The organism is Ancylobacter crimeensis (assembly GCF_023016805.1).
GTDB classification, from domain to species: domain Bacteria; phylum Pseudomonadota; class Alphaproteobacteria; order Rhizobiales; family Xanthobacteraceae; genus Ancylobacter; species Ancylobacter crimeensis.
The window spans coordinates 171465-213712 of the sequence record NZ_JALKCH010000009.1 but is presented as its reverse complement, the minus strand read 5'-3'; the positions used below and the strand labels follow the sequence as shown (position 1 = coordinate 213712).

Annotated in this window: 33 protein-coding genes (1 of these 33 only partly in view); 8 read left to right on the top strand and 25 right to left on the bottom strand. The window is 67.5% G+C overall.

Annotated features, from left to right (window positions below; genetic code table 11):
• Nucleotides 1–69 precede the first annotated feature (69 nt).
• Entirely contained in the window at nt 70–717 is a 648-nt protein-coding gene (locus MWN34_RS14930) for a nucleoside/nucleotide kinase family protein (RefSeq protein ID WP_247030104.1), read from the bottom strand.
• Nucleotides 714–1610 carry a sugar phosphate isomerase/epimerase family protein gene (locus MWN34_RS14925; RefSeq protein WP_247030103.1) on the bottom strand — a complete coding sequence of 299 codons (897 nt, stop codon included), beginning with the start codon at nt 1608–1610 and terminating at the stop codon, nt 714–716. The genes MWN34_RS14930 and MWN34_RS14925 overlap by 4 nt, the downstream gene beginning before the upstream one ends.
• A 126-nt stretch (nt 1611–1736) precedes the next feature.
• Here MWN34_RS14925 and MWN34_RS14920 point away from each other — a divergent pair, with 126 nt between their 5' ends.
• The gene (locus MWN34_RS14920; protein WP_247030102.1) at nt 1737–2780 is read left to right on the top strand and encodes a LacI family DNA-binding transcriptional regulator; all 1044 of its coding nucleotides are present in this window, start codon (nt 1737–1739) and stop codon (nt 2778–2780) included.
• Here MWN34_RS14920 and MWN34_RS14915 read toward each other — a convergent pair.
• Complete coding sequence (locus tag MWN34_RS14915) at nt 2746–3450, bottom strand: SDR family oxidoreductase (RefSeq protein WP_247030101.1); 705 nt, start codon at nt 3448–3450, stop codon at nt 2746–2748. The genes MWN34_RS14920 and MWN34_RS14915 overlap by 35 nt on opposite strands.
• 262 nt (nt 3451–3712) lie before the next feature.
• On the opposite strand from MWN34_RS14915, the gene MWN34_RS14910 reads away from it, so the two are divergent.
• Complete coding sequence (locus MWN34_RS14910) at nt 3713–5926, top strand: DEAD/DEAH box helicase (protein ID WP_247030100.1); 2214 nt, start codon at nt 3713–3715, stop codon at nt 5924–5926.
• A gap of 77 nt (nt 5927–6003) precedes the next feature.
• Here the strand turns inward: MWN34_RS14910 and MWN34_RS14905 are convergent, their stop codons facing one another.
• From MWN34_RS14905 to MWN34_RS14850, 12 genes are all read right to left on the bottom strand, one after another.
• Nucleotides 6004–7203: a low temperature requirement protein A gene (locus tag MWN34_RS14905; protein WP_247030099.1), complete on the bottom strand. Its 1200-nt coding sequence runs from the start codon at nt 7201–7203 to the stop codon at nt 6004–6006.
• 159 nt (nt 7204–7362) lie between these two features.
• Nucleotides 7363–8337 carry an aldo/keto reductase gene (locus MWN34_RS14900; protein ID WP_247030098.1) on the bottom strand — a complete coding sequence of 325 codons (975 nt, stop codon included), beginning with the start codon at nt 8335–8337 and terminating at the stop codon, nt 7363–7365.
• Nucleotides 8338–8506: 169 nt separating this feature from the next.
• Nucleotides 8507–9964: a GntP family permease gene (locus MWN34_RS14895; protein ID WP_247030097.1), complete on the bottom strand. Its 1458-nt coding sequence runs from the start codon at nt 9962–9964 to the stop codon at nt 8507–8509.
• A gap of 15 nt (nt 9965–9979) precedes the next feature.
• A complete protein-coding gene (locus MWN34_RS14890) occupies nt 9980–11047 on the bottom strand; it encodes a patatin-like phospholipase family protein (protein ID WP_247030096.1) in 1068 nt (355 codons plus the stop codon).
• A 148-nt stretch (nt 11048–11195) separates the two neighbouring features.
• Nucleotides 11196–11960: an ABC transporter permease gene (locus MWN34_RS14885; RefSeq protein ID WP_247030095.1), complete on the bottom strand. Its 765-nt coding sequence runs from the start codon at nt 11958–11960 to the stop codon at nt 11196–11198.
• 10 nt (nt 11961–11970) lie between these two features.
• On the bottom strand, nt 11971–12678 hold the full coding sequence (locus MWN34_RS14880) for an ABC transporter permease (protein WP_247030094.1): 708 nt from the start codon (nt 12676–12678) through the stop codon (nt 11971–11973).
• A 94-nt stretch (nt 12679–12772) separates the two neighbouring features.
• Nucleotides 12773–13588: a transporter substrate-binding domain-containing protein gene (locus MWN34_RS14875; RefSeq protein ID WP_247030093.1), complete on the bottom strand. Its 816-nt coding sequence runs from the start codon at nt 13586–13588 to the stop codon at nt 12773–12775.
• 72 nt (nt 13589–13660) lie between these two features.
• Nucleotides 13661–14437: a maleate cis-trans isomerase family protein gene (locus MWN34_RS14870; protein ID WP_247030092.1), complete on the bottom strand. Its 777-nt coding sequence runs from the start codon at nt 14435–14437 to the stop codon at nt 13661–13663.
• A gap of 220 nt (nt 14438–14657) precedes the next feature.
• Entirely contained in the window at nt 14658–15845 is a 1188-nt protein-coding gene (gene rhmD, locus MWN34_RS14865) for an L-rhamnonate dehydratase (protein ID WP_247030091.1), read from the bottom strand.
• Nucleotides 15846–15907: 62 nt separating this feature from the next.
• Nucleotides 15908–17221: an MFS transporter gene (locus tag MWN34_RS14860; protein WP_247030090.1), complete on the bottom strand. Its 1314-nt coding sequence runs from the start codon at nt 17219–17221 to the stop codon at nt 15908–15910.
• A gap of 115 nt (nt 17222–17336) precedes the next feature.
• Entirely contained in the window at nt 17337–18089 is a 753-nt protein-coding gene (locus tag MWN34_RS14855; RefSeq protein ID WP_247030089.1) for an SDR family NAD(P)-dependent oxidoreductase, read from the bottom strand.
• Nucleotides 18090–18100: 11 nt separating this feature from the next.
• The gene (locus MWN34_RS14850; RefSeq protein WP_247030088.1) at nt 18101–18946 is read right to left on the bottom strand and encodes a fumarylacetoacetate hydrolase family protein; all 846 of its coding nucleotides are present in this window, start codon (nt 18944–18946) and stop codon (nt 18101–18103) included.
• 197 nt (nt 18947–19143) lie between these two features.
• On the opposite strand from MWN34_RS14850, the gene MWN34_RS14845 reads away from it, so the two are divergent.
• From MWN34_RS14845 to MWN34_RS14835, 3 genes are all read left to right on the top strand, one after another.
• Entirely contained in the window at nt 19144–20088 is a 945-nt protein-coding gene (locus tag MWN34_RS14845; protein WP_247030087.1) for a LysR family transcriptional regulator, read from the top strand.
• A gap of 350 nt (nt 20089–20438) precedes the next feature.
• A complete protein-coding gene (locus tag MWN34_RS14840; protein ID WP_247030086.1) occupies nt 20439–22607 on the top strand; it encodes an EAL domain-containing response regulator in 2169 nt (722 codons plus the stop codon).
• 76 nt (nt 22608–22683) lie between these two features.
• The gene (locus MWN34_RS14835; protein ID WP_247030085.1) at nt 22684–25119 is read left to right on the top strand and encodes a hybrid sensor histidine kinase/response regulator; all 2436 of its coding nucleotides are present in this window, start codon (nt 22684–22686) and stop codon (nt 25117–25119) included.
• A gap of 50 nt (nt 25120–25169) precedes the next feature.
• Here the strand turns inward: MWN34_RS14835 and MWN34_RS14830 are convergent, their stop codons facing one another.
• Nucleotides 25170–26135 (bottom strand): crotonase/enoyl-CoA hydratase family protein, encoded by a 966-nt coding sequence (locus MWN34_RS14830; protein ID WP_247030084.1) that lies wholly within the window; start codon nt 26133–26135, stop codon nt 25170–25172.
• 544 nt (nt 26136–26679) lie between these two features.
• Here MWN34_RS14830 and bhcB point away from each other — a divergent pair.
• From bhcB to bhcD, 3 genes are read left to right on the top strand one after another with little or no spacing between them, the layout of a single operon-like run.
• Entirely contained in the window at nt 26680–27627 is a 948-nt protein-coding gene (gene bhcB / locus MWN34_RS14825) for a beta-hydroxyaspartate dehydratase BhcB (protein ID WP_247030111.1), read from the top strand.
• 10 nt (nt 27628–27637) lie between these two features.
• The gene (gene bhcC, locus MWN34_RS14820; RefSeq protein ID WP_247030083.1) at nt 27638–28813 is read left to right on the top strand and encodes a 3-hydroxy-D-aspartate aldolase BhcC; all 1176 of its coding nucleotides are present in this window, start codon (nt 27638–27640) and stop codon (nt 28811–28813) included.
• Nucleotides 28813–29775 carry an iminosuccinate reductase BhcD gene (gene bhcD / locus MWN34_RS14815; protein WP_247030082.1) on the top strand — a complete coding sequence of 321 codons (963 nt, stop codon included), beginning with the start codon at nt 28813–28815 and terminating at the stop codon, nt 29773–29775. Before bhcC ends, bhcD begins: the two co-directional genes overlap by 1 nt.
• 56 nt (nt 29776–29831) lie before the next feature.
• Here the strand turns inward: bhcD and MWN34_RS14810 are convergent, their stop codons facing one another.
• The 9 genes from MWN34_RS14810 to MWN34_RS14770 all read right to left on the bottom strand — a co-directional run.
• Entirely contained in the window at nt 29832–32201 is a 2370-nt protein-coding gene (locus tag MWN34_RS14810; RefSeq protein WP_247030081.1) for a xanthine dehydrogenase family protein molybdopterin-binding subunit, read from the bottom strand.
• Entirely contained in the window at nt 32198–32671 is a 474-nt protein-coding gene (locus MWN34_RS14805; RefSeq protein ID WP_247030080.1) for a (2Fe-2S)-binding protein, read from the bottom strand. Before MWN34_RS14805 ends, MWN34_RS14810 begins: the two co-directional genes overlap by 4 nt.
• 44 nt (nt 32672–32715) lie before the next feature.
• Entirely contained in the window at nt 32716–33564 is an 849-nt protein-coding gene (locus MWN34_RS14800; RefSeq protein WP_247030079.1) for an FAD binding domain-containing protein, read from the bottom strand.
• Between the two features lie 76 nt (nt 33565–33640).
• Entirely contained in the window at nt 33641–34642 is a 1002-nt protein-coding gene (locus tag MWN34_RS14795; protein ID WP_247030078.1) for an ABC transporter permease, read from the bottom strand.
• A complete protein-coding gene (locus MWN34_RS14790; RefSeq protein ID WP_247030077.1) occupies nt 34635–35687 on the bottom strand; it encodes an ABC transporter permease in 1053 nt (350 codons plus the stop codon). The genes MWN34_RS14795 and MWN34_RS14790 overlap by 8 nt, the downstream gene beginning before the upstream one ends.
• Nucleotides 35684–37225 (bottom strand): sugar ABC transporter ATP-binding protein, encoded by a 1542-nt coding sequence (locus MWN34_RS14785; RefSeq protein WP_247030076.1) that lies wholly within the window; start codon nt 37223–37225, stop codon nt 35684–35686. The genes MWN34_RS14790 and MWN34_RS14785 overlap by 4 nt, the downstream gene beginning before the upstream one ends.
• A gap of 306 nt (nt 37226–37531) precedes the next feature.
• Entirely contained in the window at nt 37532–38671 is a 1140-nt protein-coding gene (torT, locus tag MWN34_RS14780) for a TMAO reductase system periplasmic protein TorT (RefSeq protein WP_247030075.1), read from the bottom strand.
• A gap of 139 nt (nt 38672–38810) precedes the next feature.
• Nucleotides 38811–40766: a hydantoinase B/oxoprolinase family protein gene (locus tag MWN34_RS14775; protein ID WP_247030074.1), complete on the bottom strand. Its 1956-nt coding sequence runs from the start codon at nt 40764–40766 to the stop codon at nt 38811–38813.
• A 5-nt stretch (nt 40767–40771) separates the two neighbouring features.
• Nucleotides 40772–42248: the 3' portion of a hydantoinase/oxoprolinase family protein gene (locus MWN34_RS14770; RefSeq protein WP_247030073.1), read on the bottom strand. It continues 548 nt past the right edge of the window; the window shows 1477 of its 2025 coding nt (coding positions 549–2025); its start codon lies off the right edge, out of view — the gene reads right to left on this strand; the stop codon is at nt 40772–40774.

The window sequence follows — 42248 nt, the reverse complement described above, 5'->3', positions numbered from 1 at the left end:
CGAGATCGCACCCCAGCTCACCGACGAAATCCGGAAGGCCAAGGGCTGAGGCGTTCCGGCTGGGGCGGATCAGGTCCGCGGCACGGCGTTCGGCACGACGAGATCGGCCGCAACGCTGTGCTCCCGTACCAGCCAGACGTTGGGCAGGTCGTTGCCTTCCATTTTCGCCCGGAGCGCCTGCGCGTCATAGTTGAAGCCCTGCCAGCGGGCGACGAGCCGCTGCTCGATGATGTCCCACGGCACGTCGAGCATGACGGTGAGGTCGAAGCAGGTGCGCAGCGGTGCCCAATCGGGATCGTCGAGCAGCAGGTAATTGCCCTCGACGATCACTCGCCGCACCGTGCCGGGAATGACCCGCGCTCCGGCGCGGGCGATCTCCAGCGCGCGGTCGAACACCGGCACCACGACGTCGCGCCCGTCATCCAGCCTCAGCCGGTCCAGCATCGCCTTGAGGCCATCGACGTCGAAGGTGTGCGGGGCGCCTTTCCGGGCCCGATGGCCGCGCGCCTCCAGCAGCATGTCGTCGAAATGATAGCCGTCCATCGGCAGGACGGCGGTGCTGCCGCCCTCCTCTCTGTTGAGCCGGCTTTCCAGTTCGTCCGCGAAGCTGCTCTTGCCGGCCCCCGGGGGGCCGGCGATGGCGATGAGGCTGCGGCGCTCGCGCGGCAGGCCGGCGATCCGGTCCAGCAATTCCATAAAGCTTGCCGCCCCGCTCACGGGAGGCGGCTCCGTTCGCGGGCCTGCCGCTCGGCCTCCTGCGCGGCCTTGAGCTGCACCTTCGTGTAGGCGAGCGCATGGCTGGCAAGGTCGAAACTGTCGTCCCACAGATTGCGCCAGATGCCGAGAATGCCTTCCAGCGGCTGGCCGACGACGCGCGAGGAGAAGCTCTCGAAGGTGATCGGGCCCTGATAGTTCGCCTTCACCAGCGCACGGAACACGCCGGCGAGGTCGATGGATCCCGAGCCCATATAGCCGCGATGGGAATCGCCGGTGTGGAAATAGCCGATCCAGTCGCCGGTCTCGATGATGGCGGCCGGAATGTCCGATTCCTCGATGTTCATGTGATAGACGTCGAGATGTACCTTCACATTCGGTGCGCCGACGCGCTTCGCCATCTCCACGCCCTGTGCGGCGGTGTTGCAGATATTGGTCTCGTAGCGGTTCACCACCTCCAGCACGAGGGTGATGTCGCTCTGCGCCGCCACCTCGGCGACTTCGGCCAGCGTCTGCGCGGATTGGCGTACGCCTTCCGCGGTCGGCCCGGTGGCGTATTTGCCGAAGCCCGAATAGAGAATGCCGCCGATGATGGAGCCGCCGCAGTCGCGGCACACCCGCACGGCGTCGAGCAGCTTCGCCTTGCCGCGGGCCCGCTTCTCCGGGTCGCACGAGGAGATGTCGCTGTCGAAATCGAGGCCGAGCGAGAAGTTGATGCCGATGCCGGCGGCGTCGAGCTGGCGGCGGGTGAAGACGGGGTCGATCAGGCTGGGGTCGAGCGCCGGTGCTTCGATAAAGTCGAAGCCGACTTCCGCGGTGCGGGCGATGGCGCGCGCGCACTCCTCGTGGCTCCAGCCGGCTTCCCACACCAGCGCATGCACGCCGAGCTTGTTCATGTCGTTTCCTCCTCACCCAACAGGTCCGTGCGAATGCTGCGCCAGACCATTGCGCACCATGTTTGACACAGAAGAAGGCGGTGTCTAGCCTGAAATGAAACGTTTTACGACATGGAGACGCGCGCCGTGACGCCCCGAAGCCCGACCATCCGCATGGTTGCCGAAAGGGCTGGCGTGTCGCTGGCGACGGTTTCCAATGTGCTCAACGGCAAGCCTTCCGTCTCGCCCGATTATGCCGCGCGGGTCATGGAGGCGGTCGAGGCGCTCGGCTATGTGCCGGATCTTGCGGCCTCCCGGCTGCGCTCCGGCAAGGCGGCGCTCGCCGGGGTCGTGGTACCCGATCTCGGCAACCCGATGTTCGCGCGCTTCGTCTCGGTGCTGGAGCATGTTGCCCGGGAGGACGGTTTCGATCTGGTCGTCGTGTCCTCGCGCAACGATCCGGCCGAGGAGGCGGACCGCCTTGCCAATATCCGTGCGTGGCGGCCCTCGGGCGTCATCGTGCTGCCCTGTGACGGTGCGCTCGCCGCTCGCCTGCCCGCGGGCTGGACGGCGCCGATTGTGGTGGCGGACCGGATTCCGGATGACGGGCGCTTCGACCTCGTTGCGGTCGACAACGGGCCGGCGGCGGCACAGGTGACCCGTCATCTTGCCGGGGCCGGCTGCCGGACATGCCTCGTTGTTGCCACCAGCCTCGCGATCAGCAACATGCGCGAACGGTGGGAGGGCGCGCAGGTAGGGGCGGGGGCGATGGAACTCGCACTCGCCGAGGTGGGCGACGATCCGGCCTCCGGTGTCGCGAGGCTATCCGGTCGTCTGTCTGGCACCGGACGACCCGATGCGCTGTTCGCGCTGGAGCAGATGACCTCTCTGGCGCTCTACCCCCTTCTCGGCAGCCTCGGCCTCGTCGTGCCGGCCGACATCGCCTATGCAAGCTTCGACGAGATGGAATGGATGCGGCTGGTGACCCCGCCGCTCACCGCCGCCCGCCAGCCGGTCGAGGCGATGGCGCAGGCCGCATGGACCCGCCTGCGCGCCAGAATGGCGGGCGATGCCGGGCCGCCAGCGACGATCCGGCTCGCCTGCACGGTGACGCTGCGCGGCTCGACGCCGCCGGCTGCCTCGCCCGGGCCCGCGCTCACACCGAGCGGGTCAGGCCGCCATCGACCCTGATGTTCTGGCCGGTGATGTAGCCGGCCCCTTCCGAGAGCAGGAAAGCGACGGTGGCGGCGATCTCCTCCGAGGTGCCATAGCGCTGCATCGGCACCGAGGCGCGGCGTTCCTCGACCTTGGGCAGGCTGTCGATCCACCCGGGCAGCACGTTGTTCATGCGCACATTGTCGGGCGCATAGGTGTCGGTGAATATCTTGGTGTAGGCGGCAAGGCCGGCGCGGAACACGGCGGAGGTCGGGAACATTGCCGCCGGCTCGAAGGCCCAGGCGGTCGAGATGTTGACGATCGCCCCGCTCTTCTGCGCCTGCATGACCGGCGCGACGAGGCGCACCGGGCGGATGACGTTCATCAGATAGGTGTCGAGACCCTTGTGCCAGTCCTCGTCGGTGATGGCGATGATCTGTGCACGGGGGCCGTGGCCGGCGCTGTTCACCAGCGCGTCGATCCGGCCCCAGCGTTCCATCACCGTGTCGACCAGGCGCTTCAGGTCGTCGTTGGACTGGTTGGAGCCGGTCACACCGATGCCGCCGAGCTCGGCTGCCAGCGCCTCGCCCTTGCCGGAGCTCGACAGGATGGCGATCGTGTAGCCGTCCGCGGCCAGTCTTCGGGCGCAGGCCGCGCCCATGCCGCTGCCGCCTGCTGTCACGATCGCAACCTTGTTCTCATTCATGGCCGGCGTCTTCCCGTTGCTCGCGCGCCCCAGCGGCGCGTAGGGCAGGTGTAGCGCCGAACTTTGACGCCGCGAAGCGGGGTCTTCGCCTGGAACGGTGCAGATCATTGGCCTATCGGCGCGCTTGCGTGGTATGAGGTGCGCGGCGCGCATGCCCACCTTGCCGGCGAGAGGTCAATCCGTCCGATGGTTGCGTTCGACGCCGCATCCATGTTCCCGGACCCGTCCACTCCGACCCACGTTCCACAGAGGCTGAACCCGCTTGGCTTTCCTGACCACCAACCCGGCGCTTGCCCGTGCTCTCGCCGCGCGCGACTACACCGATCCCACCCGCGTGCAGAGCGCCGTGCTCGCCCCGGAGACGAAGGACCGCGACCTGCTGGTCTCGGCCCAGACCGGTTCCGGCAAGACGGTGGCCTATGGCCTCGCCATGGCGGAGACGCTGCTCGGCATCGAGGAGCGCTTCGGCCCGGCGGGTGCGCCGCTCGCGCTGGTCATCGCGCCGACGCGCGAGCTTGCGCTGCAGGTCCAGCGGGAATTCGTGTGGCTCTTTGCCGAGACCGGCGCGCGTATTGTCTCCTGCGTCGGCGGCATGGATCCACGGCAGGAGCAGCGCCGCCTCGCGGAGGGCGCCCATATCGTGGTCGGCACGCCGGGCCGGCTGCGCGACCATATGGAGCGCGGACGGCTCGACATGTCCGCGATCCGGGTCGTGGTGCTGGACGAGGCCGACGAGATGCTCGACCTCGGCTTCCGCGAGGACCTAGAGGTGCTTCTTGAAGCCACTCCGAGCGAACGTCGCAGCCTGCTGTTCTCCGCCACCCTGCCGCGCGGCATCGCCACGCTGGCCGAGCGCTACCAGCGCGGTGCGCTGCGCATCGAGGTGGCGAGCGCCGAGGGCGGCCACGCCGATATCGCCTATCGCGCCATCCGCACCGCGCCGAAAGAGGTGGAGCACGTGGTGGTGAACGTGCTGCGCGAGCACGATGCGCCCTCGGCCATCGTGTTCTGCAACACCCGCGAGGCCGTGCGCCATCTGACGGCGACATTGCAGGAGCGGCAGTTCTCCGCTGTTGCGCTTTCGGGCGAACTCAGCCAGAACGAGCGCAACCATGCTTTGCAGGCGCTGCGCGACGGCCGGGCCCGGGTCTGCGTTGCGACGGATGTGGCCGCGCGCGGCATCGACCTGCCGAATCTCAGCCTCGTGATCCACGCCGAGCTGCCGAAGGATGCCGAGACGCTGCAGCACCGCAGCGGCCGGACCGGACGCGCCGGGCGCAAGGGCGTGAGCGTGCTTCTGGTGCCGCCCTTCCGCCGTCGCCGCGCACAGGATCTGCTCGCCGTGGCCGGCGTCGAGACGCAGTGGTCCGCCCCGCCGACCGCGGAGGAGATTCGCGCGCTGGACCAGGAACGGATGCTGCGCGACCCGCTTCTGGCCGATGCGCCGGGGGAAGACGACCTCGCCGCCGGGCAGCTCCTGCTGTCCGCCTACACCGCCGAGCATCTGGCGGCGGCGCTGGCCCAGCTCTATCGCTCTGGTCTTCCTGTCCCGGAGGAGGTGGTCGATCCGGGCGAAACGCGGGTGAAGAACGAGCGTGTGCGGCGCCCCGTCGAGGGCACGCCGATGCAGTGGTTCCGGCTCAATATCGGCCGTCGTAACAACGCCGACCCGAAATGGCTGTTGCCCCTGATCTGCCGGCGCGGAAACGTGACCCGGGCCGATATCGGGGTCATCCGCATCTTCGACAACGAGACCGCCTTTGAGATTGGCGCTGATGCAACGGAGCGCTTTCTCGCCGGGCTGCGCAAGCCGGGCGGCGAGGATGTCGTCATCGAGCCGCTGGCCGAGGCCCCGAGCGGCCGCCCGACGGCACGTCCGGCGCCGCGCACCGGCATGAAGCCGCGCGGCCCGCGTCGTGACGAGGCGGGCTCGGGCACGTGGGACCCCCAGGCCGAGCGCCCCCACAGGGCGCCGCGCCGCGAGGCACCGCACCGCGCGCAGGAGACGGGCGAGGATTCCCGTCGTCAGGTCGCGGCCGATACTGCGGCACCGGTCCGGGAGCGGAGCCGCGAAGCCCGTCACGAGATGCCGCGGCAGGCGCCGGACGAGGCGCGCTTCGCGGACAAGCCGCCGCGCGGCAAGCCTTACCGGGATAGCAAGGGTAAATCCGATCGTTCTGCGGCTCCGGCAGGCGAATGGCGCGGGAAGTCGTCGCATCGCGGCGATGAACCGCGCGGCGAGGCAAAGCCGTTCCGCAAGCGCGAGGAGCAAGGCGCCGCCAAGCCGTTCCGCTCCGGTCCGCGCGAGGAGGGCGGCACCTCGGCCTATCGCAAGGCGCGTCCGGCGGGAGACGCTCCTGCGCGTCCGGCAGCCAAGCCGGCTGGGAAGGGGCCGGGCAAGGCGTTCGGCAAGCCGGGCGGGAAGGGGTCGGGCAAGCCGGCCGGCAAGCCCGGCAAGAAGCCTCCAAGGTCCTGATATCCCCCGCTTCGCGGCCCTGATATCCCTCGTCGGCCTTCACGCCGTCGGACGACCTGCGAAGGCGGCTTCGATCCTCAATGGACGGTGGCCGCCGTCAGATGCTGCCGTCGCTTGCGCACCAGCCGGCTTTCCCAGAAGCCGGCCAGCAGCATCACCAGAGTGGTGAGCCAGCCCATCGCCAGAAGGTCCACCGTGAAGGCCAGCGGCAGCAGCGCGACGAGCGCGATGACGGCGGCGATGTGCGAGATCGGCACCACGCCGTAGACCACTTTCTTGTAGGCCGCGCTGCCCAGCAGATAGAGCGCCGGACCCCCGCAGAGAGCCAGAGCCGAGCCCAGGGTGAGGTGCTCGTGGGGATGGGCGAGAACGAGGTCGTTGCCGACCGCGGTCGCCACGATTCCGGCGACCAGTATGGCGTGGACATAGTGGAACGCGGCGCCGATGCGGCCCGGATCGTGCGAATGGGTGATGAACTCGGTGGCGTCTTTGCTCGACGTGCCGAAATAGAGCCACCACATAGCGAGCGTGCCGAAAAAGGTGGCGAGCATCGCCGAGAGGATGGCCGGCTGCCACACATCGGCATCGGCCAGCGTCGCGCCTGTCGCCAAAAGAGTTTCGCCCAGCGCGACGATGACGAAGAGCTGGCAGCGTTCCGCCAGATGCCCGCCCTCGATGGTCCATTCGCTCGTGCGGGAGCGCCCGAGGCCGGGCAGTGCGAAGCCGAACATCGGCGAGACATATTCGCAGGCCACCGCGATGGCCCACAGGCCGGCGCGCCACCAGTGCTCGGCGAAGGCCCCGCCGATCCAGAACACGGCGGCAATAGAGAGCCAGCCCAGCATGCGGCGATGATTGGCGGCCAGCGGATGGTCGGGCCCGAGCCGCCAGACGATGTAGGCGGTGCGACCGACCTGGATCGCGACATAGGCCGCCGCGAAGACGAGGCCGCGTTCCTCGAAGGCGCCGCTGATGGAGGACGCCATGATCAGCGCGGCGAGCATCGTCATGAACAGCAGTCCGCGGATCTGCGGCGTCTCCGGATCGAACCAGTTCGTCAGCCAGCAGGTATATTGCCAGCCGAGCCACACGGCGAACCAGAGGATCAGCGTCTGGATCAACCCGGTGAAGCTCAGATGATGCAGAAGTTCGTGGCTGAGCTGGGTGATCGCGAAGACATAGACGAGGTCGAAGAACAGCTCTTCATAGGTCACCCGCGCGTGGTGGCCGTCGCGGCGGCGCAGCAGCGGATGAGAAGGTGCGGGCCGGTCGTTCATGGCGCCTCGCCGTGCTGATCAGGATGGAAGATGTCCGGCCGACGTTTCGTCGGCCGGAACCTCTCGCCTCTTTCTCGCACAGCGAGCCCGTGCCCATAAAGCGCCTCATGGCCGACGACGGTGCGTCAGCTTCGCCCCGGCAGCCGGATCGCGTCGCAGCTAGGCCGCGGCCGTTTCGCTCTCCGCCGATGCCGCATCGAGTTGCGCAATGGCCTCCCCATCCAGCCTTAGGCGGCACGCTGCGGGAAGGTCAGCGAGCTGGGTAAGACTGGTGGCGCTGGCGATGGGGGCGGTGATGCTGGGGCGCGCGATCAGCCAGGCCAGCGCGACCTGCGTCGGATTCGATCCGGTTTCCTCCGCCACGCGGTCGAGGGCACCGAGGATCCGGAAACCGCGCGGCGTGAGATAGGATTCGATCGCGCCCCCGCGCGCTGCGCTCTTGCCGAGATCGGCGCCTGACCGGTACTTGCCGGTGAGGAAGCCCTTGGCGAGCCCGTAATAGCTCATGACTCCCAGCCCGCGGTCGGCGCAGAGCGGTTCCAGCTCGGCCTCATAGCCGGCGCGGTCATAGAGATTGTAGCCCGTCTGCAGGCAAGCGAAGCGCGGCAGACGGTTGGCATCCGATGCGTCGAGGCTGGCGGCGAGCCGGTCCGGCGCATAGTTCGAGGCGCCGATCGCGCGGATCTTACCGGCCCGGATCAGCGTGTCGAACACGGCGAGGGTTTCTTCCGGCGGGGTGACCTTGTCGTCGTAATGGACGTAATAGAGGTCGATGGTCTCGATCCCCAGTCGCCGCAAAGACGCATCGACCGCCTTCGGCAGATAGCTTGCATCCGCCTTTGCATCGGCGAAAGCATCGGGGGCGCCCGGAGCGCCTCCCTTGGTGTGGATGATAACGTCGTCGCGGCGGCCGCGGCGTTTCAGCCAGCGTCCGATGATCGTCTCCGACTCGCCGCCGTGATTACCCGGCGCCCAGTAGGAATAGATGTCGGCGGTGTCGATCGCGTTCAGGCCCTGCTCCACCGCTGCATCGAGCAGGGCGAAGGAGGTCGCCTCGTCCGCTCCCCAACCGAACACGTTGGCACCGAGGATGAGCGGCGGCAGGCCGGGAAAGGCGGCGGGGTTCGCGGTCATGGGCGGATCCTTGCTGGGCTGGCCGGCATCGCCCCCATGGAGCGCCGGTCCGGATGAATCGGCCGGCATTGTTCCACGATCCCGATCGAGGCGGGAACCCGCGGGCGTGCATGGCCGCTCCGCCGGAGCGGGATCTCACCGGCATGTGAGGGAGCGGTCCGGCATTCGCTCAGAACGAGCCCACCAGGGAGCCCAGCGCGATCACGACCACGAGCCCGATCAACGCGCCGACGATGCCCACCATCACGATGTCCTTGTAGCTCTCGCGATGGGTGGTGCCGCACACCGCCAGCAAGGTGACGACGGCGCCGTTGTGGGGAAGGCTGTCGAGCGTGCCCGAGCCGATCACCGCCACGCGGTGCATCAGTGCAGGGTCGAGCCCGGTTGCTGCGGCTATCTGCATATAGGTAGGGCCGAGCGCGTCGAGCGCGATGGTGAGGCCGCCCGATGCCGAGCCGGTGAGGGCGGCAAGGATGTTGGTGGCCACGGCGAGCGAAACCAGCGGGCCGCCGTCGATGCCGAGCACCCAGTCGCGCACCGCCTCGAAGGCCGGCAGCGCCGCGACCACGGCGCCGAAGCCGACCAGACTGGCGACGCTGAACACGGGTAGGACGGAGGCGTTTGCACCGGCGTCCAGCGTGGTGCGCAGGCTCGGCAGCCGGCGGGCATTGACGGCGAGCGCCGTGAGGATCGCGGCGCAGAGCGCCACCACCACCGACCACACCCCGCCGACGGCGGAAAGGGAGGTTCCGCCCCAGCGCGGCTCGGCGAGGTAGGACACGTCCATGCGCGGCAGGATGACGAGCGACATCAGCAGGTTGACCGCCACTACCACGATGAGTGGCAGGGCGGCGAGCCCGATGGAGGGCTCGCTCGGAGCATGAGCGCCGCGCTTGATCTCGGCCGGGTCGAACTCCCGCGCGGTGCTCGCGCGCTCGCGCACGATCGGGTCGTCGGCGGCGGCTTCCGCCGGCGCCGCTACCTCGCCCGGCCCGAAACCCTCCCCGGCGGCGCGCGCCTTCTTCTCCATCAGATTCAGCCACCACAGGCCGAACCCCAGCATGATGGCGGAGGCGAGGATTCCGAGGCCCGGAGCGGCGAAGGGCGTCGTGCCGAAGAACGGCATCGGGATCGCGTTCTGGATCGACGGCGTGCCCGGCAGGGCCGACATGGTGAAGGTGGAGGTGCCGAGCGCGATGGCGGCGGGCATCAGCCGGCGCGGCACGCCTGCGGCGCGGAATAAAGCGAGGCCCATCGGCGCAAGTACGAAGAAAGCGACGAACAGGCTTACGCCGCCATAGGTGACGAAAGCGCCGGCGAGCACGACGGCGAGCACCGCGCGCCCGGCTCCGAGCTTCTGCGTCATGTAGTCGGCGATCCGGGTGACCGAGCCGGTATCGTCCATCACCTTGCCGAACACGGCGCCGAGCAGGAACAGCGGGAAGAATTGCGCCACGAAACGCGCCGCGCTGCCCATGAAGGTCTGGGTCCAGTGCGCGAGCAGCGGCTCGCCGGAAAAGGCGGCGGCGACCAGAGCCGCAAGCGGAGCGAGCAGCAATACGCTCCAGCCCCGGAACGCGAGCGCGACGAGCAGGCCGAGGCCTGCGAGAATACCGATGAAACCCATCGCCAGCGGTCCTTCTCACACGCCTTCGAGCAGGCGGTCGATGTCGAGGGTCGAACGGCGGCCGATATCGGCTCCGTTCTCAGCGAGGAAGCTGTCGGCGGCTGCACGCCCGTCGGCGTGCAGCTTGGTCAGGAAGCTCCATTCGGCATTGAGCTTGGAGGAGTAGCCGAGGTCGGCCATCACCGTGTTGCGTACCATATGGATGCGCATCTTCGCCCATTGCGCTCCTTCGCTGTTGCCGGGGTCGGCGACCTTGCGCATCAGCGCCATCATCCGCAGCTCCTTGAGCAGCACCGCGTTGAAGGACACTTCGTTGAGCCGGTTCAGGATGTCGCGCGCATTGTCCGGCGTGCCCGGCCGCTCGACCGGGTTGATCGGCACCAGGATGGTGTCGTCCGACTCGAGTTCGCGCACCAGAGGGGTCATGGTCGGGTTGCCGGCATAGCCGCCGTCCCAATAGGGTTCGCCGTCGATTTCGATCGCCTGGAACAGCGTCGGCAGGCAGGCGGAAGCGAGCAGGACCTCCGGCGTGATCTCGTCATTGCGAAACACCCGGCCGCGTCCGGTGCGCACATTGGTTGCGGTGATGAAGAGCTTGATCGGAGCGGTCTTCAGCCGCTCGAAATCGATGACTTCAGCGAGAATCTCACGCAGCGGGTTGCGGCCGCCGGGATTGAGGTCATAGGGCGAATAAAGGCGCGACATCAGGTCCATGGCGATGAACATGGGCGAGTTGTCGAGCGTCCAGCGCCCGAGCAGCCGGTCGAGCGGGGCGCGCTGGAACGGCGAGAAGCGGGCCGATTCCGAAACCATGGTCCAGAACCGGGTGAGGGCCGCCCGCGCGCCTTCCGGTCCGCCGGCCGCGTGGCCGTCCGCCAGCACGGCGGCGTTCATGGCCCCCGCGGAGGTGCCGGAAATGCCCTCCACCTCGAGCCAATCCTCTTCCAGCAGCCTGTCGAGCACACCCCAGGTGAAGGCGCCGTGTGAGCCGCCGCCCTGAAGGGCAAGGTCGACCTTCAGCGGTTGGCGTGGCAATCCATCCGAAGCATCCTCGTCCTGGCGAGGCTTGGTGGCGTCGGGCATGGCTTCCCCCCGGAAATGGTGCCGGATTGCCGTGGCTGGCCCGGCTTATGGAACCGGCGCATGCCTCATTCTCGCTGCGATGCAACATAATCCTGCATTGCAGCATTCCACGAAGTCTGAGGACACCACACCGGCGTCGGGTCACGAGCTAAGCCGTTTTCGGACGGCGCAGCCTCAGGCGGAGGGCCCGCATGCGTGTGCGCAGCGGACGGTCCGGTAGCCGGATCGCGAGATGGGCGTTCAGGCGCCGGTCGGCCGCCCCGAAGCCGCCGCGCACGAGATTGATCATCACCCAGTAGATCCCCGCCGCGCACAGCAGAGGCGTGAAGGGATCGTAGGTTATGTAGAACACCTCGTTCGCGGCCGCCATCAGGTCGGTGACGGTGATGGCGCTGACCGCCGCCGTGCTCTTTATGATGATGACGACCTCGTTCTGATATGATTTGAGGGCCAGACGACCGGCCATGGGCAGCCGCACCGCGAAGAACAGGCGCGCCGGCGAGAAGCCCAGCGCTCGCCCGGCCTCCACCACACCCGTCGGCACCGCGGCGAGGCCGCCGCGCAGGATCTCCGCCACATAGGCCGAGTGCACCAGCGCGAATCCGATGACGGCACAGGGATAGGCGTGGGAAAGGACCGGCCACAGGAAGCTCGCGCGCACCGCGGCAATGACCCCGAGCCCGCTATACACAAGATAAAGCAGGATCAGGCTGGGCGTGCCTCGAAAGAAGGCGACATAGGCAAAGGCCGCCGCGGCGGTGAGGCGATGCTCCGACAGGCGGCCAAGGGCGACCGGGATGGCGATGACCATACCGAGCATGAGGATCGGCACGGTGAGGCCGATCGTCATGGCTGCGCCGCGCAGGAGGGCGGGGAGGCTTTCCGCGGCGAGCGAGGGGTCGAACCAGGACATGCGCGTGCTCTCAGCTCCGGGCCGCCTGCATGCCGCGGGCGACATGCCGATCGAGCCAACCGGACACATGCAGCGTGAGACCGTTCATGAAGACGAAGAACAGCGCCGCCGCGATATAGAAGAGGAACGGCTCCTTGGTGACGCCGGCCGCCATCTTCGCCTGGGCGATGATGTCCTTGAGACCGACCAGCGAGATAAGGGCGGTGTCTTTCAGAACGACGATCCAGAGATTGACGAGCCCCGGCAAGGCAAGGCGAGTCGCCTGCGGAGCGATGACGAGGCTCCACATCTGAAGACGCGAAAGCTGCAGCGCCTGTGCCGCTTCGAACTGGCCGCGCGGCACATTGAGGATCGCCGCGCGCACACCTTCGGCGAGATAGGCGCTATAGACGACCCCAAGTCCGACGGCGCCGGCGGCGAAGGGGGTCACCTGCACCCGGACCGATACGCCCATCAGCCGCAAAGCGGCGCTCACCATCTCGGCCCCGCCGAAATAAATGAGAAAGATCACAAGAAGCGCTGGCACGCTCATGAAGCAGGAGGCGTAGAGGCGCCACAGCGTCCAGCGCACGCCGAAAGGCCGGAGCGTCGCCACCGCGATCAGGACGCCGCAGATCAGGCTGGTAAGATAGCCGACCACCGCCAGCGACATGGTGAGCAGTGCGCCGTAGAAGAGCTCGTCGCCATAGCCCTGGTCCCCGAAGCTCAGCAGATGCATCGACCCATTCTCCGATCCCGGATGGCGGGGAAGGGGCGCGCACCTGTGACGGCGCGCGCCCTATCGTCACGAAGCTGCCGTCACGAAGCGACCGTCACGACTTGCGGTCGGCGCAGGCCTGCTCGGCCGGCACGATCGCGACCGGTACGAACTGGGCGCGGATCCTGGTGAACGTGCAGTCCTCGATCATGCTCTTGAGCGCGGCATTCATGCGGTCGAGCAGTGGCTGGCTGTCCTTGCGCACGATCCAGCTCGAACCCCGCAACGCCACCGGAATGCTCTGGTCGCCGGTCCATATTTCGCCGCCGGCGAATTTGAAGTCCTTGCCCTCCGGCTTTGAGAGGAGCTCGATCGACCAGTTGATCCGCGGGCCGAGTGTCGCGTCGATGCGGCCCGCCAGCAGGTCGAGGCGGATCTGGTCGGGATTGTCGTAGGGCGTGATCTCGATGGCGTCGCCGAAGGTTTCGGTCAGATACTTGACCTGCACGGTCCCGCGCATCTGGCCGAACTTCATGCCCTTGGCGTTCTCTTTCGTCAGTTCGTCGGGTGCGCCGGCCTTCACCACGAAACCGTCCGGATTGTAGACGATCGGAATGGAGAACAGCGCACGTTCCTTTCGCTCCGCATTGGGCTTGATCTGCGTGGCGATGGCATCGAGCTTGTTCTGCAGCATGGCCGGGATCAGCGCCTTGAAGTCCATGGCGACGATCTCGCAGTCGGCATTCATGCGCTTGCACATTTCCCGCGCGAGTTCGGGTTCGACGCCGGTCAGCTTTCCGGCAGCGTCGGTAATGCTGAAGGGCGGATAGGAGCCTTCATTGCCGAGCACGAGCTTGTCGGCGAAAGCGGTGGTTGGCAGGAAGGCGGCGCAAAGAAGCGCCGCGCCGGCCAGGCGGCTCTTGGTGGTCATGGCTCAAGCCTCTGGGACAGGGGTTTCAGGGGCGGTCTTTGCCGCCTTGTCGAAGGCACGGAAGGAGCGGCCTCAGGCGTTGCCCACGTTTGCGAGCGACGCACCGACGAGTTCGACCGGCTTGTGGCTGAAGAGCGAGCCAAAACCGGTGACCGGCGCGCCCACTCCGGCAAGTCCGAGCGCATGCCAGAAGGAAGACTGGATCGCGCTCACCACCGGCACGCCGAGATCCTGCTCCAGCGCCTCGATGGCGCCGACCGTCGTGATGTTGGTGCAGCTGATGAACACGGCATCCGACGCCGGGTCGAACCGCTCGCGCGCGAAGCGGTAGATGCGATCCAGCGGGATCAGGCCGAGCTCGATGTCGTCCGTCACGCCGAGACCGTGTGCGCCCAGCACCGAGATGCCGTTGGCCTCGAAGAAGGCCCTGCCACGGGCGGTTACCTCGTCGATATAGGGACCGATGAAGGTCATGCGGCGTACGCCAAGCGTATGCAGGGCGGTGAGCGCGGCGGTCGAGGCGGTGGTGACCGGGATGTCGCCCATCACCGAGCGCATGCGCTGGGCAACGATGTCGTTGAAGCCGCGGCCTTCGAGAAAGCTCGCGCTGGTGCCGCCGAAGACACACGCATCGAGCGGCGCGGTCGCAAGAAGTTCGGCAGCGTCCTCAAGCGGGCCGCGGGCCATCATGTTGCGGATGCCGTCGGGCGAGGCCTTCTGGAACGGGATCCGCGTGGTGTGGATGGAGACGCCTTCAGGAGCCATGGCGTAGAACTCCGGCTCCATCACCGTGCTCGAGGCCATATAGATGAGGCCGATCCTGGCGCGCCAGCCCGTAAAGTCACGCATCCTGTTCTCCCGCCGTGGCCGACGCCTCCGCCCCCAGGGAAGAAGATCGTCAGCCTCCAATTTGATCGTGATCAATGTTGGGGCAGGAGTTGACGAAGGGAAAATATAGTCTGCCGCTTATAAAGATAGGCAGGGCTGATGCACGCTCGGCAGAAGCAGCAAGCAGGAAGCTGCCGTCGGCGGGCTCCCGGAACCGGGTGTCGGGAGCCCGCTCGAAGGTTCAGCCGACCGGATAAGGCCGATGCAGGGTGACCTCGGGGTTGAGGCGCACGCCGAAGCCCGGCGTGTCGAGCGCGCTCGCCTTCATCCGCCCGTTCACCGGTACAGGCTCGTCGAGGAGCAGCGGCGTGAACATGGGCACCACCTGGTCCGGCACGGGGTGCATCATCAGGAACTCGGCGAAGGGCGAGTTCTGCCGGGTGATGACGAAGTGGTAGCTGTAGACGGAGGAGCCATGCGGCACCACCAGCTTGGAATGGGCGTCGGCGAGTGCCGAGATCTTGATGAGCTCGGTGACCCCGCCGCACCAGCCGACATCCGGCTGGATGATGTCGCAGCACTCCATCTCCAGCAGCAGGCGGAAGCCCCAGCGGGTAGCCTCATGCTCGCCGGTGGTGACCAGCATGCCCTTCGGGACGTTCCTGCGTAGCTCGGCATAGCCCCAGTAATCGTCCGGGGAGAGGCATTCCTCGATCCACTTCAGCCCATATTCCTGCGCCTTCCAGGCGAGCTTGGTGGCATAGTTCACGTCGAGGCTCATCCAGCAGTCATACATGAGCCAGAAGTCGTCGCCGCACCGCTCGCGCATGGTGGCGAGCAGCTCGATGTTCTTCTTCAGCCCTTCCTCGCCTTCGGCGGGGACATGATGGAGCGGCAGCTTGCCGCCGATGAAGCCCATCTGCTTGGCGAGGTCCGGTCGGGCGCCGGTCGCGTAGAACTGCAGCTCGTCGCGCACCGGGCCGCCGAGCAGGGCGTGGACCGGCTCCTTGCGAACCTTGGCGAGCAGGTCCCACAAGGCGAGATCGACGCCGGAAATGGTGTTCAACACCACGCCCTTGCGGCCGTAATACTGGGTGGAGAAATACATCTGGTCCCAGATCTTCTCGATCTCGGTGACCTTGCGCCCGATGAGGAAGCGGGAGAGATGCTTCTCCACGATGAAGGCGCCGATCTCGCCGGCGGTGGTCACTGCGAAGCCGACGGTGCCGTCATCGGCCTCGATTTCGACCACCAGCGTGCCGAGCACGTTGATGCCGAAGCTCTGACGGCTCTGCCGGTACTCGGGATACTTGCCCATCGGCGTGCCGATGTGGTCGTCGATCCAGTGGCCGGCACCCTGGTCGTGATAATCGGCGCCGCCGCCACGCACGGTGAAGGCACGCACGGCTTTGATGGTCGGCATGGTCATGGTCGTCGAAGCTCCCGGAAAGGCGGAGGTCCCGGCAAGGCGTCGTCGCCCGCCGGGATGGATCAGCGGTTCGTGACAGGCGCGCGCGCCTCGCGCCCGATGCCGGCCGCGGCCAGTGCGAAGACGAGGACCGCCCCGATCAGGGTCGTTCCGGCCAGCAGATAGAGGCCCGCCGAGGTCGAGGCGAAGGTTGTCTCGGCCCAGGTCTTCACATTCGGCGCGACGAAGCCGCCGAGCGAGCCGAGCGAGTTGATGAGCGCAATACCGCCCGCTGCCGCGATGCCGCCCAGATAGCCGGTCGGCAGGGTCCAGAAGATCGGCTGCACCGAGATGAAGCCGGCGGCGGCGAAGCAGAGCGCGAGCAAAGAGAGGACCGGCGAGTTGGTGGCGACGGAGGCGGCGATGCCGGCGGCGCAGACCACGAGGATGCCTCCCGCGAACAGCCGCCGCTCGCCCGTCCGATCCGACCAGCGCGGCAGGAAGTAGGTGGCGAGCATCGCGCAGAGCCACGGGATCGCGGTGACGAGCCCCACGGTGAAGCCGACCTTGGTGCCGAGCAGGCTGGCCACCTGGGTGGGCAGGTAGAAGACAACGCCATACACGCTCATCTGGATGATGAAGTAGATCAGCGCGAAATAGAGCACCCGGCCGTTCTTGAGTGCCGCCAGCGTGCCGCGCGGGCCATGGGCCTGCTTCACGTTCTCCTCGGCGGAGAGGGCGGCGTCCAGCGTCGCCTTCTCGGCACTGGTCAGCCACTTCGCCTCGTTCGGCCGGTTGTCGAGATAGAAATAGGCCCAGACGCCGACCAGCGTGGCGAGAAGCCCTTCCACCAGGAACATCCACTGCCAGCCATGCAGGCCCGAGAATCCGTCGAACTCCAGCAGCAGGCCGGATAGCGGCGAACCGAAGATGAAGGCCAGCGGCGCGCCGAAATAGAACAGGCCCATCGCCCGACCGCGGGCCATGGAGGGGAACCAGTAGGTGAGGTAGAGGATCACGCCGGGGAAGAAGCCGGCTTCGGCGATGCCGAGCAGCACGCGCAGGACATAGAAGACCGTCTCGGTATGGGCGAACATCATCGCCGCCGAGATCAGGCCCCAGGTCACCATGATGCGGGCCATCCAGATCCGGGCGCCGACGCGGTGCATGATGAGGTTCGACGGGACCTCGAACAGAGCGTAGCCGAGGAAGAAGATGCTCGCGCCGAATGCGAAGGCCGCATCCGAGATGCCGGTATCGGCCTGGAACGCTTTCTTCGCGAAACCGACATTGGCCCGGTCGAGAAAGGCCAGCACATACATGAGCAGCAGGAACGGCAGCAGCCGTTTCGTGACCTTGTCGATGGTCGCGCCGAGAGGCGCAGGCGTGGCGTTCATGGGATGCTTCCTCCCGGAAAAATGACGAGCGACCCCCTTGCGCGCCCAGCCCGTGCCGGGCGCGATGCGGTCTTGTTCAGGACGGATTGGGAGCGCCGGCGTGCGGCGCTCCGGATCAGTAGACGGCGCGGCCGCCCGAGATGTCGAAGACCGCTCCGGTCGAGAACGCGCAGTCCTCGGACGACAGCCACGCGATCAGCGCCGCGGCTTCCTCCACCTGCAGGAAGCGGTTCATCGGAATGCGCGAGAGCATGAAATCGATGTGCTCCTGCTTCATCTGGCTGAAGATCTCCGTCTTCGCCGCCGCGGGAGTAATGGCGTTGACGAGGATGTTGCTGGTCGCCAGCTCCTTGCCGAGCGACTTGGTGAGACCGATCAGGCCGGCCTTCGAAGCCGAGTAGTGCGAGGCGTTGGGGTTGCCTTCCTTGCCGGCGATCGAGGCGACGTTGACGATGCGGCCCCAGCCGTTCTTCAGCAGTTCGGGAACCACCGCCTTGCAGGTGAGGAAGGGTCCGACAAGATTCACGTCGACCACCCGGCGCCAGGTCTGCGTATCGAGCTCCCAGAGCTTGCCGTTGCCGCCGGTGATGCCGGCATTGTTGACGAGAATGTCGATCTTGCCGTGGGCGGCGACGACGGCGGCGGTCGCCGCCGTCACCGAGGCTTCGTCGGTCAACTCGACCACATGGGTCGAGACGGTGCCAAAGGCACCGAGTTCGCCGGCCGCCTGCTTCAGGCGCTCGGCGTCGATGTCCCACAGCGCCACCGCGGCGCCGGAATTGAGCATGCGCTCGGCGGTGGCGTAGCCGATGCCGCGGGCGCCGCCGGTGATGATGGCGACGCGGCACTTGAGGTCGAGAGCGTTCATGGCAGGCTCCTTCAGGCCGCGGCGACGGTGGTCTGCTGCTGCTCGCCGAGGCCGGCGATGGACAGGCGCATGGTCTGGCCGGCGGTGAGATAGACCGGCGGCTTCTGGCCGAGGCCGACGCCCGGAGGCGTGCCGGTGGAGATGATGTCGCCCGGCTGCAAGCTCATGAACTTGCTGATGTAGGACACGATGAACGGCACGTTGAAGATCATCGTACGGGTCGAGCCGTTCTGGTAGCGCTTGCCGTCGACCTCCAGCCACATGTCGAGCACGTGCGGGTCGGTGATCTCGTCGGTCGTCACCAGCCAGGGGCCGATCGGGCCGAAGGTGTCGCAACCCTTACCCTTGTCCCACTGCCCGCCGCGCTCGAGCTGGAAATGCCGCTCGGACACGTCGTTGATCACGCAATAGCCGGCTACGTGGTCATAGGCATTCTCGACCGAGACGTATTTCGCAGTCTTGCCGATGACGATGCCGAGCTCGACCTCCCAGTCGGTCTTCTGAGAACCGCGGGGAATCTCGACATTGTCATAGGGGCCGACGATGCAGTTCGGCGGCTTCATGAACAGCACCGGCTCGTCCGGGATCGCCATGCCGGATTCCGCGGCGTGGTCGGAGTAATTGAGGCCGACGCAGATGAACTTGCCGACGCCGCCGATGCAGGCGCCGATGCGGGGAGAGCCTTCCACCTTGGGCAGGCTCGCTGGATCCGCGGCGCGGATGGCGGCGAGGCCTTCCGGCAGCAGCGCCGCGCCGGCGATGTCCGGCACGATCCCTGAGAGATCGCGGAGCACGCCTGCGGCGTCGAGAAGGGCGGGACGTTCGCGGCCCGGTTCGCCATAGCGGACGAGCTTCATGATCGACTTCTCCTGCACACCCGCATCGTGCTTCCGGAGTCCGGGCGGCGGCTGTGGTCTGACGAGTTATGGAGTGGCGTTGGCCTTTGGCCGCGGTCGGGCCGGCTCTTGCTCTTGTTCGACCGAAACGACTAGCGACCCCGTCGATAACGCGATAATGAAAAGTTCGACTTGATCAATTCCATCTCGTTATCGGCATGGCGTCGCCGCAGCTTTCGCTTCTTCTGGGCCGTCTTCGTCTCAAGCATCTCCGGGTGCTGGACGCGCTTGCGGGCGCCGGAAACCTCCATCAGGTTGCCGCCGCCCTGAACATGACTCAGCCTGCGGCCACCAAGATCCTCCAGGACGCGGAGGCCATCGTCGGTGCCCGGCTGTTCGAACGCCGTCCGCGCGGCATGGTGCTGACGGATCTGGGAGGTTTCGTCGCCGATTATGCCCGGCGGATGCTGCGCGAGACCGAGACCTTCTCCGAGGGGCTGGACAATCTCAAGGCCGGCGGCTTCGGTGCCCTGTCGATCGGCGCGATCATGGCGACCACGCCGGGCCTGCTTCCGCGCGCCATTGCCGAACTGAAGCGGCGACGGCCGCTGATGACGATCCGCCTGTTGGCGGCGACCAGCGACATTCTGCTGCGGGCCCTTGAGCGCAACGAGATTTCGCTGGCTCTCGGCCGCTTCATCGACCCGAGAAATGCCCTCGCCTTCGATATCGAGCCGCTGGCGTCGGAGGAATTGTGGGTGTTCGTCGCGCCGGATCACCCCCTTGCGACGCGCGCCGCGATCTCGCTGGGTGAAATGGCAACGCTGCCGTGGGTCCTGCAGCCGGCGACGAGCCCGATGCGCGGGCTGATCGACAGCACCTTCGCCTCGGCCGGCATCGGCGTATTGAACAATGTGGTGGAGACCACCTCCATCTTCGCCACGCTGCACCTGGTGCGCGAGGCCGGAATGGTCGCCTGCCTGCCGAAGTCGATCCTGGTGGAAGGTGTGGCGGCCGGCACGTTCCGCCGGCTGCCGGTGCACCTGCCGAACCAGCTAGGCCCGCTCGGCATCATCACCCGCCGCGGCGAAGCGCTCGCGGTGACGGCGGTCGATTTCATCAGCGTTCTGCACAGCGTCGCCGCCGAAGCCACCGGTCTGTGAATGGCACGCCCGGCTCGGGACGGATATGACGGCCGCTGGCAGGAGCCCGGTTTCCGGTCGGCAAAGACGTGTTCTTTTAGGCGGTGGATCTCGCGGCGCTTTCGCGCAACGGCCGGAAACATGATATGTGTAAAGATCGGCAGTGACGTACGGCCAACGTTCATGCAGTCCGAGCGGATAGAAGAAGAATCATACTGCGGCTTTGATCCTTTTGCATGATGTGGCTGCGTTGAGGTGCATGGTGACGAGTGGCATCATTCGTGTAGATCCATTCAGTAATTCTGTTTCCTGAGTGGATTTTCACACGGCATATTCAGAATGTAGCTTCGCATTCCAGGTCGTTGGACGTGATGCCCAAAATACTTATAATCGACGACAGTTCGACGAATCGGCGGATCTACTCGGAACTGTCGCGGCAGCTGCAGACAGAAGTGCGTGTCCGGACTTTCGAAAACGGTCGGAAGGCGCTGGACTGGCTGGCGGAGAACACCGCCGACCTCGTTATCACCGATTACAAGATGCCGCACATGACGGGCGCGTCGCTGATCAGCGCCGTCCGCGCGCTCCCCCAGCATCGCGACCTGCCGATCATCGTCGTTACGGCCTATGACGACCGCAGTTTCCGTGTCTCGTCGCTCGAGGCCGGCGCCACCGACTTCCTGCTGAGCCCGGTGGACCATGTGGAATTCCTGGCCCGGGCGCGCAACCTGCTGAAGCTGCGCGCCCAGCACCTGCTCATCACCCAGCGTGCGAACGAACTCGAACTCAACCTGAACGCGACCGACCTGTTGCTCCGGGAGAGCCGGGACGCGCTGGCGCAGGTGATCGACACGGTTCCCGCGCTCATCAGCGCCGTTGATCTCGATGGCCGCTGCGTCTTCGTCAACGCCCATCATGCGGCGTTCGTCGGCAAGGTGCCCGCGGAACTGGTGGGGCATTCCGTGGAAACGCTGCTTGGAGACGAGCGGGGCCATATCAGCCGCAGGCTCGACCAGCTCGTGCTGCGGAACGGGGCTCCGCTGCTCCCGCGCGAAGAAGAGGTGGTGACCCTCTCCGGGGAGCATCGCGTCTACCTGACCACCAAGGCGCCGCTCCACGACAGCATGGGGCGCGTCACCGGCATACTGAACACGTCGATCGATATCACCGAACGCCGCCAGGCCGAGAAGCGGCTCGAATATCTCGCCAACCACGATTCGCTGACCGGCCTGCCGAACCGGCTGATGCTGCGCGACCATCTGCGTCGCGAACTCGCACGGGGCCGTCGCGGGGACCAGAATTTCGCGTTGCATTTCATCGATCTCGACCGCTTCAAGGCGGTGAACGACGCCGATGGCCACCAGCGTGGCGATCGTTTGCTGCAAAGTGTCGCCGAGCGTCTGACGCGCCTCGTGCGTCCCACCTATACGGTGGCGCGGCTGGGCGGCGACGAATTCGCCGTTCTCCAGCCGGATATCGATGGGCCCGAGGATGCGGGTCGGTTCGCCCAGGAGATCCTGGACATGCTCACCGCGGAGGACGACGAGCTGGACGCGGTGAAGATCGGCGCAAGCATCGGCGTCACCATCGCTCCGTCGGACGGGACGGATCCGGACGAGCTGCTGCGCAATTCGGACCAGGCGATGTACCTGGCGAAATCGCTCGGGGGAGGGACCTGGCGGTTTTTCTCGGCCGACATGGCCTCGCATGCGAGCAAGGCTGCGCAGCTCGAGAGCGAACTGCGCAGCGCGGTCAAGCGGCATGAGTTCGAGCTGCACTATCAGCCCTTTGTCGACCTGCGCACCAACAGGGTGGTCGGCGCGGAAGCCCTGCTGCGCTGGCACCATCCCGACCGCGGCCTGTTGCGGCCGGACGCCTTCCTCGGCCTCGCCGAGGAGAGCGGCCTCATCATGGCGATCAACGAATGGGTGCTGCGGGAGGCGTGTCGCCAGGGCGCGGCATGGCAGCGGGCGGGGCTCGGCGCGTTGCGCGTCGCCGTCAATCTCTCGCCCATCCAGTTCCAGCGGCAGAAGGTTGGCGAACTCGTGCGCGACGTGCTCTTGGAGAGCGGGCTGCAGCCGGACCTGCTGGAGCTGGAACTGACCGAGGGCATTCTCATCAGCCATGACGAACAGGTCATCACGGAGATGGAATCCCTGCGCTCGCTTGGCGTCAGCCTCTCGGTTGATGACTTCGGCACCGGCTATTCGTCACTCAACTATATCCGCAACTTTCCGCTGCACCGGCTGAAGATCGACAGTTCCTTCGTGAGGGATCTGGCGCATGGTCCGCGTGCGCTCGCCATCGTGCGGACCATCATCGACCTCGGCCATATCCTGAACCTGCAGGTGCTGGCCGAAGGCGTGGAGGAGGAAGCACAGCTCGCGGTTCTGCAGGCCGAGGGGTGCGACGAGGTGCAGGGCTATTATTTCAGCCGGCCGATCCCGCCCGACGCCTTCGTCGAGTGGCTTCTGGCGCGCGAGGCCGAAGCCGTGGGCACGCGACCCGGCACGGGACGGACGCATGCCGGCCGGCACTAGCGCCGTGTGGACGGCGGTCGCGCCAGTGCGATGGATGGCCGCCCGTCTGCACGATCGTCCCGACAGTGAACATGAGATGAGCTACAACCGGCTCGTCTTCTCCGTCATCATCGTCATCGTGCTCCTGCTGAACCGCAAGACAAGTGATGTCGGCGATGCGTTGCGGGTCATGGCGCTCTACATACCGCTCGCCGTCGGCGTGCTCGGGCACATCATCCTTTTCCCGGGAGTCTCGCGCGGGCGCCGTCTGTTCGCGCTGCTGCTCGACTGCGGCTTCCTGTCGTGGCAGCTCCATCTGGGAGGCGAGATCGCGGCGCTGTTCTTCCCGATCTATCTGTGGGTCATCTTCGGCAATGGTTTCCGCTTCGGCCTGCCGCAGCTCGCCATTGCCATACCCGTCGCCACCATCAGCTTCGCGATCATGGTCTGGACGACGCCATATTGGCATGGCCAGTTGCACCTCTCGATCGGCCTTCTGGTCGGCCTCGTCATTCTTCCGGCCTATGCAGGCACGCTGATCCGCAAGCTTTCCCATGCCACCAAGGCGGCGGAAGAGGCGAGCCAGGCCAAGAGCCTCTTCCTTGCCAGCGTAAGCCACGAGCTGCGCACCCCTCTCACCGCCATTGTCGGCATGACCGGGCTGCTGCGCGTCACGCCCCTGGTGCCGGAGCAGCGCGAAATGGTGGAGACGGTCGATGTCGCCACCCGATCGCTTCGGACCCTGATCGACAGCCTGCTGGATCTCTCCCGCATCGAGGCCGGCCGAATGCCGGTACCGGACGAGCCGTTCGACCTGCTGGCCCTGCTCGTCGATGCGCGTCGGCTGGTGGAAAGTCAGGCGCGCGAGCGGGGCCTCTCCTTCGACATCCACGTGACGCCGCGCACCCCGCTTCACTTGAGCGGCAGCCGCCAGCACCTGCATGAGGTTCTGGTCAATCTGGTCGGCAATGCGGTCAAATTCACCCATGAGGGCGGAGTGACACTGGCCGTCGATGCCCGGCCGGCCGAGGACGGCACACTCCGGCTGACGATCGAAGTGTCCGATACCGGCATCGGCATCGCGCCGGCGGACCAGCAGCGCATCTTCGAGGATTTCACCCAGGCCGATTCCAGCATTCTCAACCGTTTCGGCGGGTCGGGGCTCGGGCTTTCGATCACCCGTCGGCTAGTCGGCCTCATGGGTGGGACAATCACCGTCGAAAGCGCCCCGGGCGAGGGCAGCACTTTCCGTTTCCATGCCGTGGTCGAACCCCTTTCCGACGACGAGCTGATCGACGACGAGGCGTGGCGCGGCCGCGAAGTCGTGCTGGTCTGTCGCGATCCAGCGCCGCTCGCCGGCGTTCGCGAGGCGCTTCTGACGCTCGGCATCCGCCCGATCCTCGCGGATCCCAGGCTGGGGCCGCTGCGGATGTTTCCGGCGAACGCGGCGGGCGCCATCCGCCTGCTGTTCGAGCCGGACACCCGCCTCCTGGCACTGCCGGCGCCCTCGGTCCAGGGGCCGCCACCCAAGGCGATCCTCATCCGGCCGGATGCAGGAGCCGATCTGCCCGACATGGAGACGCAGCGCCGCTGCGCATCCGTGCTGGGGACCGCTCCGACCGCAGCCGAGCTGAAGCGGGCGCTGACCGTTGCCTGCCGTATCATCCTGCCGGCGACCGGGCCGGCCACCACCCTGCAGCGTTTGCTTCCGAGCCGGCCGCGTCGTCTGCTGCTGGCCGACGACAACCGCATCAACCAGAAGGTCTTCCGCCGCATTCTGGAAGGAGCCGGGCATTCCGTGCTGGTCGCGGAGACCGGCGATGAGGCGCTTGACCTGCTCGGCGAAAAGGCCGACGCGCTCGATCTGGTGCTGATGGACTTCAACATGCCCGACACGGACGGGCTCGAGGCAACCAAGCTCTACCGGATGATGGATGCCGGTCAGGGCAAGGATCGGCTACCCATCGTCGGGCTCACGGCTGATGCGACCGCGCTGCATGACGAGCGCTGGCGCAATGCCGGAATGGACGACTGCCTCATCAAGCCGGTCGAGCCTGCCGTCCTTCTGGCTGCGGTCGATCGCCTCGCGCGCGGAGGGGGCACGCTCGTCCCGGTGCCGTTGCGGCTCGTCGAACCGACGGGGTCAGGAGAAGAGGCCGATCCGGGGCGCGGCTCGGGGGCGGTGGTGGACGACAAAGCCATCGAGAGCCTGCGCCAGCTCGGCGGCCCGCGCTTCGTCGCGGAGCTGATGGAGGACTATCTGGTCGACGCGGAGGTCATTATCCAGCGCGTGATCGAGACGGCCCGCCGAGGCGACCTCATGGCTTTCCGCAACGAGGCTCACGCCCTGCAGAGCTGTTCCGCCAATGTCGGTGCGCTGGCGCTGGGCTCGCTCTGTGCGCCGTGGCGCGAACTGCGCGCCGACGAACTGCGCGCCGGCGTCGTCGAATTGCAGCGGCAGGCCGACGCCGAACTGCGCAGGACCCGGGAGGTCATGCGCGCCTGTTCGGAGCGGATGCTCAACCTCGGTTGACGTCGCAACCCGGCGGGCGGGGGTCCCGCCGGGTTGTACAGGCCAGGACATCACTCGGCCGCGAGGAGCGGCATGGGTGCCTCAAGCCCAGCCAGCCGGCGATTCTGCGCGGTGCACAGGCGGTCCATCTTCCGCAGGTCCGCCTCGGTGAGATTCAGCGCGGCTTCAGCCCAGATGTCGACCACGTCGATGAGTTCCTCCAGCGTGACGGGATTGACGCGCCGGCGAGCCTTGTAGGTCGCCTGGTGGGCGTTTTGCTTGCGGTTGTGGCGGGCGATGTAGTCCATGACCGCCTGCTGACCCTGGCCGTCCTCGGCCAGCACGTCGACCACGCCCATGGCGTGCAGTTCCTCGGCGGTGTGGATCCGCCCGGACAGGATGAGCGCTTCCGCCTTGGCGCGGTCCATACGCCGCGACAGGAAGCTGTAGGCGCCCATGCCGGGGAACATGTTGAACAGGATCTCCGGCAGGCCGAGCTTGGCGCTGCGTTCCGCAACGATGAGGTCGAAGGAGAGGGCATGCTCGAAGCCGCCGCCGAGCGCATCGCCCTGCACCAGGGCCATGGTCACGATGGGGGCATCGAACGCGACAGCATTGCGGTGAATCGCCTTGACCGCGACATGGCCGTAATGGCGCATGGCGTCGAGGTCACGTGTGCGGATGCGCTGGGCGAAATGGCCGAGGTCGCCGCCCAGATTGTAGATGCCGGGCACGTCCGAGGCCATCACGAACCAGGAGAAGGGCGTCGCACGCGGGCTGGAGATTTCGGCGAAGCTGCGGGTGATTGCCGTCTGCATCCGGCTGATGTCGCCCATCAGCGCATGGGTGTAGGAGGGCTTCTCCACCGGCTTCATGTAGCACCAGCACGTGGCGTTGGTGGTGTCGATATCGAGCCGGAGATTCTCGTAGCCGCCGTCGTGGATTGTGCGCACGGCCCGGTCTATGGCAAAGCGCGTGGCGTCGGTCACGGTGTCGTTACGGAAAGCGTCGTCGCTGCTCTTGTGGATAAAGGACATGTTGTCGCTCCATGAGTGAGTGGTGGGTTGATAACCGCCAAGCGGCACAGACCGCGCTGGTCAGCTACCCTCACATTAGGCGCGCGACTTGATGGGAGAGCCACAAATTACGGGTGGAACCGATGGTTTGCGGTACTTTTCGATCGGAAACCGGGCTTTCGCCGCTCATCCCGCCACGAGGGGCGGGGACAGGGGCTTTTGACGGGATCGAAGGCTGTATCTTTTGCCCGGGGGACAGCGAAGGCGCGCCGGCACGGGCGCGGTGTCGGGCGGTTCTCCAACCGCGTATAGCTGCAGCATGCCGGCGTCACAGCCCATGACACCGGCTGGACCGATCGCCTATATAGGTGCTCTAAGAGGTCGCAGCAGCGGGTGTGCTCTTGACGATGTTTCCCGACAGGACGGTTGCCGGACGGCGCGGTCGCAGCTTCCCGCCGCTTGGCCGGTGCGCGCCCCGGGCGTTCCGGGCGCTGATCCACCTGCCCGCCTCTTGCGAAGACCCAACGCCCGACGCCCCGGGCAGCACATGCTGAAGGCCGCCGACATGTACATCCCGACCCTGGACGACATGATTGCCGCGCGTGCGCGGATCAACGATTACATCCACCGCACGCCGGTCCTAACCTCGCGGATGCTGAACGAGCTCACCGGCGCCGAGCTGTTCTTCAAGTGCGAGAGCTTCCAGAAGGCGGGTGCCTTCAAGGCGCGCGGCGCTTCCAATGCGGTGTTCGGTCTCACCGACGAGCAGGCGGCCCGGGGCGTCGCCACCCATTCGAGCGGCAATCACGGCACCTGCCTCAGCTATGCGGCCGGACGGCGTGGCATTCCCTGCACCGTGGTCATGCCCCGGACCGCGCCGCAGGCCAAGAAGGATGCCGTGCGCGGCTATGGCGGGCGCGTGGTGGAATGCGAGCCCTCGACCTCCTCGCGCGAGGCGGTGTTCGCCGAGGTCGTCGCCGAGACCGGCGCGGAGTTCGTCCACCCCTATAATGACCCGCGCGTCATCGCCGGCCAGGCGACCTGCTCGGCCGAGCTGATCGAGCAGGTGGATGGCCTCGACGCGGTCGTCGCGCCGATCGGCGGCGGCGGCATGGTGTCGGGCACCTGTCTCACGCTGTCCAGCCTCGCCCCCTCCATCAAGATCTATGCCGCCGAGCCGCTGAACGCGGACGATGCCGCCCGCAGCTTCCGTGCCGGCCACATCATCGCCGACGACGCGCCGGAAACCATCGCCGATGGCCTGAAGGTGCCTTTGAAGGATCTCACCTGGCATTTCGTGAGCAACCACGTCACCGATATCCTCACCGCGACCGAGGAGGAGATCGTCGACGCGATGAAGCTCATCTGGAAGCGCATGAAGATCGTCATGGAGCCTTCCAGCGCCGTGCCTTTGGCCACCATTATCAAGAACCCCGACGTGTTTGCCGGAAAGCGCGTGGGCGTCATCATCACCGGCGGCAATGTCGACCTCGACAAGCTGCCCTGGAACTGAGGAAACCGCCATGAACGCCAAGACGGACATCTCTCCGGATTTCTCCGGCTATGAAGTCGGCTACGACATTCCCGCCGTTCCCGGCATGGACGAGGCCGACATCCAGACCCCGTGTCTGATCCTCGATCTCGACGCGCTGGAGCGCAACATCAAGAAGATGGGCGACTATGCCGCCTCGCACGGCATGCGCCACCGCAGCCATGGCAAGATGCACAAGTCGGTCGACGTGCAGAAGCTTCAGGAGCGCCTCGGCGGCTCCGTGGGCGTGTGCTGCCAGAAGGTGTCGGAGGCCGAGGTGTTCGCCCGCGGCGGTATCAAGGACGTCCTTGTCACCAATGAAGTGCGCGACCCCGCCAAGATCGACCGCCTCGCCCGCCTCCCGAAGTTCGGCTCCACGGTCACGGTCTGCGTCGACGATGTGAGCAACGTGGCCGAAATCTCGAAGGCCGCGCAGAAGCACGGCACCGAGATCGGCATTTTCGTCGAGATCGACTGCGGCGCCGGGCGCTGCGGCGTGAAGACCAAGGAAGCGGTGGTCGAGATCGCCAAGGCGGCCGCCGCCGCGCCGAACCTCACCTTCCGCGGCATCCAGGCCTATCAGGGCGCCATGCAGCACCTCGACAGCTACGAGGCCCGCAAGGAGAAGCTCGATGCCGCCGTGGCACAGGTGAAGGAAGCGGTCGAGGCGCTGGAGGCCGCGGGCCTGAAGCCGGAATTCGTCTCCGGCGGCGGCACCGGCTCCTATTACTTCGAGTCCGCCTCGGGCGTGTACAACGAGCTGCAGTGCGGCTCCTACGCCTTCATGGATGCCGATTACGGCCGCATCCACGACAAGGACGGCAAGCGCATCGACAAGGGCGAATGGGAGAACTCGCTGTTCATCCTCACCTCGGTGATGAGCCATGCCAAGCCTGCTCTCGCGGTGTGCGATGCCGGTCTGAAGGCGCAGTCGGTGGATTCCGGCCTGCCGGTCGTTTTCGGCCGCGATGATGTGAAGTACATCAAGTGCTCGGACGAGCATGGCGTGATCGAGGATCCGAACGGCGTGCTCAAGGTGAACGAGAAGCTGCGCCTCGTGCCCGGCCATTGCGACCCGACCTGCAACGTCCATGACTGGTATGTCGGCGTCCGCGGCGGCAAGGTCGAGGCGGTGTGGCCGGTCTCGGCGCGTGGAAAGGCCTATTGATGCTTGTCGTCGCCGAAAAGGACATTGCCGGGCTCATGACCCCGGAAGCCGCGTTCGAGGCCATCGAGGCGGTCTTCGCTTCGATGGCGCGCCGCAAGGCCTACAACTTCCCCGTCGTGCGCGAGGCCATCGGCCACGAGGACGCGCTCTACGGCTTCAAGGGTGGCTTCGACGGCGCGGGCCTCGCGCTCGGCCTGAAGGCGGGCGGCTACTGGCCGCACAATCAGAAGCACGGGCTGATCAACCACCAGTCGACCGTGTTCCTGTTCGATCCCGACACCGGCCGCGTCAGCGCGGCGGTGGGCGGCAACCTGCTCACCGCCCTGCGCACGGCGGCGGCGAGCGCGGTGTCGATCAAGTACCTCGCGCCCAAGGATGCGAAGGTGCTGGGCATGATCGGCGCCGGCCACCAGTCCGCCTTCCAGATGCGGGCGGCGGCGAAGGCCCACGCCTTCGAGAAGGTGCTCGGCTGGAACCCGCATCCCGAGATGCTGGGCCGGCTCAAGGCCACCGCGGCCGAGATCGGCCTGCCGTTCGAGGCGGTGGAACTGGACCGACTGGGTGCTGAAGCGGATGTGATCATCTCGATCACCTCATCGTTCGGACCACTGCTGCTGAGCGAGCATGTGAAGGGCCCGACCCACATCGCGGCGATGGGCACCGACACCAAGGGCAAGCAGGAGCTCGACCCGGCTCTGGTGGCGCGGGCCAGGCTGTTCGCGGACGAGATCGCTCAGTCGGTGACCATCGGCGAGTTCCAGCATGCCGTCGCGCAGGGCCTGATCGCGCAGGACGCGATCGCCGAACTCGGGGCGGTTGTGACGGGCGACAATCCCGGCCGCGGCGAGGCCGAGGTCACGATCTTCGACGGCACCGGCGTCGGCCTGCAGGATCTCGCTGTGGCGGCGGCCGTCGTCGAGCTCGCCAAGGCCAAGGGCATCGCCACGTCGGTCGAGGTGTGAGGCTCATCGATCCTTGAAGGTTCGGATGCCCGGTCGAAAGGCCGGGCATCCCTCGTTCAGGCCTTCTTCACCAGATTGTCCGTCCAGCGCCCGGCGATATGCGGCAGGACCGGCGCGCTCCGTCGTCCCAGCATCAGCGCCGCGACATGGGGCGGCGTCAGCGGCAGCTCATGAACCGGCCGCCCGATGGCGTTGGCCACGGCGCAGGCGACGCTGGCGCCCACATTCAGGATCGGCACCTCGCCCGCGCCCTTGATGCCGAGAGGACCGAGCGAGGGCGCGCCCTCATAGAGCGAAACCTCCACCGGCACCACATCGGGCGCCAGCGGCACGCGATAGGTCTCGAAGCCGGTTTGCAGGATGTTGCCCTCCGACCCGATCGTCACCTCTTCCTGAAGGGCATAGCCCATCCCCTGCACCACACCGCCCTGAATCTGGCCGAGAATGGCGCGCGGGTTGAGCGCGCGGCCGACATCCTGCACCACGCGATAGGCCAGCATCTCGACATGCCCGGTGTCGGGATCGACCGCGACCTCGCAGTCATGGACGGCGAAGACCGGGATATCGAGCGCGTCGATGAAGTGTCCCGCCGCACAGCCGGACATGGCCGGCGTTCCCTTGCTGGTGAAGCCGCCGGTGCCGGCGATCGGCCCGAGCAGCGTCTGCGCCCGACTCGCGACCTCGGCGATGCTCAGGCCGGGGCCGTTGGAGCCTGCCACCTCGATCCGGCCCTCCCGGATCGTCAGGTGCTCGGGATCGGCGTCCAGCATGTCGGCAGCGACGCGCAGCAGCTTGCCCCGCACCTCGCCGGCGGCGGCGAGGCTGGCGGCGCCGAGCGAAACGGTTGTGCGGCCGCCGCCCACCCCGACATCGAAGCCCGCTGCATCGGTATCGGCCTGCCGCACCACGACGTCCTCTGGCCGGATGCCGAGCGTCGCCGCCACGATCTGCGGTAGCCCGGTCATCATCGAGCCGGAACCGATCTCCACCCCGGAGGTGACCAGCGTGGCGCTGCCATCGGCATTCATGTTCACCGTTGCCGCGGAGGGCCCGGTGAAGACGAACCAGGTGCCGACCGTAGTGGCGCGGCCGTAGAGCCGGCCGTCGGCCATGCGTGTCGCGGCGGTGGGGATGCCCCGAAGCGTGTCCATCCGCTCCAGCATCGGGCGCAGCACCTCGCCCTCATAGCGCTGGCCGGTGGCGCCGAGATCGCCGTCGCCGAGCACGTTGCGATAGCGGAAGGCGAGCGGATCCATGCCGATCGCCTGCGCGATCTCATCGGTATGCCGCTCCAGCGCGAAGGTGTTGTAGACGCCGTTGCAGGCGCGGAACGCACCGTTCGGCGCAGTGTGGGTGTAGATCGCGCGCGACACCAGACGGCTCGCGCCCACCCGGTAGTTCCCGCCCAGCGTATGCGCGGTCATGGTGGTGAGGAAGATCTGCTCGCCGCCATAGGCGCCGCAATCCATCAGCACCACTGCCTCGCGCCCGAGGATCTCGCCGGCCCGGGTCACGGCCGAGCGGATGCGGATCTCGGCGTTTTCCCGGCACAGGCAGGTCAGCATCTCCTCCTCGCGGGAATTGACAAGCCGCACCGTGCGCCCGCTTGCCCGCGCCAGAAGGGCGGCGAAGGGCTCGATCGCCATGTCGAATTTCAGCCCGAAGCCGCCGCCGACCGGAGGCACCGTCACGCGCACCTCGGAAGCCGGCACGCCGAGCACGCGCGCGGTCGCGTTGCGCACGGTCCATGGCACCTGCGTCGAGGTTTCGATGTGGAAGCGGCCATCCTCGTAATGTGCAACCACGGCCCGAGGCTCGAAGGCCAAGTGATTCTGCCGGCCGACGCGGAACGTGTTCTCGACGATCACCGCGTCGGGGCGCGCGAAGGCGGCGTCTACATCGCCGCGGATCGCGGTCGCCTCCCACGCGACGTTGCCCTCGCGGCGGCCACCCTCGAACAGGACCTCATAGTCTTGCCAGCCCGGGTGAACGAGTTGCGCGCCCTCGGCCAGCGCGTCCGCCATGGTGATGACGGCGGGCAGCGGCTCGATCTCGATCTCGATCGCGGCGAGCGCGGCAGCGGCGTCTTCCGGCCGCTCGGCGGCCACGGCGGCCAGCGGTTCGCCGATATAGCGCACCACGTCGCGGGCGAAGAGCGGATGATCGGCAATGCCGATGCCGACGAGGCCCGGCGCGTCGTCGGCGGTCACGATCGCGTGGACGCCGGTGAGGGCGGCGGCGCGCGAGGTGTCGAGCCGCCGGATGCGGCCGGCCGCGAGAGGCGAGCGCAGCACTGCGGCGTGGAGCATCCCGGCGCCCGCACGGTCCATGGTGTAGCGGGTGCGGCCGGTGAGCTTGTCCCGAGCGTCGCGGCGCTTAAGGTCCATGACCGCGGCGGAGGGATCGACGGTGGAGATTTCGCTCATGGCTCGCCTCCCTGCAGCGCGCCGGCGGCTGAGAGGGCGGCATCGAGGATGCGCTCGTAACCCGTGCAGCGGCAGGTGTTTCCGGTCAGCGCGTGGCGCAGTTCCTCGCGGCTCGGCGCGGCGTTGCGGCGGAGCGCGTGGGTCAGCGTCATCACCATGCCGGGAAAGCACATCCCACATTGCACGGCGTCATGCGCTTCCAGCGCGTTCTGTACCGGGTTGAGACGCCCGGCGGGGGACAGGCCCTCGATGGTGCGGATGTCACGCCCTTCGGCGAGGCCGCCGGGGGTGAGGCAGGACAGGGTCGGCTCGCCGTCGATCATCACGAGGCAGGCACCGCAGAAGCCCTCGCGGCACACCGGCTTCGCCCCCGTGAGGTGGAAGCGCTCCCGCAGCAGGTCGACGAGCGGCGTCATCGGGTCGTCGGGCGCGAGGCTCTCCCGGCCGTTGATGGTGAGGCGCAGGGTCATGAGGCCGTCTCCCGCATACGAAATGAACACGATAAAACAAAGTCTTACGACGATAGAGACTGGAGGGCGCGACCAATGAGGGCGGGTAGCACGCTGATGCGATACCAGCCGGGCGCCTCGATTCCCTCGCGCCCCTGGAAATAGGCGGCGTAGGCCTCGGCTGCGTGGCGTGCTGCCGCGATGTCGATGGGCGCGCCCTCCAGAGCCGCCTCCAGCGGGGTCCAGCGGCGGGCGACGGGCTCGACCGAGCCGACGGCGATGCGCGGTTCCATCAGGCGTCCGGCTTCGATCCGGGCGGACAGGCTCACGATGGCGACGGGATAATCGCCGGCCTTGCGCAGCGGCAGGCGGGTATGGGCGCTGCGGCGGTCGGCGCGCTCGATCCGGATGCGGCTGAGCAGGCGATCGCATGCAAGATATTGTCGTTTCAAGAGAAAATCGGATATCGTCATCCGCTCGACGCCGTCTCTCGCGACGATCTCAACGCTCGCTTCGAGGCAGAGCAGCGCCGGAACCAGATCGGCGGCGGCGAAGTCGGCAGCCATCAGGTTGCCGCCGATTGTGGCCGCCGAACGCACGGCGGGATTGGCGGAGCGGCCTGCGGCCTCGGCCAGCACGGCGAGGTCGGAACAGGGAGCGAGAGCGGCGGCGATCGTCGCGTGGGTCGCGCAGGCGCCGATCTCGACGTGCGCTGGAGTGACATCAACCCGTTGCAGTTCCTCGATCTTTCCCAGTGCTACATAGGCCCGGCCGAGCGGCTGGTGACGGATCGGTGCGCGCATGATCCAGGTGCCGCCGGCGAAAGCCGCACCCTCCGCGCCGCGCTCGCCGAGCGCGGACAGGGCGTCCCCGAGCGTCGGGGCGATATAGAGGGAGGGGTGTGTGTCGATCATGCGCAGGCCTCCGCGCCGGAGTGGCCGATCAGTCCGGTGTGGTGGACGATGAGTCCAGCGTACGGTTGGTCCCGTCTCATCCGCGCTGCTCCAGCCGGATCCGGTCGAGCACCACGCCGGCGATGACGATGGCGCCGAGCACCACCATCTGCACATAGCCGTCGATGCGGGTGAGGTTCATGCCGTTCGACAGGATGGTGACGAACAGCGCCCCCACCACCGCGGTGCCGACGCCGCCCCGTCCGCCGGCGAGGCTGGTGCCGCCCACCACGGCGGCGGCGATGGCCTGCAGCGACAGCGAGCCGCCGAGGTTGGGCTCGCCCGAGCCGGTGCGCGCCGTCATCATCAGCGCGCCCAGGGCGGCGAGGGTGGAGCACAGGATGTAGGTCGCCACCAGGATCGCCTTCACCGGGAGCCCGGCGACGGCGGCGGCGCGCGGATTGGTGCCGATGACATAGAGCGCGCGGCCGTAGACCGTGCGGGTCAGCACCAGATGCAGGACGATGCCGACCAGGGCGGCGATAAGGATGGCGGCCGGAATTCCGGCGATGCTGCCGCCATAGAACAGGTGCGAGAACAGATCCGGCACCCCCTGCACCGGGCGCCCGCCGGAGAGGGTGGTGGCGATGCCGATGGCGATGTTGTAGCTGCCGAGCGTCGCGACGAAGGGGCTGACCCCAAGCAGCGCTATGACGGCGCCGTTGAAGGTGCCGCAGGCGATGCCGAGGCCGAAGCCGGCGGCAAGGCCCATCAGCAGCACCAGGCCGGGGTCGTATCCCGCTGCCACCCCGCTCGCCATGGCGAGCGCCGCGCCGACGCTGACCATGGAGACGGTCGGCCCCAGCGCGAGGTCGAAGCCCCGCGTCAGGATCACCACGGTCTGCGCCATGGCGAACAAAGCGAGATAGCTGGTCTGTTGCGCGATGTTGAGCAGGTTGGCGAGCGAGAGCACCCGCATGTCCACCGCGGCGAAGGCGAGCAGCAGCAGCACCAGCGCGATCGGCAGCGCGGCCTGCACCGCGAGGCGGCGCAGCGCGGGAAGGCCGGAGGGGGAGGGGGCGGCGTCGATGTCAGACACGGGCGTTCCTCCGGCGGCCCAGCTCGTCCAGCGCCACGGCGGCGACCATGATCGCGCCGAGGAAGACCGGCTGCAGCCGCGAATCGATGTGCAGGAGATTCAGCGCATTGCCGAGGATGGTGAGGAACAGCGCGCTCAGCGCCACGATCTCCACCCGGCCGATGCCGCCGCGCAGGCTGACCCCGCCGATCACCGCGGCGGCGATGGATTGCAGCATCATGCGGTCGCCGCCGAGCGAGGCCTGCCCGGAACCGACCTGCGCGGTCAGCAGCAGGCCGGTGAGCGCGGCCAGCAGGCCGGACAGCATATAGGTGCCGACGAGGTGCCGGTTGATGGAAACGCCGGACACCACGGCCGCGTCCGCATTGCCGCCGATGGCGTAGACATAGCGTCCGAACAGGGTGCGGCGCTGGATGAACACCATCAACGCCAGCACCAGCAGCGCGGCATAGACTGCAGTGGGCAGGCCGAGGAACTGGGCGCGGCCAAACTCCTTCACGAAGCCCTGCGGCATGCCGTAGACCGGGATGCCCGAGGTGATCATGAGCGCGACGCCGGTGGTGGCCGACATGGTGCCAAGCGTGACGATGAAGCCCGACACCTTCAGTCGGGCGACGCACAGCCCGTTGACCAGCCCGACCGCCAGTCCCGCCCCGAGCCCGGCGGCGACGCCGGCGGCGGTGGCGAGGCCCTCGCTGCCGGGAAAGGCGGCCAGCGTCACCGCCATCACCTTGGCCGACACCACGCTCGCCAGCGCCACCACCGCGCCCACCGAGAGATCGAAGCCCCCGGCGATGATGACCATGGCCTGCCCGCAGGCCACGATGGTGAGGAAGGCGGTATTGCGCAGGATGTTGAGGATGTTGATCGGCCCGTAGAATTGCGGGTCGGTCGCCGCCATGCCGGCGACCAGCGCCACCAGCAGCACCGGCAGGAAGCCGATGCGCCGCAGCAGCCCGAGGCTGTGGGGCCGGGCCGCGCTCGCGAGGGAATGGGCGGTGCCGGGGGCGGTGGTGCCGGTGGTCGCGCCGGTCGTCGGGGTCATGCCGCCTCCGTCATTTCTTCGCGGAAGAAGCTGGCGAGCACGTTCTGCTCGGTCTTGTCCGCGCCGGTCAGCTCGGCGGCGACGCGGCCGTGATGCATGACATAGAGCCGGTTCGACAGCGCCAGCACCTCCGGCAGTTCGGAGGACACCACGATCACCGCCGCGCCGGCCTCGACCAGCGCCTTCATGAAGGCATAGACCTCCAGCTTTGCGCCGACATCGATGCCGACGCTCGGCTCGTCGAACAGGAACACCGATAATTCGCGGGTGAGCGCGCGGCCCAGCATCACCTTCTGCCGGTTGCCGCCGGACAGCGCGCCGACCGGCCGCTCGATATTGGGCGGGCGGAGTTTCAGCCGTTCCATGATGGCGCCGACCGCGCTGCGCTCCGCGCCCTGCCGCAGCACCCCGAAGCGGGCGAAGCGATCGAGGTCGAGTGCGGTGAGGGAAGCGTTCTCGCGGATGGGGCGGGACAAAGCGAGGCCCTCCGCCACCCGGTTGGCGGGGAAATAGGCGATGCCGCGCTTCAGGCTTTGCCGCGCGGTGGGCGCCTCATAGGGCGTGCCGTGGATGCGCACCGTGCCGTCGGCGACCGGCTCCAGTCCGTAGATGGCGCGCACCAGCTCGGACTTGCCGCAGCCGACCAGCCCGGCGATGCCGGTGATCTCCCCGGCGCGCGCATAAAGGTTCACCTCCTTCACCGTGCCGTCGGCGAGGGTGAGATTCTCGACATCCACCACGACCTTGCCGGGGGCATGCGGAATTTCGGGAAACAGCACGTCGATCCGCCGCCCGGTCATCAGCTCCACGAGGTCGCCATCGGTTGCGGTGGCGGCGTCGAGGGTGCGGATGTGGCGTCCGTCGCGCAGCACCGTGACCCGGTCGGCCAGCGCGCGGATCTCGCGCATGCGATGCGAGACATAGATGAGGCCGACGCCCTGGTCCTTGAGCCTGGCGATCAGCTCGAACAGGCGTCCGGTCTCGCGCTCGGTCAGCGAGGCGGTGGGCTCATCGAGGATCAGCAGGCGCACCTTGCCGAGCAGGGCCTTGGCGATCTCGGTCATCTGCTGGTGGGCGCGGGAGAGCCGGTCCACCCGCGCGCCGGGATCGAGATCGAAGCCCAGCTCCTCGATCAGCGCCGCGGCGCGCCTGCGCATCTCGCCGGCACGCAGCACCCCGCCGACGGAGGCCTCGCGGCCGAGGAACAGGTTCTCCTCCACCGTCAGGCTCGGCACCAGCGAGAATTCCTGGAACACGGGGGAGATGCCGATCGCCCGTGCCCGCTGCGGGGTGAGGTGGCGGATCTCCTCGCCGCCGAAACGGAAGCTGCCCTCGTCGGGCGGGAAGGTGCCGGAAATGACGTTGATGAGCGTCGACTTGCCCGCCCCGTTCTCGCCGAACAGGACGTGGAGCTCGCCCGCCTTGACGTCGAGATCCACGCCGTCGAGCGCCTTCACGCCGGTGAAGCGCTTCGAGATGCCGGACAGGGCCAGCAGGGGCGCGTCGGTCGGCGGCGGGGTGGTGGTGTCGATGTCCATCTCGTCTCCCTGATGCCGGTCCCGGGCGGGACGGTCGAAAGCTGCGTGGTCGGCGCACGGGTCCGGGGAGGATGTCTCCGGCGAGGGTGTCTGCGGCGAGGGTGTCGCCGGGACGAGCGGCGCACGGCCCCTCACCCCACCCCTCTCCCCGACGGGGAGAGGGAGCTGCAGCGTGCCGGCGGCGGTGCCGCCATCGGCTTGGCGGGACCCCTGTTCTTTCCTCTCCCGCTGGGGAGAGGTGGCCCGCGCAGCGGGTCGGTGAGGGTTCTCCCGGCTGCCGCGACCGGCCGGTCCCTCACCGCCGCCTCACTTTGCCTTCACCGAATAGACCGGCGTCCAGCTCGCGGGGGCGAGCACGAGGTCCATCTGGACCTTCGGCACGGTGGTCTTGTCGATCACCGCGGCGATCGGCTGGACCAGCTTCATCACCGGCTTCTTCTCGATCAGCCGCACCGCCTGGTCGATCGCGATCGCGCCCTCGCCGACCGGGTATTGCGTGGCGAAGGCGAGGATGTCGCCACGGTTCAGCGCGTCGAGCATCGCCTGGTTCTCGTAGGACGAGATGATCTTCATGTCGGGCCGCCCGGCTTCCTGAACCGCGCCGATCGCCGCCTCCGCGGTGGGGGCGGTGCCCCAGATCACGTTCATGGAAGGATAGGCCTGCAGCGCATCCTGGATGAGCTGGAGCTGGACCGCGACGCCGGAATCGCCGAACTTCTCGCCGAGGATCTTGGCCTTCGGGTTCTTGGCGACGGCCTTCTTGAAGCCCTCATTGAAGGATTCCGCCCAGCCCGAGCCGGCCGGGCCGGGGAAGGTGACGATGTTGAGCGCCTCGTCGGGCTTGGCCTGCGCCAGCAGGCCCTCGCCGGTGACCTCGCCCATCGCGGTGAAGTCGACATAGTTCGCCGCCGGCAGCGCGTCGGGCGGCAGCGGGTTGGTGACGCCGACCACCGGAATGCCCTTGGCCTTGGCCTCCTCGAACTTCTTCATCAGGCCCGCGCCGGAGATGGCGCCCACCACGATGGCGTCGGCGCCGCTCGCCATGCAGTCGTCGAACTGCGAGAGCTGCTTGGGCAGGTTCTCATAGCCGCCGGCCTCGTAGAGATTCATGTTCACGCCCATCGCCTGGGCCTGCTTGACGACGCCATAGGCCACCGCGACCCAGAAGCTGTCCTTCATGTGCGGGAACAGCACGCAGATGGTGTGCGGCTTCTCGGCCTTGGCGAGGGGGGTGTATTCCGCCGGCTTCGGGGTGCCCGAGGAGGAATCGTAGATCTTCATCGGAAACCACGGCGCGTCGGCCGCGGAGGCGGGGGTCGGAGTGGCGGCGAGCGCGGCGGCCAGAAGCGCGCCGGCGGTCACCGTGCCGAGGGCGAGGGTGCCGAGGCGCCGGAGCGGGGCCGGAGCGCCGGAGCGGGTGCGGGACGCGGATGCACGGTGGGACATCGTGTCGTTCCTTGAAGCTGGAAGGGGCTGGTTCGGACTGTTCCGGTTCTGGTTCGGTTTTTTGTTCTGGAAGGCTGCGACAGCGGAGGCACGCAAGCGGGAGGCACGCGGCGGAAGATCCGCAGGCGGGGGGATCCCGCTAGCCCTGCGCCCAGTTCGCCACCGAGCGCCGCTCGAAGACCTCGCGGAACTGGCGGGTGGATTCGGGCAGCAGCGCGCCGCTGCCCCAGTCGAGCAGCACCGCATGCTGGCGGATGGCGTCGAGCGCGTCGATCTCGCCGGCGCGGAAGCGGGCGGCGACGCTTTCCGGGTCGACCCGGGCATCGGCGACGCGGCGGGCGCGGATGGCGGCGCGCAGCGTCGCGGTGGCGGCCTCGTCGATGGCGTATTCGCACAGCTCGGCGTCGATGGTCTCGATCACCACGCCGTAATCCTTGGCAGCGCGCGCGACCGACACGTAATCGTCCTTCACGTCCTCCAGCACGCGGGCGGGGTCGCGCTCCAGCGGGTCGCCGAAGCCGCCGCCGCCGGCGGTGGGACGGGAGAACACGTCGCCTTCCCCGATCGGCACGTCGGAGAAGATGGAGCCGAGCCGCTCCTGCTCGTTAGAGCCGGCGCGCTGCAGGGTGAGGCCGTGCGGCATGGAGGGCAGGCCGCCCTCGATGCCCCACACCACCGCCCGCTCGCGGTCGCAGATATAGGAGATGACGGTCTTCTCGGCGGCGAGCATCTTCGAGGTCTTCACCACGCCGGCGCCGCCGCGCCATTTTCCGGGGCCGGGCGAGTCCTTCAGGATCTCGCATTCGGTGGTGAGGATCGGATTGGCGCGCTCCTGGCCTTCCACCGGCTGCGCCATCATGCCGGTGCCGAAGCAGGCGGTGGTGACGTTGGCGCCGTCCTTGCCGTTGCGCCCGCCCCAGCCGCCGGGCAGCCAGTCGTAGAACATGAAGATCGGCTTGTCGGCGACGCGAGCGTCACGTCCGCCGGTCAGCAGATATTCGAGGTTGAAGGCGCAGGCCAGCGCCCGCTCCGGCATCAGCTTCGACCACATCTCGTAGATGGCGTTCATGATCTTCTCGAACGGCATCAGGAAGCCGGTCACCGCCACCGGCCATTGCGCATCGACGATAGAGCCTTCCGGCACCTTGATCTCGAAGCAGCGATAGAAGCCGGAATTGAGCGGCAGGTCGGGGAAGAAGGTCTTCATCCCCGCCGCCACCGCCGAGAAGGTGGTGCCGAAGGCGGAATTGTAGATCGAGCCGATGACCGGGTGCGAGCCGGTGAAATCGTAGATCGCCTTGTCGCCCTTGATCGTCATCTTGATGCGGATCGGGATCATGCCCTCGCCGCCGGCGGGGTCGCGGTCGATGAAGTCCACCGTCTCCCATTCGCCGTCCGGCAGCGCCGCGATGCGCTGGCGGGCCGAGCGCTCGACATAGTCCTGCACCGCGGAAAGCCCCGTCTCCACGGTTTCCCGGCCATATTTGCCGACGAGCCGCAGGATCTCGCGCTCGCACACCGCGGTCGCCTCGGCCTGGGCCTGGATGTCGCCGATGATCGAGGCCGGGTCGCGGGTGTTGGAGGCGATGAGGTGGGCGACGTCGCGGCAGAACTGCCCCTTGGAGAACAGTCGCACCGGGGTGATGCGCAGCCCTTCCTTGAACATCTCCTTCGCCGACACGTCGAACGAGCCCGGCACCGAGCCGCCGACATCCGACCAGTGGCCGTTGGACTGCGAGAAGGCGATGATCCTGCCATCGGCGAAGATCGGCCGGATCAGGCGCACGTCGGAGAAATGGGTGCCGCCGGCATAGGGGTCGTTGATGGCGTAGACGTCCCCGGGGTGCATGTCGCCTTCGAAGTGGCGCATCACCTCCTTGCAGGTGAAGTGCAGGGTCCCGACATGCACCGCGATGTCGGCATTGCCCTGCGCGGCGCATTCGCCGCTGGCGTCGTGCAGCGCGCTGGAGAAGTCGTGATTGTAGATCACGAAGGAGTAGCAGGTCCGCAGGATCTGCTCACCCATCTGGTCGACGCTGGTGATGAAGGAGTTCTTCAGCACCTCGAAGGTCACGGGATCGAGCTCGGTGGCCATGGTGCTCAGCCCTTCACGCGGATGATGATGTTGAGGAACCGGTCGACTTCGGCCATCGCGCCGGGGGGCACCACGGTGGTGGAATCGAGCTGTTCCACGATGGCGGGCCCTGTGAAGGAGAAGCCGCAGGGCAGCGTGGCGCGGTCATAGACCGGGGTGTCGTGGCTCTCGCCGTCGAACCAGACCGGGCGGCGGGAGACCGGCGCCGGGGTTTGCCCGGTCGGCTCGTGGATGGCGAATTCGGCTTTCGGCACCACGCCGATGGCCTTGAGGTTGAGCCGGAAGAAGCTCACCGGGGCGTCGTCGCGGCGGAAATTGTATTCGCGCTTGTGCTCGGTGTGGAAGCTCTCGACCAGTGCCGCGATGGGGCCGATGGGCCGCGGCGCATCGACCGCCAGCGAGCGCCACTGGCCGCGATACATCATGTCGATGGAGCGCTGCAGGACGATGTCGCTCTCCGCCACGCCCTCATGGATGAGACGGGCGAGCGCTTCGGTCTCCAGCGCGACGAATTGGGCCTCGATCTCGGCGGGGTCGGCCTCGTCGGCCCCCACCATGCAGCTCTGCGAGAAATCGTGTTGCATGTCGACCAGCAGGCAGCCCAGCGCCGAGGTGACGCCGGGATTGAGCGGCACGATGACGACCGGGATCGACAGCTCGCGGGCGACATCCACCCCGTGCAGCGCCCCGGCGCCGCCGAAGGCCACCAGCGCGAAGTCGCGCGGGTCATAGCCGCGCGAGATCGAGATGAGGCGCACCGCATCCGACATGTTGGCGTTGGCGACCTTGAGGATGGCGTCGGCCGCCTCGTGAAGACCGAGGCCGAAAGGCTTCGCCACGCCCTCGTCCACCGCCGTCGTGGCGAGGACGGGGTCGAGCGTCACCTTGCCGCCGGCGAGCGAGGTCCCGAGCCGGCCCAGCGTGACGTTGGCGTCGGTGTTGGTGGGCTGGGTGTTGCCGTTGCCGTAGCAGGCCGGGCCGGGGAAGGCGCCGGCCGATTGCGGGCCGTTGCGCAGGCCGCCGGCCGGGTCGGTCCAGGCCAGCGAGCCGCCGCCGGCGCCGATGGTCAGCACCTCGATGGAGGCGAAGCGGATCGGGTAGCCGAACTCGATGTGCCAGTCCTTGGTGACGCGGGACTGGCCGTTCCAGGCCAGCGACACGTCGGTCGAGGTGCCGCCCATGTCGAGGCCGATGGAGTTGGGAAAGCCGCACAGGCTGGCGATGGTCCGGCTGGCGATGGCGCCCGCCGCGATGCCAGAGCCGGCGAGCCGGGCGGCGAAGTCCTTGACGCTCGCCGGGGTCATCACCCCGCCGCCGGTGTGCAGCAGCAGGAGGTCGCGGGTGTAGCCGCCTTCCGCCAGCTTGTCGCCGAGGCGGGTGGTGTAGTCGACCACCACCGGGCTCACCACGGCGTTGGCGACCGTGGTGGAGAAGCGCTCGTGCTCGAAGATCTCGGGCAACACCTGCGAGGAGATGGAGACC

Coding starts and splice junctions, on each gene's coding strand:
- MWN34_RS14925 (WP_247030103.1), bottom strand. CDS start 1,610: ATGAACAAGCTCGGCGTGCATGCGCTGGTGTGGGAAGCCGGCTGGAGC.
- MWN34_RS14915 (WP_247030101.1), bottom strand. CDS start 3,450: ATGAATGAGAACAAGGTTGCGATCGTGACAGCAGGCGGCAGCGGCATG.
- MWN34_RS14905 (WP_247030099.1), bottom strand. CDS start 7,203: ATGAACGACCGGCCCGCACCTTCTCATCCGCTGCTGCGCCGCCGCGAC.
- MWN34_RS14900 (WP_247030098.1), bottom strand. CDS start 8,337: ATGACCGCGAACCCCGCCGCCTTTCCCGGCCTGCCGCCGCTCATCCTC.
- MWN34_RS14895 (WP_247030097.1), bottom strand. CDS start 9,964: ATGGGTTTCATCGGTATTCTCGCAGGCCTCGGCCTGCTCGTCGCGCTC.
- MWN34_RS14890 (WP_247030096.1), bottom strand. CDS start 11,047: ATGCCCGACGCCACCAAGCCTCGCCAGGACGAGGATGCTTCGGATGGA.
- MWN34_RS14885 (WP_247030095.1), bottom strand. CDS start 11,960: ATGTCCTGGTTCGACCCCTCGCTCGCCGCGGAAAGCCTCCCCGCCCTC.
- MWN34_RS14880 (WP_247030094.1), bottom strand. CDS start 12,678: ATGCATCTGCTGAGCTTCGGGGACCAGGGCTATGGCGACGAGCTCTTC.
- MWN34_RS14875 (WP_247030093.1), bottom strand. CDS start 13,588: ATGACCACCAAGAGCCGCCTGGCCGGCGCGGCGCTTCTTTGCGCCGCC.
- MWN34_RS14870 (WP_247030092.1), bottom strand. CDS start 14,437: ATGCGTGACTTTACGGGCTGGCGCGCCAGGATCGGCCTCATCTATATG.
- rhmD (WP_247030091.1), bottom strand. CDS start 15,845: ATGACCATGCCGACCATCAAAGCCGTGCGTGCCTTCACCGTGCGTGGC.
- MWN34_RS14860 (WP_247030090.1), bottom strand. CDS start 17,221: ATGAACGCCACGCCTGCGCCTCTCGGCGCGACCATCGACAAGGTCACG.
- MWN34_RS14855 (WP_247030089.1), bottom strand. CDS start 18,089: ATGAACGCTCTCGACCTCAAGTGCCGCGTCGCCATCATCACCGGCGGC.
- MWN34_RS14850 (WP_247030088.1), bottom strand. CDS start 18,946: ATGAAGCTCGTCCGCTATGGCGAACCGGGCCGCGAACGTCCCGCCCTT.
- MWN34_RS14845 (WP_247030087.1), top strand. CDS start 19,144: ATGGCGTCGCCGCAGCTTTCGCTTCTTCTGGGCCGTCTTCGTCTCAAG.
- MWN34_RS14840 (WP_247030086.1), top strand. CDS start 20,439: ATGCCCAAAATACTTATAATCGACGACAGTTCGACGAATCGGCGGATC.
- MWN34_RS14835 (WP_247030085.1), top strand. CDS start 22,684: ATGAGCTACAACCGGCTCGTCTTCTCCGTCATCATCGTCATCGTGCTC.
- MWN34_RS14830 (WP_247030084.1), bottom strand. CDS start 26,135: ATGTCCTTTATCCACAAGAGCAGCGACGACGCTTTCCGTAACGACACC.
- bhcB (WP_247030111.1), top strand. CDS start 26,680: ATGTACATCCCGACCCTGGACGACATGATTGCCGCGCGTGCGCGGATC.
- bhcC (WP_247030083.1), top strand. CDS start 27,638: ATGAACGCCAAGACGGACATCTCTCCGGATTTCTCCGGCTATGAAGTC.
- bhcD (WP_247030082.1), top strand. CDS start 28,813: ATGCTTGTCGTCGCCGAAAAGGACATTGCCGGGCTCATGACCCCGGAA.
- MWN34_RS14810 (WP_247030081.1), bottom strand. CDS start 32,201: ATGAGCGAAATCTCCACCGTCGATCCCTCCGCCGCGGTCATGGACCTT.
- MWN34_RS14805 (WP_247030080.1), bottom strand. CDS start 32,671: ATGACCCTGCGCCTCACCATCAACGGCCGGGAGAGCCTCGCGCCCGAC.
- MWN34_RS14800 (WP_247030079.1), bottom strand. CDS start 33,564: ATGATCGACACACACCCCTCCCTCTATATCGCCCCGACGCTCGGGGAC.
- MWN34_RS14790 (WP_247030077.1), bottom strand. CDS start 35,687: ATGACCCCGACGACCGGCGCGACCACCGGCACCACCGCCCCCGGCACC.
- MWN34_RS14785 (WP_247030076.1), bottom strand. CDS start 37,225: ATGGACATCGACACCACCACCCCGCCGCCGACCGACGCGCCCCTGCTG.
- torT (WP_247030075.1), bottom strand. CDS start 38,671: ATGTCCCACCGTGCATCCGCGTCCCGCACCCGCTCCGGCGCTCCGGCC.
- MWN34_RS14775 (WP_247030074.1), bottom strand. CDS start 40,766: ATGGCCACCGAGCTCGATCCCGTGACCTTCGAGGTGCTGAAGAACTCC.